Source organism: Mesorhizobium sp. WSM4841, from assembly GCF_055811515.1.
In genome coordinates this window covers 57,672-102,406 of sequence record NZ_JBVVQC010000027.1, presented here as the reverse complement: position 1 = coordinate 102,406, position 44,735 = coordinate 57,672, and the positions used below count along the sequence as shown (strand labels likewise).

Below are 44,735 nucleotides of genomic sequence, written 5' to 3'. Positions count from 1 at the left end.
TGCACCATTCGAGCCTGACGCCATGCAACCGCTCGGCGGGGGGGGCCGCCGCCGCCCCCCCCCCCCCCCCCCCCCCGCCGCCCCCCCCCCCGCGGGGGGGGCGGGGGGGGGGGGTGCCGGGCCCGGCCCGGCCGGGCGCCCCCGCCCCCCCCGGGCGCTTTTCGCGGAGCCGATAGCTGTCACCGCGGATGGTGATCACCGTTGAGTGATGAAGCAGGCGATCCAGGATCGCCGTGGCCACAACGGGGTCGCCAAAAACACTTCCCCATTCGCCCACAGAACGATTGGAAGTGATCAGAATCGATCCCTTCTCGTAGCGCCGCGACACCAGTTGGAAGAACAAGTGTGCGGCATTGGCCTCGAAGGGCAAATAGCCCAGCTCGTCGATGATCAATAATTTCGGCCGCGACAAGGTCGTCAACTGTTTGTCCAGAGAGCCATCGGCATGTGCCTTGGCCAGCATCGCCACCAGCGTCGCTGCCGTGACGAACTGCACATTGTAGTTCTGGCGGATCGCCTCGCGGCCGAGGCTCACGGCAAGATGAGTCTTGCCCGTTCCGGGCGGTCCGAGGAACAGGACTGTGTCGCCGTGTGCGATCCAGCGGCAGGTCGCGAGTTCCCTGATCTGGCCCTGATCGAGTGAAGGCTGGGCATCGAAGTCGAAGCCGTCGAGTTCGCGCACGAACGGGAACTGGGCGAGCTTGCTCGACATGGAGATGCGCCGCTCGTCGCGACGGGCGATCTCGCGCGACACCAGGAAGGCCAAGGCTTCCCGCAAGGTCATCTTCGAACGGGCAGCTTCGTCCAGCAGCGTATCGAGTTGGTCACGGATCGCCGTCAGCTTCAGCCGATCGAGCGTTGCGATGAGCACGTCATGATCAACGGTCGTCATCACCAGGCCCCTCCAACAACCGCCTCGTATTCCGCGAGCGGTCGCAGCAAGGCGGCTGGAGCGACATCAATGGGAGTTGCACGCACCGGCCCTTCGAAGCCGGCTACACCGACAAAATGAGCGCGATCCACGATCCGTTGTCGTCGCCCACGGCAAAGGGCGTGGTCTGCGACGACCTGGCCCGCATGGCGGATAATCACGCGGCCGGCCAAAACCACGACCTGGACGCTCTCACCGATCAGGCGCCAGGGCACGGAGTAGCTGTTCGTGTCGAGATCGATCGCGCAGTCAGCCTGGACCTTGCGGACCAGATCCCGCAATTGCCCGAATGGGGCACGGTCTGCCAGAGGGCGCAGCGCCTTGGCTTCTTCGGCAAAGCGTTCCGCTGGCGCAACGCCGGTGGTGCCGTGTTCACGCTGGTCGGCGACCTCCCGCGTCCAGCGGTCCAGATGCGCCTCGAATGCAGCCCAGTTCTCGAACCGACGCCCGGCGATTGCGTTCTTCTTGACGTAGCCGACGCCGCGTTCGTCTTTTCCCTTCGTGCGTGCCCGATAGGGAGCACAGGCCCGCGGCGTGAAGCCCCAGTACCGGGCGAACGCATGCAGTCGCGTGTTGAATCGGACCTCTCGCGTCACCGCATCATGGTGTTCGACCAGCGCCTTCGCATTGTCGATCAGCACTTCCGCGGGAACGCCGCCGAACCGCAGAAAAGCGCCTTCCATCCCTTCGAACCAGTCCGCCTGACGCTGCCTCTGCGAAGCCCGGACATGCATCCGGCGCGAATAGCCAAGCGTGGCGACAAACACATGGATCCGCACCCGCTCGCCGCCGATCCAGACCCCAGTATCGCCAAAGTCGATCTGCATCTGATGACCGGGCGCTGTCTCGAAGCGGACCGTCGCCCGCTTCTGCGCCTTTAATTCCCGGCGCCAGCACTTCACCCTCAGCTCCACCGAGCGAAGCCCGATCACAATCCCATGTTCGCTCGCCAGCTCCTGGCGAATGACGTCCGCGTTGCCTTCATGGCGGAAAAACCGCTCCCGAAGCCAATCCTCCAGGCCATCAAAGGCTGTTCGACGCCGGGGCTGACGATAGGCAACAACGCCGCCTTCGCGAAGGTAGCGACGAACCGTATTGCGCGCGCACCCAAACTCCTGCGCGATTCGTTTCGCTCCCCAGCCAATCCCATGCAGTCGCACCATTGCTGAAACTTCTTCCCCCGACCGCATCTCCTCAACCCGCACCGTTTTCGACAACGCGAGCTTCGATGGAAATTCATCGTGCATCTACTGATCCTCTCAAAAACGAGGGGTCAGTTCTTCGTTTCGTCTGGGGGTCAATTTCTCATTTCGCCCGACACCAAGTTTGTCCGAAGGCCGTTGGGAAACTGCAGTGGGCTGTTAACTGCCGCCACGACGTGTGTCGTGGCGCTGACAGGCTTGCCAGTATTTGCCTGTTCAATGTGTCCTGGAGCCGCATAAGAAGGCAGCAGACATGGCCGTTTAACGTTTGTTGTCATTTTGCGGCGCGACGATGATCGCCTTAAATTTGATAAATTGTAACCACCGAAGATGTCGCGCAGGCGCGGAGGCATCTACTTGATCAGGTATGGAAGCTGTGACCAAGCGTGATCGATCTGGTCGTCGTTGGGCAGCACATCGTCGGACACCCCAGCGTGGCGGTGAACTGGGCCAGCATGGCGAGGGAAGAGGGGTCCCCCGCGAACGCCCGCAAGCGTGACAGCGGGCAGGTCGGTATCCGGCTCAACGAGGGATTGCTCATACCTATTGCGAGCGTCGACGAGACCGTCGTCCCCTTCGGCAGTCTGTGACCAAAAGGCGCGTTCAGCCGGCCCGCGTGGCCTTCGGGCGGGTTCGTCCACCTTGCGCTGAGCATTACATGTGGAGAGCGGTTGGGTGCTATATATATCGCCGACCCGCTCTATACCGAGGGGTGAGGCAACGGCAGCGTTGCTCGGGAGCATTCCTCGGTGAGGCAATACGAGGTCTCTCCCAGATCGCCGCGCTATAGAGGGGCGCGCGCGAAGGGGAGGCGACGATGAGGTCGGGTTGTCCCCCCGATCGCCTCTATGTACCCCTTGAGTGTCGACAGATACATATCGGCCCGCTTCTCGATCTTCGAGACCGAGGGCTGCTTGAGCTTGAGGGTCAAGGCGATCTCTGCCTGGGCCAGCCGCACGGCGCAGCTCGCCGAGGCTCTCGACCTCCGTCCTTAGCTCTTCGAGACGTGCGTCGACACGCTCCCGACGCTACTCAGGGAGGGCTGCGATCACGTCATCAAGCTTGCGTTCCATCACCTCTTCCCCTCTTCGCCGCCGCCCGGCGGTTGAGATGCCCTTGATAGCGTTTGTCCGATGGCGTGCTGATTGGTGGCCCGGAACGGGAAGTCGCATCTGGCCATTGCCGTCGCCCGGGCGCTCATCCGCGACGGCGGCCGCGGCCCCTTCTTCAATGGGACAACGACCGCACTGCTCGATCGTCTTACACACTGTTGCGAGATCATCGAAATCGGACATGAATCCTGACGCTTCAAGAACCGCGCGTGATCACCCCGTTCGCCCAAGACGATCCGCGCTCGCCGGGCTTCGCAACCCGGACTAGCTCCGCCCAGCGAGCGCTAAGCGCGGTGCACTGAGCCAATTTTTACCGGGATATCCGCCGCGGCCAAGCAAGAGGGATATCTTCTCAAAAAGCAAAACTGGGCTCATTATTTAGCAGCGCCCAAGTGCTCTACTGGGCGGATTTGCAGAGCGCGATCGACGGGTATCTGAGACGGTTTTGCGCCGAGCTGGAACGGACCGTTCGATCCAAAATGCGTTCATACGAAAATATGATCACTTGGCAAAAACGGCTGTTTGACCCGAATCTTTTTTTCAGTGGCTGAGCGGCGTCAGAATTGGTCGATGTCCGTGCGTGATGGGTGTCGCAATCAGCGATGCCCCAGAAGGGCGAGCAGCATCCGGCGGTCAAAGCCCTCAAGGGATTTGGCCGCCGAAGCATCCTTGAGGTGGCCGTCGAATTAGATGGGGATACTTGTCGCGCCATCCATACCGTCGCTTCGCTGGTGTGGTCTTAGATCCTTGCTTCCAGAAGAAAGGCAGGAGAGCCCAAGTGCGAAATCGATCTCGCGAAATCGATCTCGTTAAGGCGCGATTGAAGGCGACCGAGACGCACTATCGCGAAAACTATAAGAAACGAACAAAGTCATGACCGAAGACATCACCGGCCAATGACCAACGGTAACGTGTCTGCGGATTGGGCTTTGACAATCCCGAAGAGGATTTGCGGAAAGCCAAGCTCGCCCGCGAGATCCGCGCCACCATTATGCGTCGGCACCTCACTCAAGCAAAATCGGCTTAATCTTACTGAGTCAGAAAGTCGCGGATGCGGGGGATTCGCGCTTGTCGCGGATTTGTTAGCGTGCTGATTCGTGATCAGGGAAGCGCGCCATGGCCAACTGGACGACGGAGAGTGAAGCGGCGTTCGACGCCTATGTCGATGCCTTGAGGGGGTGATCGGCCACGCCGACCGCGCTGAGCCGCTGAAGGATTACTGTCTCGGACTTCTGATGCCGATTGAGCGCAAGAGCGTGGAGCCGTTGGCGGCCGTCACGGCGCCGTCGCGGGTGGCGGCCAAGCATCAGTCTCTGCTGCATTTCGTGGGACAGGCGCCGTGGTCGGACGCGGCCTTGCTGGCACGGGTTCGCGACTGGGTCCTTCCACGGATCGAGCAGTGTGGACCGATCCGGGCGTGGATCGTCGACGACACGGGCTTTCCCAAGAAGGGCAAACACTCGGTGGGCGTAGCGCGTCAGTATTGCGGCCAGTTGGGCAAGCAGGACAACTGTCAGATTGCGGTTAGCCTATCGATCGCCAATGACGCAGCCTCGCTTCCGATCGCCTATCAATTGTATCTCCCGCACATCTGGGCGGAGAATCCGGAACAACGCAAGAAGGCCAAGATTCCCGCAGAGATCACGCTCCAGACCAAGCCGCAGATCGCGCTCGAGCAGATCAAGACGGCCAAGGCCGAGGGCGTCGCGCCCGGCGTTGTTCTGGCCGACGCCGGATATGGCGCCGACGGCGGTTTCCGCGCGGGCCTGTCCGAGCTCGATCTGACCTATGTTGTGGGCGTTCAGCCGACCCTCAGCGTCTGGCGTCCAGGCGAGAGTCCGCTGCCGCCCAAGCCTTGGAGCGGAAGAGGCCGGCCGCCGTCTCGGGTCGGCCGAACCGACGATCACAAGCCGATCTCGGCCAAGGCCCTGGCCGAGGAGTTCGACGCCGAGACCTGGCGCACGATCGCCTGGCGTGAAGGAACCAACACCGAGCTCAATTCCCGCTTCGCCGCCGTGCGCTTGCGGCCGGCCTCCAGGGACTACAATCGGCCCGAGGCTCACGCCGAAGAGTGGCTCCTGATCGAGTGGCCTGAAGGCGAGGTCGAGCCGAGCAAGTATTGGCTCTCCACCTTGCCGGCCGACGCTACGATCACCCAGCTGGTCGACGCCGCCAAGCTGCGTTGGCGCATCGAGCGAGACTATCAGGAGCTCAAGCAGGAACTGGGACTGGGCCACTACGAAGGCCGAGGGTGGCGGGGCTTCCACCACCACGCCAGCCTCTGCATCGCCGCCTATGGCTTCCTGGTCTCTCTGCGGGAGACGATTCCCCCCTCAACTCCAACTCGCGTCCAGGGCCGCCAAACACCTGGTCTTCCCGGCGGTTATCGACCCCGCGGATCCTCCGATCCGACCAGAGCGGCATGTCCCGACCTCGATCCCGACCATCAGGCGACGCCTGACCGTGGCCCTGGCCAACCGTCTGCAACGATGTCCGTGTTGCACAAGGGCCATGGACAGTCCACGTCAGGTCAGCAATTTATGACGCAGTAAGATTAAATGCTTGCTATGAAACAGCCCATACGCGGCCATAGTCGGCGAACAGGCAAGTTCTCTATAGACCGCCTCCTGCGCAGCCTCGATCGACTCGATCACAAGGTGGAGTTGTGGCTATAAGGTGGAGTTGTGGCGCGCCACAAGCCGCGCAAATCGGTACGGACGGCCGCAGAAGCAGCCTAATCATTGGCGCAAAGCATGGGTCCAGCTCTCGACAGGATCGTCTTCCTCGGAGATTTCCATCTCCTCGTTGTCCTGGCCTATTTCGGTGCATACGAGGATCATGCGAACTGCCCTTTGCGCCCCAGTTTTCCTACAGGAAGCGACGCCGCGTCGCAGCGGTATGATGACCTTATCTGGACGACGTTGGCTCTTCCGATTCTTAGGTCCAAATGCTCTCTGGCGTGAGGATCTCGAACGGAACAATCCGCTGTTCGATTAACCGTGTGTCTGTGCGTTCGATCATGCGCAGCATCACATCGATAAGTTCTTCAGGCATCCTGTCGACGGGATGGCACAAGGAAGCAGTAATCAAGCCTTCGCTCAATCCCTTGCGTGTCTCGGGCCCGATGTCGCGGCAGACGATCCGGATTTTACACTGATGCTCCACAGCGAGCTCGCGCATGGCCTGCAGGACGCCGGAAATGCCGCCGCCATTGACGAAGATGCCCCTGAGCTCCGATTCCTCCGCTATCAGCCTGCGAACGACTGCATAGGCGTTCTTCGGCGCCTCATGGGTCAGGAGCGTTTCGCTGACGTGGAACTCAGGCGCGTGCTCGCGCATGCAGGAGCGAAAGCTCGCATCCGAGATGTCTTGGAACTGATAACGGTTGCTGCCGATGAGAGGAAAGACCTTACCGGGCCGACCGGACGTCTGGCTGATAAACCATGCGGCGGTGCGGCCGGCCTCCCAGTTGTCGGTTCCCACAAAGCCGGCTCGGCTGGCGGCGGACAGGTTGGTCACGTAGGCGATCACCGGAACGCCCTTGACGCGCAACTCGTCAATCGCCTGGCCGACGAGCGGGTGATCGGCGGAGATCACAGCGATTGCATCGGCGCTTTCGCCTATCTTGAGCAGATTGGCAGCGACCGCTTCTGGGGAAGGGTCGTCCTCGAAGAGCACGTCTGGCTTAATAACCGCATCGGTGCGTCGCGCGCAGGCACTGAGAAGCGCCTCGGCCCAGATCTGACAGAGCGGCCGGTGCGATTGCTGCATGAGAAAGCTCAAGTGCCGATCCGGGAGATTGTCCCGCCTGCGTTCGTGCAGCGGCCCCGAACTGTGGCAGCCGATCTGCTGCGCTGCGCTTAAGATGAGGTCCGCCGTCTGCGGTCGCAGTGTGCCAGATCCGTGCAAAAGCCTATTGACCGTGGAAACACTTACGCCCGCGGCTCTCGCCAGATCCGCGATCGTTGGCCTGTTCATTAGCCCCCTCCCATATGCAATTCGTGAATGACGTCTTCCAAGTGCAAATGCCATGTCAGTGGCGAAAGAGGCGTAGGTCTCCGGATCCTTCGAGGAGAGGCCTGACATGTTGCAAGAAATCTCCGCGCCGCCTGACGCCCAATCGGCCAGATTGTTCGCCCGCAGCCGCCCGTTTTCCTCGAGCCGCGCGCGCAGCGGCGTGCGATCCGAAGCCGCGCGGCGCGCTGCAACGCGAAGGCGCCAATCTGGCTGACCTCAACGGACAGCGCTTTCGGGACCTCAACAACACTTTCGCCATCCTGACTTCCGGCGGTCGAGCAAATCCATTTCGTCAAACATCGACACTGAGGCTGTGAGGATCGCCATCAAGGCGGCGCGAGCATTCACTGGACGCACGAGCATTGCCAGCTCGAACGCGCTTTTCAGAAATCCTTTGGTTGGGCCGAGGCAGGCCAAGGGAGGGATATCCGCAACATCGCTTCGCCGCAGGCGCCAGCGCCCGTGTCGGCTTACGCAGACACCGGCATCGATTGCCGATGAGGTCGTCATTCGTCGCTTCAATATGCCAATGGTGCGGCCATGCTGGTGACGGACTGCATGGACGATCCTCCACATAAGGGCAGGCTCGGGCATCAACTGCCTCTCGTCGAAACCACAAGCTCTCCTTTTTCTTGGCAGTACGCTCCACGGTCAATCCGACCGGGATCAAGGATAGCAACCGCAACCTGCTCGCCATAATGCTGCCAAAAAGCAGCACCACGCGAACGGCAAAGGTCGATGGTATGGAACAGCCCTTCGAAACGGTATCGAAGCCGCGTACTCTGGTCGTGCTGAACACCACAAAGAGAAGAAAACGATCTACGGACAGATTGCCACCGTCGGCGTGGATCTTGGCACTCACGTCATTTCATGGGCGGTCACGGGTGTCTCTTTGCAGGATCGGAATTGCTCCCATCCTGCTGCGCGAAGATTACACTCGATGCAGGTCCCGCAACCGAAACCCCAGCTATGTCTATGTTCGCGGTCTCCGCTATAGCAGGTGTGGCTTCCCTCGCAGATGAGCTTCACCAGCGCCTCGCTGCCCAGCCAATCCGCCAGCGCCCAGGTCTGCGCCTTGTCGAGCTGCATGAGGGGTGTGTGAATGACGAAACGCGTCTCCATTCCAAGGTTCAGGGCAAGTTGCATCGCCTTAACTGCGTCATCTCGACAATCCGGGTAGCTGAAACGATCCGTCTCGGACACGCCGATCACGAGGTGTTTCGCGCCCACCCGGTAAGCTATCGCGGCCGCAAAGCCGAGGAACAGAAGATTGCGGCCAGGCACGAAGGTATTTGTTAGACCGTTCGCGTTCAGTGCGATCTCGACATCGCGCGTGAGCGCGGTATCACTGATTTTGCCGAGCACGGCCATATCAATCATGTGGTCCTCGCCCAGTCGCCCACGCCAGGCCGGAAAGTCTTTTCTAATGCGCCCGAGCAGGTAGGGCCGCACATCGAGCTCGATCCGGTGCCGCTGCCCATAGTCGAAGCCGATTGTCTCGACGCGCTCGAAGTTCTCCAGCGCCCAGGCCAGGCAGGTTGTCGAATCCTGGCCGCCGGAGAAAAGGACGAGTGCGGTTCCCGGATCTCGTTGCATCGGGTCAACCCTCGTATTCAGCCCAGCACAGCGGTGTCTCATAGACTGTTACCGAGCACATTTGGCCAAGAAGCGGCTTGGTTTGATTCCAGATCCAGACCGCAATGTTTTCCGCTGTCGGATTGTCGAGACCCTCAACCTCATTCAGATACTGATGGTCGAGACGTTGCAGAAGCGGTCCGAACACAGCCTCGACATCGAAGAAATCGATGACAAAGCCCGTGTCTGGATCGACGGGCCCTTCCAGACGCAGTTCCACACGGTATGAGTGGCCATGCATGCGGTGACAGCGGTGGGTTTCTGGCACCCGCGGAAGACAGTGCGCTGCCTCGAAGGTGAAAGCTTGCGTAATTTTCATGGGATCCCGAGAAGTTTGTGGGTTTGAAGGCTCAAGCGCCAACGTGGGTTGGCAAGACAATAGGCCACTGCGGCGGTCGTATTCGCCTCGCGCTCGGGCCCATCCATCGGCTGAAGCAAAAGGTGCTCAAACGCGAGAACTTCGAAATGTTCGGGCTCCGCGCCAATCTGAGGATATACAAGCTTTAGCTCGTCCCCTGCCGTGACCACGAGCCGTGCATTGCATTTCGGACTGACACACAGCCAGTCGATGCCGGCGAGTGTGGGAATGGTGCCGTTGGTTTCTACGGCAATTTCAAACGCCAAAGAATGCAGCGCTTCCAGGAGTTCTTCATCGATCTGGAGGAGGGGTTCCCCTCCGGTGAGCACGACAAGCCGCTGCCCAGTTCCCGACCCGCGCCAGGCTTGCTCGACCGCCAACGCAAGCTCTTGTGCGGTGGCAAAATGTCCGCCACCGGGGCCATCTACCCCAACGAAATCGGTGTCGCAGAATCCGCAGAATGCTCTTGCCCGGTCGCCTTCACGTCCCGACCAAAGGTTACAGCCGGCGAAACGACAAAATACGGCAGCCCGCCCGGCATTTCGTCCTTCACCTTGAAGGGTGTAGAAAATTTCCTTGACCGCATATGGCATTGCTTACGCGACCTTCCGCCGAACAAGGGAGCGCCTCTGCTGGCTTACGAGACGCAGCAAAAGGTGGGAAATGCCGCACTGCACGTTTTGCAACTCGCTCCACCGTCGAGACCCGCTTTCGGCCGAACTCCACACAGAATTAGGGTTCAGTGGGGAAAGGTTGCGGGGAAGGGTCTCTGGTTCCTCGAAGCCTATCACTACGAGAAATGGTTTGATCACGTCGCTCATGGCGATGATGCCTTGACGAGGACGAGGCGTGAGAATCCTGGTGTCTCCTCGAAAGCCTGCCTCACAGCACGGAAGAACTCGCTCATCAGCCGTAAGCCGCGCTCCAGGATGAGGCGGTCGAGCGATGAGGATGTCATGTGCGGCGGCAGGGCGCCGAAAAAACCCGCTATGTCCTGATCGGTGATCTGAAGGGCTTCATCGATGGTCTTGCCGACGATGAATTCGTTAAACGCCGAGGAAGCGGTTATGGCCGAGCCGCGGCCGAAGGTCTGGAACGTTGCGGCGGTGATCGTTTGCGTCTTACGGTCGAAACCCATCGTCAATTTAAGCCCACCGCCGCAGGCGACGGCGCCGACCTCGCCGGCCGCATTGGGGATGTCCAAAGCGCCGACATTGTTCGCGTTGATGAAATAGATCTTGTCGCCGAAGAGGTAGACGTTGTCGGTGTCCTCCCGCATGGCGCCGATCCTTGTCGTGATGGCGGCTAGCCGAACGACTTGCCGCAGGCGCATTTGTCCCGCGCGTTGGGATTGTCGAAGACAAAGCCCGAGGACTCCAGGTCCGTGACGAAGTCAACGGTCATGCCGGCGACATGGGGCTGGGAGTTTGCGTCGACGAACACCTTGACCCCGTTCGTCTCCATGATCGCATCGCCCTCGCGCGAGAGGCTTTCCAGACCCATCAAGTATTTGAGGCCGGCGCAGCCGCCCGTCTCGACCATGATGCGAAAGCCTTCCGCCGATTCGTCGGCGCGAGAAAGCGCGACCTTGACGGCGGCGACGGCGTTTTCAGTGAGTGTGATCATGGCACTATTTTCTTGCTGATGCGTTCGCAAGCCATGCTGCACAGAACGTGCCAGAGAGGAAAATTCAATTGAAGCCATTGGTTAGCGGATTTGGCGCCCTGTCTCACATCCAACAATTGTCGGATGTCGGACAGAGTGACCCTTGCGTGCAGAAGCGGCATTGGACACATCGCTAGTGTCGTCGCCTGAGCCAGCGTTTTCGATCATATGAATGTGGTCGGTTGGGAACTCTTAGTCGTGCTGCGCTCCTAAAGCCGCGCCGTCGTCACCACACAGTGCGGTGGCGAACACCGGGGTTGTCGATAACCGCTTCGATCGCGCCTTCTCGAAGCAGGCGCCGTCCGCGTCAGCTCGTGGGTGCCAAACACCACTCGCGTGCACGGCCCGTGGCCCACAGTGCGGCCGTCACCTCGCAAGGGCCGACTGAGGCATTGTAAATGCCGTGAAGCCAGGAGGTAGGCCAGCGCGCCGCTCAGGGAACAGCGCAATCACCGCCACGGCGGCCACGGCCACGATTAGAGGCCGCGGTCAGTTCCAGTTCTGTCGCGAATCGCGGTCTCGCTCGTCCGCGTTCCAAAACGAAACTCGGCGAGCACCGGTCTCGCCGTCACATCGAAGGAGAGAAATCGCTATTTGTCACAGCCACTCGTCGGCAAGGATCCCGTCACGGCCGAGGTAGAGAAATACAAGCAGCGTGGTTGCAGTCATGCTGGAAAAACCGGTGCGGTGCGTCAGTCCCCTCGCCAACAACGCCACCGATAGCGTTGCTGGCAAAGACGGGTGCTGCCACGTTATCGATGCTCAAAGCGCTGCAACAGATTCGTCAAACAAGTTTACAGACTCTTTGCGAATGCAAGTCGCTGACCATGATACGTTCGCTTTAAGTCCGAGATTGGCCGTAGCTAATCATCTAACTCAATCGTTTGGAATGCGTGAACATAGAACCTGCAGCGTTGATCGAAAGACGCATACAGAGAGGTCTTTTAATGGATATCGACATGTTCGAAACTTATGAGTCTAACGTTCGTCGCTATGGACGATCGTTTCCAACGGTCTTTAAAAAGTCGCTGGGGGCGACAATCTGGGACGAGTCCGGAAAGCCTTATATTGATTTCCTTGTAGGGTCAGGCGCGCTCAACTACGGTCATAACAACCCGGATATTATTGAACCGGCAATTCAATATCTCGCGGATAAAAATATTGTTTTGTCGCTTGATATGTATACAGCTGCAAAGCGTGATTTCATCGAAGTGTTTGTCGAGTCAATCCTGAAGCCCCGGGGCCTTTCTTACAAGATACAGTTTCCTGGGCCGACCGGGACAAACGCTAACGAAGCGGCGTTGGCGCTGGCGCGAAAATATACAGGCCGCTCGAGTGTCATGGCCTTCACAAATTCGTACCACGGCATGTCGCTCGGCTCCTTAGCGGTGTCGGGTTCAGCGTCAACCAGACAGCTTGGCGGCGTTGCTCGCCACGATGTGATCCGTGTCCCTTACGAGAACTATCCGAACCAAACTTTCGATTCCGCGAGTTACATTGATCACGTGTTGGGCGACCCAGGCAGCGGGATAGAAAAGCCGGCCGCAATCATCCTGGAGCCCATCCAGGCAGAAGGCGGCATGAACACCGCATCCGCACCTTGGCTCTCAGAAATTCAGCGCATTTGCCGTAAGCACGACGTTGTTTTCATCGTCGATGACATTCAGGCAGGTTCGGGACGAACGGGCGATTTCTTCTCGTTCGAGTTCGCGAAAATCGAGCCCGACATCGTGTGTCTTTCGAAATCGCTAAGCGGTTCAGGTAATCCGTTGTCCATAGTTCTGATTCGCCCCGACATGGACATATGGAATCCGGGAGAACATAGCGGAACCTTCAGAGGTAACAATCTCGCCTTCGTGACTTCCGCGGCCATGTGCACAATGTGGTCCGATAGGCAGTTTACTACAGCCGTCGAGCGGACGGCCGTTAAACTGCAAGAACACCTTGATCGCCTCGTTGCGAAATTCCCCAAGTGCATCGAACAAAAGCGCGGCCGTGGTCTGATGACCGGCCTCAAGTGCCGATCACAGGCCGTTGTTGGCCGTGTGCACGATGTCGCGTTCGAAAACGGCCTGCTGATCGAATCCTCGGGGCCAAATCGCGACGTCATCAAAGTCCTTCCGCCGATAACCATCTCAGATGACGAACTTGATCACGGCATTGCCATCCTCGATCAGGCACTACAGGAGAAAACAAATGGCGACTAACCAAGCACGTCAAACGCCGTCCATCTCGCCTCTTACGATCAAAGAACGAACTGGCTCAATCAGCACTGCGGAGATCATCTCAGTCCTGAAAGGTGAGATCACGGCTCTGCACATCAAGCAAGCTTTCAGCACCGAAATAGCCGAGGAGATCACCGCGAAGTTTTTTGGCAGTCCCGGTCTCAACGAGCGCAAAGATGGTGTCCCCGGACAATATGTCGGCGCATCCCACTACAGGAAGGATGCAGCCACCTATTTCGCAGAGGCTGAAACTGCGCGACCGCATGTCGAAGCCCTTTTTGGCAGTTTAGTTGACCCGGTCCGAGCCTTATTCGACGCGTTGAAGCGCGAGCTTCACAACCAAGGCATTGAATTGCGGCTGGCGCGCTCAGAACACGGTCAGGCGAACGTTTGTCGGGCTCTCAGTTGGACCGGAAGCGGCACATTTTCCTTGGACCCCCACGACGATGTCGCTCAAGTGTTACGTGCTGGGAACGATTACGAGCTTTCTGCGGTGGCCCACAACACCGTCGCAGCACTCAACTTTTATCCCAGCATGCCTGAGGAAGGTGGAAACTTGAGGCTGTGGAGTCACAAGCCGACAATCGCAGATCGAAAGTCGCAGGGTGTGGAGACCACGGGATATCCCTACTCCGCAGCTTATCTCGAGGCCGTGCCTAGTCGCGAAATCCAGCTCAAGGCCGGGGATATCGCGCTACTTGACGGCGGTTTCGTTCATGGGGTCACTGGTCAATCAGGCAATGGAAAGCGTCGCGTACTGCTGAATTGCTTTTTCGGTTTTGCGCGACCGGATCTTGTTCTCTGGTGGACCTAATGTTCGCTGTCGAAGCAACTGACCAGCTTCCGCCGCCAGTTAAGCGTCAACCACGTAGACGAGCACTGAGCGACCCGACCTACGGTCCATCCACAACCGATAAGAACTTTAGCAAAGCTCTCAAGCGGTCTTGTGCGCTACGATTGCGAAGCATCCATCGACAGGATTGTCCAATGAACGTGACCTTGAGGCGGGCCGCCGCCGATATCCCGTTCATCATGCGCACGGAGCGGCTGGAAGGATACGAAGCGCTAGTCGGCCGCTGGGAGGAAGCCCGGCATATGGCGGCTCTCGCCGATTCGCGTTATGCCTACTTTGTGGCCGAGGATGACGGAATGCCGCTCGGCTTCGCCATCCTACGCGACTGGGCTTCGCCCGAGCACGCGACCCTCATAGAGCGCGTCGCTGTTGCCGAGCCGGGCAGGGGATTCGGCACTGCAATGTTGCGCGCGGTAGTAGATGCGACCTTCACGCAAACCGACGCCCACAGGCTCTGGATTTGCTGTTTCCCCGATAATCTCAGGGCGCGGCGCAGCTACGAGGGCGTCGGCTTTGTTGCCGAAGGCGTGGCGCGCAGCAGCGCCTTCTTCCGCGGCGAGCATCGCGATGAGCTGGTGCTGTCGCTACTGAGGCCAGAATGGGATGCGCTGGGTGCAAAGGGCTCCGAAAGGGCTCGCGAGCCCCGCCCGGGACTTGCGGTGCCAATAGGTCGCTCCCGTCGCCAACAATAGAAAAGCGTCACCATAAAGGGTAAAACAATGGGTAAGTTGAAACTCAACACGTTGGTGGCAATTCTCGGACTCTTGGTGGGTTCGTGGAGTGCCGATGCCGATCCATTAACCGATCGTGTCAAGGCAGGGAAATCAATCAGGATAGGGTTCGCCAATGTCCTGCCCTTTGCATATGCTGACGATCAGGGTCATCCAAAGGGATTTGCAAACGAGATTGCTCTCGGTGTCCTAAAGCAGATGGGCTCCACAAACGTGGAGACAAACGTCATCGACTGGGGAGGTCTAATCCCTGGCCTTCAGGCAAGCCGCTATGACATTATCACGGGAGGAATGTATATCTTGGGTGCTCGGTGCAAGAATGTCACTTTTTCCGAGCCTATTGCGAAGCTCGGCGATGGCTTCATAGTGAGCGTCGGCAATCCGAAACACATCAATACCTACAAGGATATCGCCGACAAAGGAGCGGTGTTTGTGACATATGCTGGATCCAGCACGATTGCAGTCGCCAAAGAAGAAGGAATTACGGAGAACAAAATTATGGTTGTTCCCGGGCCTTCGGAGGTGATCGCGGCAATTAAAGCAGGACGTGGCGATGCTGGAAGCATGACGTACTTGGAAGCGAAACTCATGGCAGATCAGTCAGATGGCGAAATCCAAGCCACCGATCCTGCCGCTCTGCCGGAGTGGACCTATAATTGGGTCGGTCTTGGTTTCCGCTCCGAAGATGCCGACTTTCTGGCCAAATTCAACGAGGCTCTGAACCAGTACGTCGGCTCTGACGAGATGATGAACTCTGTCAAACAATATGGAATCGTAGCTGCCAGCCTTCCAGGTGCCACGACAACCAGGTGGATTTGCTCCAATCGCTAGTGACGGAATCGTGGTGGGCCCTTCCAGGCCACTCTTGCTCCCGACTAGGGCGACGTTGTTCATCGTTGTACACCACCGCTCAGCGGCATTCCCCGAGGCATTGAGATCAAAGGAGCACGTCGGGAACAGTAGGTTCCGGGACCAAGAGCTGCCATGACATCAAATGGACGGCTGCCCATACACCAAGGCCGCAAGGCGGGCGGGTAGCGCCAGCGGGGCCAGCCTGGCCGTAGACCCGGTCGAGTTCACGATTCTACAGCGCCATACCGGCATGGCGATCACTGAAGCGGGTTGGCACTTCGGGCCGCCGGATAGTGCAATTAGAGAAGGGATGTCCCCAGCGGCTCAGTGCGGCCTCCGCTGCCGATGTCCGATTGTCCGTTGATCCTTTAGCGAGCCGATGTCCTATTTCAAATTCCTTTTCACGCATGGGAACCTGCTGTTAAGCGGCACGCTGATTACGGCCATGCTGGCCGCTGTGTCGATCGCGCTGGCGATCGTACTGGCTCTCACCGCGGGCCTGATGCGGCTCGCGCCGGCCGGTCCCACTCGCTGGATCGCCACCGTTTACATCGAGTTTTTCCGCGGCACTTCGCTGCTCGTGCAGCTTTACTGGATTTTTTTCGTCCTGCCACTGTTCGGGCTCTCGCTGGACAAGTTTATAGCGGGTTTTATCGGCGTCGGTATGAACCTTGGAGCCTACGGGGCGGAGTTAGTTCGTGGCGCAATCCTCTCAGTGCCCAGAGGACAATGGGAGGCAGCCTTGGCGATCAACATGTCGCCGCTGAGTCGTATGCGACGCATCATTCTTCCCCAAGCTCTCGTCATCATGCTGCCGCAATGGGGCAATTTGCTGATTGAGCTTCTTAAGGCAACCGCCCTGGTTTCATTGATATCGGTCGCCGACTTAACGTCCCAAGCCAAGCAGATAAATGCCACGACTTTACTGTCCGCGAAGGCTTTCGGGACGGCACTAATTATCTACTATGTCATGGCCCGTTTCATCATCACGCCCTTCATGCGCTGGCTTGAACGCTTTATGGAACGCAAGTCGGGAAGGGTGTAGCGATGCTCGGTTGGGACTGGGATTTCGCTTGGGCGATTCTCCCCCGCCTGCTGGCGGCGACCGGAAATACGCTTTTGGCCGCCGCCATCGGTTACATCATCGCGATGTTCCTGGGGCTCGCGTTCGCCCTGGCGCAACGCACTCCGTCCAGGACATTGACAATGACCGTGCGCGAGGCGGTCGAGTTCATCCGCTCCACGCCGCTGGTGCTGCAGATATTCTTCGTGTTCTACGTCGGGCCTGAGTTTGGCGTTGTCCTTTCGCCGTGGATGGCGGGGATGATAGCCATCGGGCTGCACTATGCAGCTTACCTTTCGGAGTTGTACCGCGGGGGTCTAGAAAACGTGCCAAAGGGACAGTGGGAGGCTGCGACCTCCCTCAATCTGTCGACGGCGCGTACTTATTTCCGCATCATCATTCCCCAGGCGCTGCCGCCTTCCGTGGCCGGCATGGGGAATTATCTGTTAGGTATCCTTAAGGACACGCCCGTGCTGTCGGTCATCGGCGTGGCGGAATTGATGCAAACTGCAAACTCAATTGGCTCGGAAAATTATCGCTACCTTGAACCCTACACGATGGTCGGAATCATCTTCCTTTTGATATCATTGCCGTCGGCCGCGGTGCTTCGCAGCTTCGATGGGTGGGTTCGCGGCAAACCCGGGATGAACTGATGGACGAAACAGAAGACCTTTCCCGATACCCGCTAGAGCTTACCGGCGCGGGTGTGCCGATGGTGCGCTTCCAGAAGGTCGCAAAGCGTTACGGATCTTTGATTGTTCTCAAACACCTCGATCTCGATGTCGCAGAGGGCGAGATGGTCACGATCGTCGGCCCGTCAGGTTCGGGCAAGACCACGGTGCTGCGCACACTGATGACACTGGAAAGCATTAATGACGGCGTCATCTATGTCGACGGCAAGCCGCTCACCCACATGGAGAAGGACGGCAAGTTGGTGCCCGCCAGCCAGAAGTATCTAAGATCAATGCGCTCGAAGATCGGCATGTGCTTCCAGCATTTCAACCTGTTCCCGCATATGACGGCGCTGGAAAACTGCATGGAAGGGCCCGTACATGTGTTGGGCATTCCGCGCAAGCAGGCGCGTGAGCGCTCGGAGGAACTGCTAGAGATGGTCGGCATGGGCGACAAGCGCAACCAGCATCCTTCGTGCCTGTCCGGTGGGCAGCAGCAGCGCGTGGCGATAGCTCGAGCGCTTGCGATGAGGCCCAAGGTCATGCTCTTCGACGAGGTCACCTCGGCGCTGGATCCTGAGGTCATCGTCGAACTGACAAACGTCATTCGCAAGCTTGTGTCCGATTACAGGCTGACCATACTGATGGTCACGCATCAAATGGGCTTCGCCCGCGACATCGCCGATAGGGTCTGCTTCTTCTTCGGCGGCAGGATCGAGGAGCAGGGCCCGCCGGAGCAGCTGTTCGGCAATCCGCAGCGCAAGCGCACCCAGCAGTTCCTAAGAGCCGTGAAGGAGGCGGTATAGGGAACTTGAGCGTCGGGCGAGATGCGACATCAGGGAATGCAGCCATCGAGCTGATGATAGTGTCTGTGTCGCTTCACAAGCATCAGGAAAGGGAGGCTGCATCCCTAACCATTGCAGTCGAGGACAGGGCTCAAGCCGAATACCCCAACTAACACTAAGGCAAGGCTGCGATCAGATCCCGTACGAGCTAGGCAACTGTCATCTTGTCCGCCGTCCCCGGCAGTTGCGCATAAGCGAACTTGGACGTCCGATCGATGGCAACGAACAAGCGTCGGCAGAAACTGCCGCCCCCCGCGTGGCGTAAAGCTCGTCGTCTTGGACGCGCACGTCGGCCTCAAGGCGCCGCGACCAATGTGCCCAGCGCCACCGGCAGCGGTGCCCCGTCCACTTCATGAGGAACGTGCTGGCGCATGCCGGAAATAGCGGTCGCCGCGCCGTCTCCGGTTTCGTCGCCACCACTTTAGCCAGGAAACGCCGCGCAGGCCGCGCGTCAGCTTGCGCAAGAACTCCTTCCAAATCGGCTTGGCCTCTAACGTGCCAATCTCATGCCCAGTAACTCGCGCTGGCCGTCCGCATTGACGCGACGGCTATGATGACGGCGACCGAGACCGGAACTGACGGCACGCTCCTCGACGGTCAGGGCGTTCGAGCGCAAGCGACCGTCGCGCAAGCCTTTCCCCGAACATCTGCCGCGTGAGCGCGTGGTCATCGCCGCGCCGGCGAACTGCCCGTGTTGCGGCTCGGGCAAGCTGGCCAAGTTTGGCGAGGACGTCACCGAGACGCTGGAGGTGATCCCGCGCCAGTGGAAGGTGATCCAGACCGTGCGCGAGAAGTTCTCTTGCCGCGAATGCGAGGAGATCTCGCAGCCGCTGGCGCCCTTCCATGTGACGCCGCGCGGCTTTGCCGGGCCGAACCTTTTGGCGATGATCCTGTTCGAGATGCCTTATTGACCGGGTCGGCGATCAATCCCTTCTGGTGAAGTCGATCCGCCACGTCCCAGTCAAAGCCCTTCCAGGCCTACCGTTTATTGTGCAGGGTCAGCCAAAGCAGTGCCAGGACCGCATCATCGATCTTGTCGGTGTCGATCTCCATCGCTGCAGCTTAACACAGGCCGCACCCGCCGCGGCCCAGACCGGATGGATACCGATCATCTCCCGTAGGAGACTCTTCTCCACAAGCGTGCGCAGCTTCATTGTGTCGTCGGGCATCGGTGGTCCTTCCGAAAAGGGTTGGCGTCAACAACCAAGCCCTACCGGAAAGCACCGATGACCACCGACACGCCGTTCACTCGATACGGCGGTACTAAGGGCGCGCCCGCGAGCGGCTTCATAACCGACGAGCTCCACCTGATGGGGCATGACCTCATCGCTCCGTCATGGAGCTTGATCCGCCTTTTTCGCTATGTCGTTAATGAGTTTATAAAACTTTGTAATAAACTAAGGTATCTATTTGTATGCGACAACCAAGAGGCGAGCGCTGTTATATGTAAACGCTTCACCTTCCTGCCCATAAGCTTCAACGGTCTCAAATCCCGCGCTTCGCAACATACGAACATATTCAGAAAACCCATATTGTCTAAAAGAAAGATGCGTTCGTCTAACGCATCCATCCCGGACGACAATCCTTTCAAGGTTCGAGCGATCGCTCAAAACATCATTGCTAAATATATCGATTCTTACATCATCGCTACTCTCAGCAACGTAACAGATAGGCGACTTATGGCGCAGGAAATCGACTCGATTGGGGTAGTCGATTAGCAGGCGGCCGCCCTTTCTGAGTGCGGAAGCGGCTTCGCGAAGAACTCTCTCGTTGTCCGCGTCGTCGAAGTATCCAAACGTCGTGTACCATAGAAATGCCGCGTCGAACCGATCTCGCCAGGGCAGCGAACGCATGTCGCCTAGAACATATTCAACGTTGACTCCGCGTTTAGCCGCATCTGCCTCGGCTTCTTTCAGCAAGATCGGAGAGATATCAATTCCCGCAACCTGCGCTCCTTTTTCCGCCAACCGGTTAGTAATCCGCCCATACCCGCATCCAAGTTCGAGAACTGGGAGTTCTTTTTTAAGCGAAAGAATCCCCCAAATTAGTTCAGATTGTCTGTCACTTACATGGGGCGGATTAACAATATCGCCAAAGTGAATGTAATCCTCATCGAAGTATATCTGAAGGTCTGACAGCGATACCGGACCATTGGTTTTGCGCATCATCTACTTTATCCCACTTTGCAGCCAAGTTCTGAGGATTTTGGTGCCCCAGTTGATTCTTGCACTATTCGGATGGCATTGGAAGAAAACATTTGTGAATATTTCCACCAGTATGTTAAATATCTCTCTCGTCCGCCGAAGCGAAGCGCTTGGCGTCGTGTTGGGCGCGCGCATCCGCCGGATCGCTCTGGCAAGCGCTGGACCCAGGAATAGCAGATGGAGGAGAAGGTGAAGGCCGAGTCTTCGAAGGAAACGCATTCGCGGCGCTGACCATCAAGGCGAAAATCTGGGAAGCATCGTCGATGCAGACATGGACGAACTCCCAGCCGGCGCCGCGGGACTTGCCCTTTTGTGAATCGCCGGTGATGCGATGGCCGACTTGACCGAAGCGGCCGAGCTTCTTGATATCGATATGGATCATCTCGCCGGGATGCTCGCGCTCGTAGCGCCGGACCGGTTCAGCCGGTTCGATATCGCTCAGCCGCGACAGTCCAGCACGCTTGAGAACCCGGCTGACGGTGGCGGGCGAGACGCCGACCTCATGGGCGATGTGGCCGCCGGTCCAACGCTGCCGCCGCCGCGCCCACGATGCGCTCGGCGATCGACGCAGCCGTGGCCTGCGGCATATGGGCGGGCCGCGAGGAACGGTCGATCATGCCGGCCCGCCCTTCGGCCTTATAGCGCTCCACCCAGCGCGCCACGATCTTGGCCGACACGCCGTAGACGCGCGCCGCATGGACCTTGGAAAAAGCGCCTTCTATCACCGAAAGCGCCATCTCCTCTCGACGCAGCGGCGTGAGACGGGCATTCTTGTGGATGTTCATTCGGACCCTCCGATGGATGCTGAAGCCTGGTAACTCCAGTCTCCTCGGTCCGGTCCGAATGGACAACCTCCCGAAAGCTCACACGTAGGGCAGGTGGCGGCTTCGTCGCCGCTCGAACCAGATCATCCGCTGGGGCAAGGGATAGCATGGGAGCCGCGCGCCATTATCGACGTGCTTCGTGGAAAGAAATCATGAAAATGCTTCCCGACCGAAACTACGATTTCGAATATGAAGCTATTAGAAAGCTTGGGTAACGCACACTTAACCCAAAGATAATGTTGGGCGCTGCGGGCAATGTGATAGAGCTTTGGCGATGCCGGCCTCCGACACTCGGCGCCCAGAGCCGCAGCTTTGTAGCCAGCACCTTTGTGCACCAGTGAAACGTCCGGCGCGTTCTGAGGGCTGGCGATCGGGTGAAGGCGTCGCAGATGCCCGATGCCAAGCTGGGGCTAGCGTTCAAAAGCGGTAGCCCTGTCAGGTTCAATCACCGAACAGACGAAAGTCGCACGGAGGGTTGCTCGGGAGGTAGCGAACGTTTCGGAAGCTCGACCGATCATCGGAGCAGAAGACTATGCTGGAAGCTTGCCAAGATGGTTGCCTGCATCCTTTGTGGAAGCGGTGATAGTGCTGGTTTGCATCATCCGGCTTATGACTTTTCGGGGGAATTCAGAATGGATCAACGCGCCAAGTCACCAAGTTTTGAGCATAAGCGCCGGCTAAAAGCGGTCAAGCAGGCTTGTCGTGACCGCAACATTGACGTAGCCGTATTTACTAGCCCGGAGAATATCTGTTATATGACGGGTCTTGATTATGAGGGCTATTTTGCCCTTCATGCTCTGCTGGTATCGCGCGATGCGGGGTCAATTCTATTCGCACGCTATATAGAGCTTCCTACGGTTTCTCGGCAAACTACAGGTGTTGAATTCGCTGGATACACTGACACTGAAGATGTTGCCGCACTGATAACAGCTAGAATTGTCGCACTAGCCGGGTATGGCGCGCGCGTTGGGCTTCAGCGAAACAGCACTGCTATGGCTAAGATTGATGCCCCTCTGCAATCGTATCTTCCCGAAGCTGATATCATTGATGCATCGGGTATAGTCGAGAGCTTGCGGGAAGTAAAATCGTCCTTCGAAATAGAGCAGATAAAGCGCGCTGCGGAGATATCAGATCTCATGATTTCCACCGGGATGCGTGAAGCCGGTGAGGGGGTGGTCGAAAGCACCGTCGCCGCAAAGATATACGGTGCGATGATCGCAGCGGGAGGACAATGTCCCGGTTTTCCGCCATTTCTCCGATCGGGTGATAGGATATCCGAGCCACATACTACCTGGACTGACCAGCGCCTCAAAAACGGTGCACCGCTTCTTTTGGAATTGTCGGGCTGTGTAAATCGGTATCATGCGCCAATGGCCAGGTACGGGTACATCGGATCCGCATCTCCGGCAGCCAAGCGATTAAGCGAAGTGAGCCACCGAGCGCATCTGACCGCCTTGGCGGCTATTAAGCCCGGATGTCTTGCTCGGGATGTCTATTGCGCTTGGAAGGCATGCCTTGACCCTGCGACTGCTAGCCCTAGAGCTCCTCATTGTGGATATATGGTCGGCCTATCTTTCCCACCGACCTGGACCGGCGGCCCTGGCGTACAGAGCCTGCATGAGACGAGCTTCATGGAAATCCGCGAATCCATGGTATTTCATTTGTTGAGCTGGGTGACCGACGGGCAGAATGACCATTTTCTTTCTGACTCCGTTGTTGTCGAAGAGGCCGGGGCCGTTTTTCTAACGAACACGCCGAGAGAAATTTTTGAGATCTGACAAAAAACGAAACGATCAATATTTCGACCGGTCGGCGGAGCCGTGTCTTGGCCCGCCGCGGCAGGTTAACCACACGCTCGTCAAAGCACCAGGCCGGCCTGGCAGGCTATCGTCACAGGCGCACCTCATCCGCTCATCGCCGCCTAGGGGCTCGACCGCTTCCGGGCTGGACGCACCATCGACTAAGCCGGCATTGGACCGTTTGCCTGACTGCAATAATAGGAGTGACCGCGATGCCCCGGACGCGCCGGTCAGTCGTCCGGCCCATAATAATCCCGATTTCGAACGCTGGTACCGTCATGTCTTCGTGAGGGAAAATTTTTGGCAGCATGTGATGGCTGCCGCAGTCGCTAGTCGTTGAACGCAATACCGTGAATCACACGATCCTTTCAGTCAAGTTCAGCAGGGGGACGCAGGCATGAGGCGGCTGAACAAGCTCGGGCGGATCGATCGCTCACAGCCCATGCCGAAGCACCGGTCGTCACGCACACCAATCCCGTGGGTATCAACGCTCCAGGCTCTGGGAGCCGGCGGAAGCCCTTCCACGACATGCCACGACGTCCTACGCGGAAGTTCGCGACAGGCGCTGGCACATCCCCAAGCATGAATCCCCTAGGCACCGCGGGTTCTGCATGAGAGACTCTCGTATTGCTGAAGCCCCTCCGGAGGGTGTTCAACCTGACGCACTGAATAAGGGGCGAGTGCCGTTCTAGCCACCTCTCGGCCATGCTCGAGAACGCCGGCGGCTCCTTAAAGTGGGGTCGAGCCCTCTCGGGCATGGGCTGGCGCTCGACAAGGTTAGCTAAGAGGCTCATCCGCGATCGCGGCGTGCTGACGCCGAACTTTTGCGTTACGCGGCGCGGGCTGAGAGTACGCGACTGCTATTCCAAGTAGTAGTGAAGCCGGGCCCCGGGTTTCGCCAGCTTCGGATTGCAAGCCGTGCATCAGTCCAGCTTTGGTCTTCTTTATTCCGCCTCGCCGGGCAATCCGCATCCAACTTTTAAGCGCCGTATTTTCTGAAGCTTACACGCTAAAGGCTGCTCAAATTCCAACGTTCCGGGAGGCGAGCCGAGACTCCCCGCCCTTCCCACCTTGCTGCTGGACGCCGCGAGTCTGATGCAAGCGCTGGGGCAGCCTTCCTCTTCTCCTCCCAGCGGTGGTTTCAAAACGTCTGTCGGAGGCTGGCCAAAGGTCATGCAGCACTCTTGGAGTAGCGGCCTTGGCCTCTTCAATCTCTGCTGCAGACAAATGGTCCGCCAATTGGGCTGTGACCGAGCGGGCAACCTCTGCCGGATCCACCGCCGGGTCGTGATGGACGCCGTAGTGAATCCGATCGAGAAACGAATTCCGGTTCCTGGCTATGGCGCGGCGACTGGGATGCCAGCCCTCGTAGTAAAAGCCGCGCAGCAAGGCTGGCAATTGAGCACCTACGTAAACGGCCTCGTCGCTATCCAGGGAGTCGCGCAGGGCGTGCAGCGTCGCAGTTAGGGCTTCGTAGACCCGTTCGCGATCATGCCAGCGAAGCCTCCACATTAGATCGCTTATCCAATTGTTGGTCGACTGCAATGCGTTGTTGAGATCATGGCTCAGGTACATTGGAGACATTTCTCCTGTCTTTGAAGGTCGTGCAGCCACATTTAGGCGATACCCAGGCGCGTTGCAGGCCGCCGCGCTTTAGCGCGACCGCCTACGAATTTATCTCTCGGAGAGTTTTCCCAGCAGCACGCGCTGAGGTGCGCCGTGTCGTCGGCATAAATTGCCTGCCTTCAGAAGATCGATATTTACTGCAACTCTCTCGCGCGTCCGGCGCCATTGCCGTTTTCGACTGACTCCATGTTGCGCAGCATCATTTCCGCGACACTGAAGGCATGCTGCTCTTGCCGCGAGGTCAGGCGAGCGTCGATATCGGGATAGATAAAGAAGGGAAGCGAAATTCGGTCACTCAGACCACTGTGCGCGACCTGATGCGGCGTACTCTTAAAGCGGTCGTCACTCAAGACTTGAAACATGTCCCCCAAATTGACTACGAGACTATTGGGCAGGCTCGGCGCTGGCACCCAGCGCCCGTGGAACCAGACCTGCAACGATCGCGTGGGGAGCTCTTCCTGCAGCAGAAGCGTGAAGAAGCCACCGTCGGTGTGCTTGCCGCACGTGCCGCCACGAGCTGGATATCGGATCACGCGTTGCATGAGCGTCGGCGGGCTGAAATGGCGTTCGAACCAACCGTGTTCCATTTCGATCAGGTCTGCGAGCGCGGTCCCGATCTGCGGAACAACCTGGTTGAGCACGGTAGCCTGCAAAACGAGCAGGCTTCGCGCGAAACCTGGAGCCAATGTGTCGTCAGGAAAACGCGTGATTCCGGCAAACGGACGCCGGTCCCCTTCGTTCTCGATTCCGAGGCCAAACAATTCCTTTGGATCAGTGTGGGCGTCGGGATGTAGTATTTCGCCGTGCAACGGACTGTATCCACGGGCGACAGCGGGGTACACGGCTTGAGAGGCGTGACCGTAGCGTTCCTTGATCGACTGAGGCAAGGCGAAGAACCGCCGGGAAGCCTCGATGGCTTGTGCGATCTGTTCCTTCGGGATGCCGTGCTCAGCAAGGTAGAAGAACCCGTACTCTTGGCAGGCCATTTGCAGGCGCCGTCGCTCATCACTCCGCGTTGCATCGGACGTCAGTCTTGCCAGTGAGATTTCCGGTAATATGGTCATATTCGCTCCTTCATTGGTGCTTTTGCCTTATGGGGCTGCTTGAAAAACCTCGGGCCCGCATCCTTCGTCCGATGGATTTGGCGTCGCCTCGACAGTGTATCGGCGCAGTGATGCCCCTGCAGTCGACGCCACTCAAAAGATGTACTCCATGTATAGATCTAGTGAGTTCTTACGGCAATACACAACTTGTTAATATAATGTGATAAGATTATTGAATTTTTGCAATGTGTGGTTTAATATTGCAGAAGGTAAGGTTCGGATTCGGCCAATCTCAAGGAATTAGTGGGAGTAACTCTCCAATAAAGGATTAGCTGAGGGGGTCCCCCCGTTTTAGACAGGCAGGGGGTTGCACGAGGCACCAGCGGCTTTCGCCCTCAACTCGCGTGGTGAGACAAAGCGGAAGCCGGAGTGCGGTTGGATTTTGTCGTAGTTGTCGAGCCATTTCGGCAGCAGGGCCAGAGGGTTTCGGTGGCGGGCAGAATGACCTTTCGGGTTAGGTCGTAGATCTGTAATTTGCAGAGCTTGGGCGGTGTACCCCTTGAGGGTTTCAAGGATCTGTCCGCACTGGCCGGACGCCGCCTACGACACCCATGCCCGCCGCGCCCGGCTGAAGGGCGAGGGCAAGAAGGTGCGCATCGCGCGACGCCCCAACAAGCACCATGCGCTGCCGCCGCGGCTCAAACAGTACAACCGCCCGATCGCCAGACGCCGGGCGGCGGTCGAGACCACCTTCGCCACGCTCAAGAACCGCATGAAGCTGACCACGATCCGCTATGTCGGGCTGGCCAAGGCGACTGCCCAAGTGACATTGGCGGCGATCGCCTTCAACATGCGCCGATGGGCCGCCATCACAGGATAGGTGCGCCTGCAGTACGGCCGCATCGGGCCGAACCGCCGTCCAAAACCCTCAAACGAGACGCAAAATCCCCGAGGACAAGCAACAACCCGCTGCATTCCATTCCCGTCAGCCCTCCCTCACAACTGCGCAACAGGCCCTTATCGGGAGATGCAGGCGCTTGCAGTGCTGTGAACCAACTGTCGAAGAGCGTCGGTGCGGGAAATCCGCACGCCACGTTCTGTGGGAAACCTGGGGCGGGCGACCGCCTCCGGGGACCCGGTGGGCGGCGTCGCGAGGCGTCCCCCTATCCCGATCAATCCCCTTTATGGGTCTATGCCTTAGTCCGTTTCAGCGTTTTCACAGTGCCGCGGATATGCCGTTGCGTCGCGGACGGGAGTGAGAGAGCCTGAGGCCGAGTGCCGCCGCGGCCGTCGCCTTGTCATGGGCGATGCAGGCGCTGCCTAAGCTAACGTAAATTCAAGGTTTTTTGATTCCTATCGAAAATTGCAGATTAATATTTGAATTATGACGCTATAAAGTAGTCTGCAGTAATTCACACGGTGCAGTCGACCGACGCCAGTAAAGCCGTCACGTGGTGTTATAGACCAACCGAGTGAGGCGACGGCACGTTGCAGGACGGCTTCCGTCTGAGCATGGCTGGGCGAAGCGGCGACGACATGTCCGATCGCCTTTGCTGACGGTCGGTACCTTAGGCTCCACATACAATCTGACCTCGGGACATAAGACAGCTTAATCAGTTGAGGAGCGGGCGCACATCGTCTCCAGATCGTGACGCTGCCCCATCCCACTCACGCCCGACGGCGAGACCAATGGCCGACCTTGCGCATTTCGTTGGCGATGCGGGTCTGCCCATAGGCGGGACATTCCAGGGTCAGCTGGAGGATGATTGCCTCGACCTCCGGTGGCGTGCGGTTGGCCAACAGCGGCTTCCTGCGTGTCAGCTCCTGCAGCGCCAGTTCGCCGCCGGTCTCGTAAAGCTTCTTGAAGCGGTAGAAGCTATCGCGCGAATAGCCCATCATCTTGCAGGCCTGGCTGACATTGCTGAGCTGTTTGGCCAGCTCCAGCAGCCCTACCTTGGCGGGGATGATCTTAGGTCGGGCGCTAGCCCTGACCACTCCGCGCCCAGCCTCGCTCAGCCTAGCCTAAGACACTATCTGTCAGATAAAGTTTTAACTTTTACATAAAAATGGATTTGGTTTCAAGAAAGGTCGCTAGCCCCTCTGGCCCTAGTTCACGGCCAAGACCGCTACGCTTGACCCCACCGAAGGGCGCATCTATGTGGAGCGTGTAACCGTTGATGCCGACAACGCCAGCCGCAATTCGGCGCGCAATCGCCATTCCCCGTTCAGGGTCAGACGTAAACACCGCACCCCCAAGCCCATATGTCGTTCCGTTGCAGATCGCGAGCGCCTCCTCTTCGTTGTCGTACGGGATGACAGATACCACCGGCCCGAAAATCTCCTCTTGAGCGATACTCATTGCGCTGTCTACGTCACGGAAGACTGTCGGCTGAATATAGTATCCCGCAACCAAGCCCTCCGGCCGACTCCCACCGGTCACGACTCGCGCACCTTGTCGTCGTCCAGATGCAATGAATTCCTCGACGCGATCTCGCTGACGCCTCGCCACGAGTGGCCCGACCTGCGTCGCGGGATCGAGCGGGTGCCCCACGACAAGGCCGGCCATCTTGGCTGTGATCCCGTCTACCACTTCCTCGTAACGTGCGCGCGGAGCAATCACACGAGTGAGGGCGTGACAAATTTGACCACTGAATGGTATGCACGTGGATGCCACTAGTGGAAGGAAGGTTTTGAGATCGGCGTCGTCGAGTAGCAGCGCTCCCGATTTGCCACCAAGCTCTAGCGTGAGGCGGGCGAAGCGCTCTGCACAAGCCATCGCTACTTGGCGCCCCACGCGCGTCGATCCGGTAAATGACACCTTGTCGACGCCAGGATGAGACGCCAGCAACGACCCCGTCTCACGTCCGCCAAAGACGATATTCACAACACCTGGCGGAATGCCCGCCTCGTTCAAGGCTTCGGCAAGCAGGTAGGAGTCCAGCGACGCTTCCGGTGACGGCTTTATGACCGTAGTACAGCCAGCGGCCAGCGCGGGCGCCAGCTTCCACGCAATTGCTCCCTGCGGGCCGTTCCACGGGACGATCAGTCCGGCGACACCCACCGGCTCTCTCCGAACGATCGTCCGCAACCCATGTCCGACGCGCTCGGACTCCACTTCGAGCTGATCAGCGAGTTCCGCATAGTAGTCGTAGTACCTGGATGTGCCGACCCCATTAGACCGCACGGAAGTCGCAAGGGGCATGCCAATCTGCGCGGTGACAATCGCGCCGAGTTGCTCCGCGCGACTTTCGATCGCGCGGGCGAGCTTATGCAAATGGTTGCCTCGTGTCGATGGCGGCAACTGCGGCCAACCGGATTTTTCGAACGCTTCCCGCGCTGCCTCTACTGCGGCGCCAACGTCATCCTTGTCGCCGTCGGGTATCGTCGCAAACTCTTGCTCATCCGCAGGATTTACGACCGGAATCCTGGTGCGCGAATGGGCCAGTCGGAGCTTCCCGTTCACGTAAATATCGACGTGCTCTCCATTCATGAGTCCGACCATTCCGACTGTCTCCACTTTCGCTACTATGGAGGCATACGCGTTGCTATGCCTTGACCTCGATGCTGCGAGCCGTTTCGGCGGTTTTTTGGACTCAGCGACAAGGCTGCGATTCAACGGCTCACGTTGTCTACTTTACAGCTACAACCACCGCTTCGACGAGGCACTGTTCGAAACTTACACGGACCGCATCGTGGTATTCCATCACGGGCTGCACAGGGCCGGGTTGGAGTAGATCACGCTTCACCAGAGTTCTCATCGGCGCGTTGGATAACGGCTTCCGTGTTATCGTCTCGGAGCTACCTTGCGTCTGTCGTGCCACGCCCTTTCCAAATCGTGTCAGCGATCTTCTCAGCCACCATAATCGTGGGTATATTCGTGTTGGCCCGAGGGCAGAACGGCATCACCGAGGCGTCAGCGATTCTCACACCCGAAACGCCGCGGACGCGACCTGACGGATCCGTCACAGCCAAACGATCCGAAATTGCCCCCATCCGGCAACTCGATGTCGGATGCCAGCTGCCCGCCACGTTTCTGCGGACGAACAGATCCAGACGCTCCTCGTTGTCGAGCAGATTCGAAATGGTTTGACCATTCGTGATTACATGCTTCACGAGGTGGCGGCGCAAACGCGGAGAAGTGTCCATAAGCACAGCCAGCGCTGATGTCAGTGCGTAATTGACGCGGTTGATTTTGCTGACCTGTTTGGCACGCCAATTCCAAGCCGAGGGGAACGGATCGAGTGCGACCGCCGAAAGCGGCTTCTGCTTCAGCAAATGCGCAAGGAATCGAAAGCCACCCTTCAGCCGCTCGATGTCTCGCTCGTCGCTCAACCAATTGAAATCCACCTCCGGCTCTATGAGATGAGAGCGATGCTTCAGCATCACGGTTCCTGTGGAATAGCTACGGTTGACCCACAGGAAAAGTGAGCCAAGACGTTTCCCGAGCGGATGCCAAGCCGACTTGGCAACGGTAGAAATGGCCATGTCCGTCGAAGGACACCTATCGTAACCCGAGGAGTAACGTGCATGCATCTGGATGTGACCACTCACATTGGGTGCCATGCGATTGTTCGGCTCCAGATATGCCGAGATCGCTATCCCCGGATGCTCCTGGAGGCCTTGCCCAACACCCGGAACGTCCGCAATCACCGGGATGCCAAGCTTTGTGAGTTGTTCGGCCAACCCGATACCGGAGCGCATCAAGATGGCTGGTGAATGCAGAGCTCCAGCGCAGAGAATAACCGTGGAACCCTGGAAGATCTGCCTGCCAGAGCCGTTTTCCGTCTCCACGCCCGTGACGGCCGATCCGGAAAAAACAAGACGTACCACCGACGTTCTGGGCAAAATTTTCAAATTGGGCCGCGCACGCACGCTGTCGGTTAAGTAGGCCATTGCCGTAGAAGCCCGACGACCGTTCCGGTTGGTCAAAGGCACAACGGAATATCCGTCGCCGAACGCGCCGTTAAAATCCGGCCTGAAATGAATACCCGAAGCCTCATACGCATTCGATACCGCCTTGATGAAGCCCGACCATTCCGATTGTCGAACACGCCTTATCGGCAGAGGACCATCCTTGCCGTGAAATTCGCCATCGAAATCCAAATCGGTTTCGAGGCGACGGAAGTAGGGCAGAACCTCTTCCCAATTCCAGCCTGCAGCACCGTTCAAGGCCCATTCGTCGTAGTCTCCAGCGCCACCGCGGTTGGCCACTTGGGCATTTATGCTGGAACCGCCGCCCATAACCCGGGCTTGTTCGTAGTGAACTGCCTTTCGCCCGTCTCGCACCAAAGTCGCTTTGAGGGATAACCACTGGTAATGGGGATTGAAGTAGGCGCGAGTAGGATCGCTATCGAGGATGTCGTCAGGGACGGCGCTCGATGGCGTATCAGGACCAGCCTCGACGAGTAGCACGCGACTTCCATTGGCAGAAAGTCTGCTCGCCATGACGCAACCAGAGGAGCCACCGCCAACAATCACGTAGTCGAACATCGTACGATACCTTTCAGTCAGGCGAGGGCTGAGAGCGCAATGTCGCGCGGATGAAGGAGCGGCTTCATCGTCCATCTGCCTGCCGCAAAAAACTCAAATGTTTCTCTCGCGGCGTTAAATACAATTGATATTCGCAGGTTACATAGAGCGACCCCGCCACTAGGGCGGGACTACCCGTCGCGCCTCTATAGTAAAGCCCACCCCGGCCTGCGGGTAAGAGTACCTCAGAAGCCCGCCCCTTGCGGCTGCCCCAATAAGGCCGGTTTGACACCGAAATGTCCCGCGCAGTCTTCTGCCTGGGAAAATCCTTGGCACTAGCTCTTCCTAATCCCTTTCGCTCCGTGGCTCAGCAACTCACTTCAGCTCTCGCGCTCGCCTAGACGCTCTTCCTTTTGTGTTGCGTCGGCTGCCAGCTTGATGGCATGAATTCCGTTTCGTTACGTTACGTGTTGCAGAATGAGTACACAGCGCCTCTCGACCTGCAGCGGGTGCGGACCTTACTTCCAGAAGTGGCGCCGCCAGCCGAAGTCATTTCAAAATAGCAAATATTGCGCGATACAACAAGCCGTTCATTGCATCCATACTTTGTGAAATATTATTATGTACGTTTATTCGTAATTTAATATTTAAAGGAGCTCAGAGTTCGCCGGCGTTTTATCATGCACAAACGGGATCGAGTTCTTTGAGTACTCCGTTTGCGGACGCTCGAGCGATCCCGGCCCGTCCGCCACAGTTCTTCGTCAAACCAAGCCCGCAATTCGTCGGTCACCCCTGCAACCGTTCACCCTCCTTCCGGTCGAGGAAGAGACGAGTTTTTGGAGCCACTCAAACCTGACCAAACTCCTTGCCCCGCAGCCCCACGACGAATGACCCGCGTTTATCAAGCGACCGGTGACGCTGTGACGCGGCATTCCGCCACAAAGATTTGCCAAGCTGACAACCGAGGCTACGGCAGCGTCCTTAGGGCTGGATCTCGTGACCAAAAGGAGCGGAACGCACCATCTCGATGAGATACAGATTGACAAACTGGATCCATTGGGCGCCGGGAGGCAACACCTCGGTCACATTCATCATTTCACGATCCTCTTTGGCCGGCTCCGATTTCACGCCAATAAAGCCTTGATCGTGAGGCACCATTCAGCGCCATTTAAAAGGCATTGTGCGCGGGAGACAAAAAAATGCAGATTTCCTGCTTGCGGACGGGCCTGTCGCGCAAAGCAGCTCTTACACACATGCTTCTGTAATGGGCCCTTACTCGTCAAGTCCCTTCGAGTGATCATCACGCCGCTGGGATCATGCTTCTGTCCGTGGTCAGCACGAAGACTGCCACATCATGCCATCAGATCCTTGAGCCGGCAGGTCAATCTAGGACGTGTGATTTGCCGAAGCTTTCAAAGCACTACTCCTGACCTTGCCAAGCCCTCGTCCCAGCGACGGGACCTCGAAGAAGCAGCGCCTATGGCGGCCTGCCTCGCTGACTGGCATCAGCCCACATGCGATGGAGGACGGTGGCGAGCTTGCGGGCCAGCGCCACCTTTGCCCGTTTCATGCCGCGCCGCTTCGCCACGTCCATCGCCCAGCGCTTCAGGGCGGAGAACCGCGTGGCGCGCGTCAGCATATGCGCGCCGCTTCATAGAGCGCCGTTCGCACCATTCCATCGCCGACCTTGCTGATGCCGCCGTCGATGTCGGTCTCGCCGGATTGATATTTCCTGGGCGTCAGTCCGAAGTACGCACCGACGGTTCGGGATTTTGCAAACCGCCCCGGATTGTCGACCGCCGAACGATAGGTGAGCGCCACCAGAGCCCCTGGTCCCGCGTCATAATGCCCATCTGGCTACGTTATTGAACGTCAAGGGTCTTTTGCTCCGAACTTGGTGATGACGGGCGCCTTGAGTGCCTGACGCACTCGATCAGATGCGAATCTTCGATAACCCGTCGTTTGATGACCCATGGTGCGGATTTGCAATATTGCTCGGCAGTAATGATGCCGGCGGCAATCTGGCGAAGGACCGTCGCGGAGCTCAGATTGAGCATCTGACTTCGCCACGCTCGGCCCATTCGCCATCCCGTGCGTTTTGCGGAAGCTCCGCACACGCGACTGCGACCATCCATTCGATCGACCTGTCCGCTTTCCTGCCCGGTTGAGCAGTCCGGCGATGGCCTTGTCGGGCATCAGTCGCGCGCGGGCGGATCAGCTCTACCGTCTCCGGCTCGACGGACCACCGCGTTTGACCCCGCCGGTTCTTTCTCACTGTCAGGTGGGTATGATCGCCGCCCTGCCAATGCAACAACAGATGAATCTGGTCAGCCTCGACGTGTGCCACGACCTCGCGCAACACGACCCGGATGATGCGCTTACGCGTGACGGTAGTGGCCGCCGGATGATGCCACGCGGCTTCCAGGTCGACCCCCATTTGCAATAGGCGCTGGCGCTCCTCGGCACTCAAAGCGGTCGGCCGCTGTCGGACCAGGGCCTCCAGTTCTTCCTGGAATGCGCGTACGGCCGCGAGGGTGCCGTTCCACCGGCGCTCGAGTTCGTGAGCAACCAGACGATTCTCAGGGTCGACCGTGTCATACTGCCGGCTCGCTCTGGTTGCCTTATATCGCGCCTGTTCGAGCGCCAACTCGATCTGGCGCTGTTTTTCGCCAGACTGATGCTCGCGCTGCGCGATCGCCTGGATGGCCGCTTCAACGCCGAGCGGCTGCAGCAACCGCACGATCTCGGCTCCCACCGCCTCGTCGACCCGTAATGCCCCAAACGAGATACAGGGATCACCGTCGGGATTGCTCCGGGTCGCGTCACACTTATAGCGGCCGACATCACCCTTGGCGCCATTATAACCAACAAGCAGCCGGCGGCTGCAATGACCGCAACGCAATAGCCCGGCGAGCAAAGCCTCTCCCTTGCGCACCGGCCCGCGCACCATCATGCCCTTGCCGTTGGCATTGTCACTAATCAGCCGTTGGTTCGTTTCAAAGTCTGCCCAGGGCAAATAGCCTTCGTGATGATCAACGAGCAAGACTGCCCAATCTGAGCGAGCTTTGCGACGGCCGCGCACGATTCGCTTGCGGCCATTTTCGATTATCGTCCGACTTCCGGTTCGGCCAAAGGCATAAGCACCAGCATAAACAGGATTGGTGAGAAGGTTGCTCACCGTCGCATAGACCGGAAGCTTCCACAGCACCTGCCGTTGTCCGGAGTTCCTAGAGTTGAGGTGCGGCAGCGCGATCTGGTCGCTTCGAAGCGACAAGAACACTTGGCGGATGCTTTGCATTTCGGCAAAGCGAGTGAAGACCAGCCCAATCGCCTCGCGCACGCGCAGGTCGGATCCTTTTCGATTTTGTCACAGCCCACTTTCATATAGCCGACAGCTACCGTGAAGAAGAGCTCGCCCCGTCGTGCTTTCTGCTTCAAGGCTTCCATCGAACGGGCCTGCAGGAGCGACAGTTCGAGGTCGCTCATCGTCCCTTTCATGCCCAGCAATAACCGATCGTTTGGATGGCGGGGTTCGTAGATGCCATCCTCATCGACGATCACCGCGCCAACCAGACCGCAAAATTCGATCAGCGTGTGCCAGTCGCGTCCGTTGCGCGCCATACGCGACACTTCGATTGCGAACACAGCACCGACACGGCCTTCACAGATCACCGACAGCAGCTTCTCGAAGCCCGGACGACTGACGCCCGAACCCGAGCGGCCAAGGTCGTCATCGATAACTGTCACATCCGTCCAGCCAAGAGCACGGGCGCGCTCGGCAAGACCATATTGACGCCGCCGGCTCTCATGATTGTTGGCAAGCTGGTCGACGGTCGATTGGCGGATGTAGATAAAGGCGCCGCGCGCCAGGTGCTCGACGTGATCTTCATCGCCGGCCTCCGTCGCTGCGGCTGCGCCGCGTGCTTCCGACAGCAGCGCACTCACCAGTGGCAACAGCTTCGTCCGCTCGGCGGTGGGGTCTTGGCCACGAAGAGATCGAGCTGGCGGTGACAGGATTGACGATGCTTCATGCTTGTCTCCTCCTTCGCAAGGGGAATCGTCGCGTAGCAAGCTTAGACAGGCATCGAGCTTCAGACGAAGTTCGCGCAGATTCGTCAGTGGCAGACGGGGACTCTCCGTCACCATCATCGCTTCCGCACGATCCTGCGTCATCCAGATCGGCAACTGCACTAGGGTGCCGTCAGGCTGGCGGATGATCAGGGTGAGCTCGTCACCATGGCGATTGCGCCCGGCAACAATAACCGCTTCCCCATAACGGGGATGAAATCGATAGCGGATAATCGCCTCACCCGACTGATAGCGGGCAATATGAAGTTGTTGCACCGACACCGGGCGCGCTCATCAGCCGCTGGCAGGCAGGATCGACACGGGCGATCTTCAGCATCGCGCGGTGCAGCCGGGTAAACTCGTTCCACAATACGGCCCGGGCCTGCAGCATCGCGCCGATCACCCTCGCAAGCATGTCATGGCCTTCGATGAGTTCGCGAATGCGCGCCTCGAAACGCCCCCGGCTCACCTCGCCAACCTTGAGCCCGTAACCGCGTAGGATTCCGCGGATGCTAAGCTCGACGTCGAGCAGCTTGGCCTGCAACAGCTTGCGGCCAACCAGCAGGCCCGCACGTCCTGGGCATCTGCAGACTTGGCGTGTACACGACGGTACCAGCCCATGCGGAGCAGATGCGCGATCCCGCGGGCATCCTTGCGATCCGTCTTCACCGCCATCGCCGACAGTGCCGCCTTCACATGCCGTGTCTCCAGCAACACCACCTCAAAGCCGGCGTCGACCAGACCCTCGCGCAACCACTGCGACAGTGGGCCCGCCTCAAGGCCGACGCGGATGACCGGCAATCCCAGATCGGCGAAATGCTGCAACAGTGACTCTGGCTCGCTCGCCACCTTCGTCTCTCGCACTATCTTGCCCGACGAATCCACCACGCAAACGCTGCTCAGTTCCAGCGACACATCAATTCCTGCATAATAGTCCATGGTTGTCCCTCGCTTGACGCTTGGGGCCGACACAATCGGACCCCCGTTCAACATCATCACTCTGAGGGACAGCCGCCTTCCTTGCTATGAAAGGAGCGCCGGCCCATTACGGCATCTAGGTGTGTTGCCACAGAGATGGCGGCGACATGTCGATCTCCCGCGATATGCCGCCCGTTGTTGGTTCCGCAGCGCGATGGATTAGGTGTCTGGTCCCAGAGTGTGGAGGAATCAGTCAAGCTGCCCCTTCATTCAGGGATCAGCTATGGGACAGATACTCCACGGCAGCAGCGAGCTTGTAAAAACTCCAGATCTCGCGCTGTGCGTTCCGCAAAACCGGAGTTGATTTTCTGTTAAGAACTGCGTCACCGCCTTAGTCGAAGGAATTACGTAACAATGCGGCTGCTGCCTCCATCAATCGTGATCGTGGTTCCGTTCAGGTATGCTGCGCCACCGCTCACCATGAATGCGATCAGTTCTGCAAGCTCATTGGCCATTCCGATCCGGCCCAAGGGATTTGCGGTCGCAATCCGCCTAGTGGCAGACGGATGATCAAGTCCCTCATTATTCATCAGGTCCTCAATTCTCATGCGCACCCTGCCTGTATCAAAATAGCCTGGTGCCACAACATTTACACGAACACCAGTCCCTGAAACAAAATCTGCAAGGTGCTTCGCTACTACTGATATCCCAGCCCGCATGACATTTGACGCGAGCCGATGACCTGTCGCTTCATGGACGCCGGTAGACGTTATGAAAATGATATCCCCACCGTCCGGCGCTTGCATCACCTTGGCTGCAGCTCGCGAAAGTCGGACTGCGCTCATAAGCAACATCTCGTAGGAGTGATCCCAATCACTATCACTCAATGTGTCGATAGTTCCGTATGGCGCGTGACCAGAATTCACGATTAGGCAATCCAGTCCTCCCAATAGCTCCAGTGTTCGATTGAACAGCATATCCACATCCGAGCGTTGCGAAAGATCGGCGACTATGCCGTGAGCAACCAAGGATCTCGAATTGCCTTTTAGCTCATCGATAGCCGAATCCAATCTAGATTGCTCGCGACCACAGATGACCAATTGGGAGCCATCTTCCGATAGCTTTCTCGCGATCGCGAAACCCAGCCCTTTGCTGCCACCCGTAACGAGAACCTTGCGCCTACTTCTATCCATTCGATCCGTTTCCTCATGCTGTTTCTCTGATTTGCGCGACCACCATCTGCTCGGCAGACATGTGACTGCGAGGTCTTCGGCAATCCCATGCCGTTGAGCTTCGCAGTTATGTGCCCCATCACTGAGGGAAAGCTACCATTGCGCAGTAGGCCACACAGTCCGCGAAGACTGCGCAATATCGCGGCGGGGATCTTGTTGGCCACGAAGGCGCCGGATGAAACCGACAGTCATCGTTGGGTCATTCTCGGCCCGCTCCAGGGCGCGCCGACAGATCTTGTCGTGCAGCCTTGTTACCAATCCGCACCTTGAACTCGGTCCGAAACCGCCTCCTGGCTTCGTACAGATTATTCTCTCAGCGGTCATTCCACCTTACGCCCTATCTGGAAAGCCATCACCACGTCTGAGCGGGCGCTTATCTTCACAAACCGCGAAGCTTCAAACACGGCTTGGCCAACAGACTGCCAGCGAGCAGGTCCACCCGTAATTCTGCTGCCCTAAAACTCGATTTATCAATCTCGGCATGCCAATTTCAAGCCATTCGTAATCGCGCTGGTCGGGTCAAAAGGTGGGGATCTGCGACCTGTGCGATTAGCTCGTCGGAAAGCTCCGGCTGGTCGGTTAGAATTTCGCCAATGGTTTTGCCGGAAGCCAAGATCTCTTTGGCAAGCAGTGCTGCCCGCTCGTACCCGATCGTAGGCGTCAACACGGTTGCGATGGCGGTACTGGCTTCCAAGTGTTTCCGGCAGATCTCTGGATTTGCAGCAATACCCCCTACACATTTCATCCGCAACACATCAACGGCATTGATCAGAAGCTCCAGCGAATGCAGGATGTTGTACGCGATGATCGGTTCCATGACGTTCAGCTGAAGCTGGCCAGCTTCGGAGGCGAGAGTGATGGTAAGATCGTAACCGATGATCTGGAAAGCGACCTGGTTGACCACTTCCGGTATAACGGGATTGACCTTTCCGGGCATCATCGACGACCCGGGCTGAAGCGGCGGCAATGAGATTTCACTCAGGCCGCCGCGAGGACCACTGGATAGCAGACGCAAATCGTTGCATATCTTCGATAGCTTGGTCGCCGTCCGCTTCAGCATTCCAGAGAAGAGCACAAAGGCACCGGTATCCCAGCTGGCTTCGACCAAATTGCCAGCCGGCACCAAACGCAAGCCGGAAATCGCCTGCAACTCCGCAATAACTGCTGCCTGATAGTCCGCATTCGTATTGATGCCCGTACCAATCGCGGTGCCCCCTAGATTGATTTCATGGAAGAAGGCGGCGATCTCACCGAGACGAGCTACATCTTCCCGCAGCGTCGTCGCGAAGGCCTGGAATTCCTGGCCCAGCGTCATAGGTACAGCGTCCTGCAACTGTGTGCGGCCAAGCTTGATCACATCCGAAAAGCACTTGGCCTTGGCTTCGAATTCATCCGCGAGTTGCCCCAAAGCTCGCTGCAAAGACGCCTGAGAAAGTACAATCGCCAGTCGGAGCGCCGTAGGATACACGTCGTTGGTTGACTGAGAGAAATTCACGTCGTTGATTGGATGCAGCTCGTCGTATTTTCCGCGGGGCAATCCCATGATTTCCAAACCGCGGTTTGCAATGACTTCATTGATATTCATATTAGTGGACGTGCCAGCGCCGCCCTGGAACACATCGAGCGGAAATTCTTGAAGGTGCTTGCCAGCCAAAATTTCCTCGCAGACATGACAAATAGCCCTAGCCTTGCGGTCGTTAAGATCGCCGAGCGCTAGGTTGGCGCGTGCCGCTGCCATTTTCACATAGGCAAGTGCCTTAATGAACTGCGGGAAATGACTAATTTTTATGCCCGAAATGGGGAAGTTGTTGATGCCCCGGGCAGTCTGTGGACCATAATAGGCGTCGACCGGGATACTTACAAAGCCAAGTGAGTCTTTTTCGATGCGCTCGATCTGTGAAGCGTTTGTCACGATGATTACCTTACGTCGTTTCCGCTGTGGCCGCATCTAGGAGGTCTGGTCTCCTCAGAAGCTGCAACCTAGTTTGTGAGAGAATTGCCGCCGGCTATGTAGTGCTTCGCCGGCCAACTGGCTTTAAACTCAATGATTGCCTTTCATCCGCCTTGCCGAGGTGGTTATGCCTGATAAGCCGTCGTCGGGACCTCTATCCTCGACAATTAGATCGAGCGAAGCTAGGGGGGCCGTGCTGCAGCTGCGTCGCGAGCACCGGAAGGCAGTAGCCAGTCTAAGTAGGTTTGATGCCCTTGAACGACAATCGGCGTCGGCCGGTTGCGGCGTCGGGTGTATTTACCGTCCTGCCGTTCGACGGGAAGCCGAGTCCTATGATTTATCGAGTGAGCTCGCAACCGTGTCTTGATGCCCTGAACACAGCTCGAAACCTGGGTAGGAAAAGGAATTTTCTCTTTGTCCATCTCGTATCCACGATCGGCTCCCCGTGTTGCTGGACGAGGTCAGGCATTTCTACATCGAAGAGCTTCGGTTCAAAAAGCTAACATGCCTAAGAAGGCTGTTTCGAGTGGACATTCCCACTCCAGGCAGAAAATCCTGCGTTGCTGGGAGCCTTGCGCAGTATCGCGCCCGTTTGAAGCATATTTATGCCATAGTGAGGTATTCGGACCGAACCTGAATCGAGCCGGCGGCCCGTCCGTGTCGAAAGACCATGTTCGCGGCCCGGCATCGCGGTAGAGCATCGACTGGGGTCGTCAGGTCACATGAATTTCTTTCCGCGCGGCGCTCCATGGCCCGTGTGCTAGCCTTTGGCAAAGACCTTAGAAGGCCTGGAACAACACGGCACCCGCGGATAGGCGTATTGTACGACTTCTGCGTGGCCATGCGTGCCGCGTCGCCACCTTCCTGCCCGCCGCTTCCTAACATCAATCCGAGCTCGCGTGCCTGTCGCAGGCCAGTGGCATTTCAATTTCCGAATCGATGATTGAAGTAACGGAGTGAAGAAAACCCTCAGTAGAATGGCATCAATCGCAGGAGAACGGCTTTAAGGGCATCACCTGCGTTGCCGATCGACGTTTTAGGAGGCGTAGCCTGACGGAAAGTCGAACGCTAGCATTGGAGTTACAAATGAAAGGCCTCGCAAGCGCTGCATTGGCGAACCTCAAACGGCCAGACCTTTTGCAAACGCGCGCTCATTTGAATGGTGCGTGGCTCTCAAAACAGGAAACACTGGCGATCGTCGATCCCGCGACCGGCGAAGAGTTGACAAAAGTGGCGGCGTGCGAACGGTCAGATGTCGACAACGCTGTTTCCGACGCAAGAACCGCTTTCGTGCGGTGGCGCGATGTCCTGCCTTCCGAACGTGGCGCACATCTGCGGAGGTGGGCAGCAGGCATGCGCGAAAACGCAGAAGATTTAGCTGTCATCCTCACCTGCGAACAGGGGAAACCACTAGCCGAAGCAAGATGTGAAATTGCATACGCCGCTACCTTTCTCGATTGGTTTGCAGCGGAGGGCGAGCGGTCCTACGGCGAAACCATCCCCAGCCATTTACCCGGATGTCGCCTGAGCGTAGATATGCAACCGATCGGAGTGACCGCTGCAATCACGCCATGGAATTTTCCTTCGGCGATGATCACCAGAAAAGCAGGGGCCGCCCTGGCCGCTGGCTGCACCATGATCGTTAAGCCCGCGCCTGAAACGCCCTTGTCGGCCCTCGCACTTGCCCGTCTTGCCGAAGAGGCGGGGCTTCCTGCCGGGGTGTTTCAAGTCATAACGGGCGAGGCACCTCCGCTTGCAAAGAGGCTGTTAGAGCATAGCGACGTTCGGGCATTCTCTTTCACGGGTTCAACCCAGGTGGGTCGAATACTGCTCGAACAATCTGCGAAAACCGTGAAAAGAGCTTCGCTCGAACTTGGTGGCAATGCCCCGTTCATACTTTTCGCCGACGCGCCGATAGAGGCGGCGATCGAAGGGTGCATGTCAGCCAAATTCGCGACGTCTGGTCAGGACTGCCTCGCGGCAAACAGGATCTACGTGCAGGAGCGCCTCTATGAGCGCTTCGTAGAAGAATTCGCTAACGCCGCCGCCAAACTGAAAGTCGGGCACGGATTGGAACCTGGGGTCGAAATCGGTCCAATGACCAAGGCATCCGTAGCCGAAAAATGTGGCCAGCAGGTTTTCGAAGCTCTTTCTAGCGGTGCTCGCATGGTGCTCGGGGCACAGGAGAGCCAACTTGGCGGCAATTTCGTGACGCCGACAGTGCTCGCCGATGTGACTGACGATATGCGGGTAGCAAAGGAAGAGACCTTTGGTCCCGTAGCTGCGATCCTCCCCTTCGTCGACGAGGAGGAAGTGCTCTCCCGGGCGAATAACTCGGAAATGGGCCTAGCGGCGTATGTCTATACGCGAGACCTCAACCGCGCCATGCGCCTGGCTGACCGGCTTGAATACGGCATGGTCGCGGTGAACACGCCAAAATTTACCGGGGCGCCTATTCCGTTCGGGGGATGGAAGCAGTCCGGCTTGGGGCGCGAAGGCTCAAAGCACGGCATCGCAGAGTACCTGGAGTCCAAATACACATGTTTTGGCAATATCGCAGCATGAAAGGAAGCAGCTAATGACCATGAATATCAAAGAGGTATGCGAGAAGGATAGAAGTAGCGTCTTGCATCCTTTCACGCAGCTAAAGGATTTTGCCACCGGCAAACTCGGCGACCCGACCATTGTCGAGACGGGACAGGGCATTCGAATTCAGGACGCCAACGGTAATTGGTTTATCGATGGGTTCGCCGGTCTTTATTGCGTGAATGTCGGCTATGGTCGCACCGAAGTTGCTGAAGCGATTTCGCGTCAAGCTTTCCGTTTGGCATATTATCATTCCTATGCCGCGCATACGACGGACGAACTCGCGATTCTTTCCGACCGCCTCGTCAAGATGGCACCGGGAAAGATGAGCAAGGTTTTCTATGGTATGTCGGGCTCGGATGCGAACGAGACCCAAGCAAAGCTGGTCTGGTACTACAACAACCTGCGCGGTAAGCCGAGCAAGAAGAAGATTATCTCCCGTGAACGGGGCTATCACGGATGCAGCGTAGTCTCCGGCTCGATGACCGGGATGAGCTTTTACCACGACCATATGGACCTGCCGCTCCCCCAGATCGTTCACACAGGTGTTCCGCATCATTACTGGGGCGCAAACCCGGGCGAGACCGAACGCGAGTTCTCAACGCGGCGTGCCGAGGAGCTCGATCAGCTGATCGAGCGCCTGGGGCCGGACAATGTCGGCGGCTTCATAGGCGAGCCGGTGCTCGGCACTGGTGGCATTACGCCTCCGCCAGAAGGTTATTGGGCGGCAATCCAAGCAGTGCTTAAGAAGCATGATGTTCTGCTCATTGCCGATGAGGTCATCACAGGTTTCGGTCGAACAGGCTCCATGTTCGGATCGCAGCACTATGCCATTGAGCCGGACCTCATAACGGTCGCGAAGGGTCTGACCTCGGCCTATTTTCCGCTTTCAGCGGCAATCGTTGGTGAGAAGGTATACAAGGTCCTGGAGGACGGGGCAGACAAGGTCGGCGCATTCTCGCACGGCTACACTTATTCAGGACATCCGATTGGGGCTGCCGCAGCCAATGCGGTTCTCGACATTGTCGAGAAAGAAAACCTCCCCGCGAATGCTCGTGAGGTGGGTGCCTTCTTCCAGGCGCAGTTGAAGGAGAAATTTGCGCAGTTGCCAATCGTCGGCGAAGTGCGGGGCGTTGGCTTGATGGGCGCAATCGAATTCGTCGCCGATCGCGACAACAGGAAACGTTTCGATCCGACACTCAAGGTCGGCGCGCGCATCTCCAAGGCAGCACGTGAGCGCGGCCTCATCGCTCGCGCCATGCCCCATGGTGACATTCTGGGCTTTGCCCCACCGCTCGTGACAACGAAGGCTGAGGTTGAGGAGATTATTGCGATCGCTGAAAGCGCCGTCCGCTCGGTCATGGACGACCTCACGCGTGATGGCCTCAATATTTGAGGCCGTCAGCAACAGGACTGGATCAGCCGCGCATCTGAGGAAGTCGTGAGGTTGTGCGACACTGCAATCGTCACGCCCTCAATGCCGCCAAGGCCGCGGTGGCTGTGACCTTGGGCGGCGGCTTTCTGCGGTGGGTTTCGGCGGCCTTGCCTGAGCGTCGCCACGAGAGACCGTCTGCTCAAGATGCCGAGGCGCGGCAGCTGTACGAAAAAGCCGAGAGTTGTGCCAGAGGCGCGGACGCGCATCAAAATGCGCGCCCTTTTGCCTGAAATGAGCCGCTCCCGGCAGCATGGAGATGGATCTGGTGCCTCCATTGCCGGGGAGGTCAACCGCAGCAGATACGTTCACAGCCTAATCGGCACAGCCGCGATTCACGCCTCGCACGTTAAGGCGCACCGCTCCTCCGCCGAAGGAAAGGAATCTTCAAAGAAGCCACTGGGCAAACACGTGGCGACCGCGCCCAGCAAAATCCACGCGTTGACCGATGCCGCCGGCCGGCCGTGTGTCCTGAATTGCTGCCGGCAATGCATAAGGATGGCCGAGGAGATCTTCGGCGCCGCTGGACCAGTCGAGAGTCTCCTCGCAGACAAGGCATATGACATCAATCGTCTGCGTCGCACGCTTCTCAAGGCCGTCATTTCGTCCATCGCAAGGCGCAAGCCGATACTCCCTTACGATCGCCAAGCTCACCACCGGCGCAATCTCAACGAACGGATGTTCGCCCAGGCCAAAGACTTCCGCCGCATCGATACGCGCTACGACAAGCTCGCAAGGTGGCTGGCTGGCGTACCGGAGTGGATTTGAGCAGCTTTCAGTGTGTTGGCCATCAGCATCGCGATCGTCATGGGGCCAACCCCGCCTGGGACGGGGGTAATGAACGCAGCAATCTTCTCAGCCTCTTTGAAAGCGACATCACCCACAAGACGCAACTTGCTTTCACCTGCCTCCGGGGCATGGATACGGTTGATGCCTACATCGATCACGGTGGCACCAGGTTTCAGCCAGCTGGCTTTCACCATTTCGGGGCGACCAACAGCTACTACGAGAATATCCGCCTGGCGGCATATCAAAGGGAGATCCGTGGTGCGCGAATGAGCGACCGTGACTGTTGCATTGGCGTTCAGCAGTAGCTGCGCCATTGGTTTTCCGAACAAGTTTGACCGCCCAATGACGACCGCATTTTGACCGGAAAGATCGTCGCCATGGACCCGCCTAACGAAGACCATTGCCCCTGCTGGGGTGCACGAGACCATGCCGGTTTGCAGGTCGCCAGTAGCTACTTTTCCAACGTTGACGACGTGGAGGCCGTCCACATCCTTCTCTGGTAGGATCGACTGCACAATTGGTTCCGCGTCCAGATGCTTTGGCAATGGGAGTTGGACGAGAATTCCATGAATGGATTCGTCCGCATTAAGTGAGATGATAAGTGTTAAGAGTTCATCCTGTGTGGTTTCGCCCG

The 44,735-nt window shown here is 58.1% G+C and carries 30 protein-coding genes and 13 pseudogenes (1 of these 43 only partly in view); 16 read left to right on the top strand and 27 right to left on the bottom strand.

The genetic code is table 11. From position 1 onward, the window contains the following. Positions 1-145 precede the first annotated feature (145 nt). Both istB and istA read right to left on the bottom strand, forming a co-directional pair. Positions 146-892, bottom strand: a pseudogene (gene istB / locus AC0L14_RS25965) (IS21-like element ISSme2 family helper ATPase IstB); the annotation flags it as partial. Then, a complete protein-coding gene (gene istA / locus AC0L14_RS25960; protein ID WP_473751184.1) occupies positions 892-2,178 on the bottom strand; it encodes an IS21 family transposase in 1,287 nt (428 codons plus the stop codon). The gene istA and the pseudogene istB, both read right to left, overlap by 1 nt. A 341-nt stretch (positions 2,179-2,519) precedes the next feature. Between istA and AC0L14_RS25955 the strand changes: the two genes are divergently transcribed. Beyond that, on the top strand, positions 2,520-2,723 hold the full coding sequence (locus tag AC0L14_RS25955; RefSeq protein ID WP_473751183.1) for a hypothetical protein: 204 nt from the start codon (positions 2,520-2,522) through the stop codon (positions 2,721-2,723). A 438-nt stretch (positions 2,724-3,161) separates the two neighbouring features. Here the strand turns inward: AC0L14_RS25955 and AC0L14_RS25950 are convergent, their stop codons facing one another. Beyond that, positions 3,162-3,428, bottom strand: coding sequence for a hypothetical protein (locus AC0L14_RS25950; RefSeq protein WP_473751194.1), 267 nt, complete (start codon positions 3,426-3,428; stop codon positions 3,162-3,164). A gap of 933 nt (positions 3,429-4,361) precedes the next feature. Between AC0L14_RS25950 and AC0L14_RS25945 the strand changes: the two are divergent. Beyond that, positions 4,362-5,797 (top strand): annotated as a pseudogene (locus AC0L14_RS25945) (IS701 family transposase). Positions 5,798-6,182: 385 nt separating this feature from the next. Here AC0L14_RS25945 and AC0L14_RS25940 read toward each other — a convergent pair. The 7 genes from AC0L14_RS25940 to AC0L14_RS25910 all read right to left on the bottom strand — a co-directional run bounded on the left by AC0L14_RS25940 (position 6,183) and on the right by AC0L14_RS25910 (position 10,881). Continuing rightward, positions 6,183-7,223 carry a LacI family DNA-binding transcriptional regulator gene (locus AC0L14_RS25940; RefSeq protein WP_473751182.1) on the bottom strand — a complete coding sequence of 347 codons (1,041 nt, stop codon included), beginning with the start codon at positions 7,221-7,223 and terminating at the stop codon, positions 6,183-6,185. A 331-nt stretch (positions 7,224-7,554) separates the two neighbouring features. Further along, positions 7,555-8,124 carry a hypothetical protein gene (locus AC0L14_RS25935; RefSeq protein WP_473751181.1) on the bottom strand — a complete coding sequence of 190 codons (570 nt, stop codon included), beginning with the start codon at positions 8,122-8,124 and terminating at the stop codon, positions 7,555-7,557. Beyond that, the gene (gene queC / locus AC0L14_RS25930) at positions 8,121-8,858 is read right to left on the bottom strand and encodes a 7-cyano-7-deazaguanine synthase QueC (protein ID WP_473751180.1); all 738 of its coding nucleotides are present in this window, start codon (positions 8,856-8,858) and stop codon (positions 8,121-8,123) included. Before queC ends, AC0L14_RS25935 begins: the two co-directional genes overlap by 4 nt. A 4-nt stretch (positions 8,859-8,862) precedes the next feature. Beyond that, the gene (queD, locus tag AC0L14_RS25925; protein WP_473751179.1) at positions 8,863-9,216 is read right to left on the bottom strand and encodes a 6-carboxytetrahydropterin synthase QueD; all 354 of its coding nucleotides are present in this window, start codon (positions 9,214-9,216) and stop codon (positions 8,863-8,865) included. Continuing rightward, entirely contained in the window at positions 9,213-9,848 is a 636-nt protein-coding gene (queE, locus tag AC0L14_RS25920) for a 7-carboxy-7-deazaguanine synthase (RefSeq protein WP_473751178.1), read from the bottom strand. The genes queD and queE overlap by 4 nt, the downstream gene beginning before the upstream one ends. A 224-nt stretch (positions 9,849-10,072) precedes the next feature. Next, complete coding sequence (locus AC0L14_RS25915; protein WP_473751177.1) at positions 10,073-10,534, bottom strand: iron-sulfur cluster assembly scaffold protein; 462 nt, start codon at positions 10,532-10,534, stop codon at positions 10,073-10,075. Between the two features lie 26 nt (positions 10,535-10,560). Continuing rightward, a complete protein-coding gene (locus tag AC0L14_RS25910) occupies positions 10,561-10,881 on the bottom strand; it encodes a HesB/IscA family protein (protein WP_473751176.1) in 321 nt (106 codons plus the stop codon). A gap of 986 nt (positions 10,882-11,867) precedes the next feature. On the opposite strand from AC0L14_RS25910, the gene ectB reads away from it, so the two are divergent. The 8 genes and pseudogenes from ectB to AC0L14_RS25870 form a co-directional block, all read left to right on the top strand. Next, positions 11,868-13,127, top strand: a complete 1,260-nt coding sequence (gene ectB / locus AC0L14_RS25905; protein ID WP_473751175.1) for a diaminobutyrate--2-oxoglutarate transaminase — start codon at positions 11,868-11,870, stop codon at positions 13,125-13,127. After that, a complete protein-coding gene (locus AC0L14_RS25900; RefSeq protein ID WP_473751174.1) occupies positions 13,117-13,959 on the top strand; it encodes a 2OG-Fe(II)-dependent halogenase WelO5 family protein in 843 nt (280 codons plus the stop codon). The genes ectB and AC0L14_RS25900 overlap by 11 nt, the downstream gene beginning before the upstream one ends. Before the next feature lie 173 nt (positions 13,960-14,132). After that, positions 14,133-14,690: a GNAT family N-acetyltransferase gene (locus AC0L14_RS25895; RefSeq protein ID WP_473751173.1), complete on the top strand. Its 558-nt coding sequence runs from the start codon at positions 14,133-14,135 to the stop codon at positions 14,688-14,690. A gap of 27 nt (positions 14,691-14,717) precedes the next feature. Beyond that, positions 14,718-15,560, top strand: coding sequence for an ectoine/hydroxyectoine ABC transporter substrate-binding protein EhuB (ehuB, locus tag AC0L14_RS25890; RefSeq protein WP_473751172.1), 843 nt, complete (start codon positions 14,718-14,720; stop codon positions 15,558-15,560). 400 nt (positions 15,561-15,960) lie between these two features. Beyond that, entirely contained in the window at positions 15,961-16,626 is a 666-nt protein-coding gene (ehuC, locus tag AC0L14_RS25885) for an ectoine/hydroxyectoine ABC transporter permease subunit EhuC (RefSeq protein ID WP_473751171.1), read from the top strand. Positions 16,627-16,628: 2 nt separating this feature from the next. Then, the gene (gene ehuD, locus AC0L14_RS25880; RefSeq protein WP_473751170.1) at positions 16,629-17,297 is read left to right on the top strand and encodes an ectoine/hydroxyectoine ABC transporter permease subunit EhuD; all 669 of its coding nucleotides are present in this window, start codon (positions 16,629-16,631) and stop codon (positions 17,295-17,297) included. Then, positions 17,297-18,121 carry an ectoine/hydroxyectoine ABC transporter ATP-binding protein EhuA gene (gene ehuA, locus AC0L14_RS25875; RefSeq protein ID WP_473751169.1) on the top strand — a complete coding sequence of 275 codons (825 nt, stop codon included), beginning with the start codon at positions 17,297-17,299 and terminating at the stop codon, positions 18,119-18,121. Before ehuD ends, ehuA begins: the two co-directional genes overlap by 1 nt. A 294-nt stretch (positions 18,122-18,415) precedes the next feature. Next, a pseudogene (locus tag AC0L14_RS25870) lies at positions 18,416-18,636 on the top strand (transposase); the annotation flags it as partial. Here the strand turns inward: AC0L14_RS25870 and AC0L14_RS25865 are convergent. Beyond that, positions 18,595-18,730, bottom strand: a pseudogene (locus AC0L14_RS25865) (transposase); the annotation flags it as partial. The pseudogenes AC0L14_RS25870 and AC0L14_RS25865 sit on opposite strands and share 42 nt — an antisense overlap. Positions 18,731-18,753: 23 nt before the next feature. Here AC0L14_RS25865 and AC0L14_RS25860 point away from each other — a divergent pair. Continuing rightward, positions 18,754-19,059 (top strand): annotated as a pseudogene (locus AC0L14_RS25860) (IS66 family transposase zinc-finger binding domain-containing protein); the annotation flags it as partial. On the opposite strand, the pseudogene AC0L14_RS25855 reads toward AC0L14_RS25860, so the two are convergent. From AC0L14_RS25855 to AC0L14_RS25845, 3 genes and pseudogenes are all read right to left on the bottom strand, one after another. Then, positions 19,025-19,213, bottom strand: a pseudogene (locus AC0L14_RS25855) (DUF6429 family protein); the annotation flags it as partial. The pseudogenes AC0L14_RS25860 and AC0L14_RS25855 overlap by 35 nt on opposite strands. A 353-nt stretch (positions 19,214-19,566) precedes the next feature. Continuing rightward, positions 19,567-20,328, bottom strand: coding sequence for a class I SAM-dependent methyltransferase (locus tag AC0L14_RS25850; protein ID WP_473751168.1), 762 nt, complete (start codon positions 20,326-20,328; stop codon positions 19,567-19,569). A 280-nt stretch (positions 20,329-20,608) separates the two neighbouring features. Continuing rightward, positions 20,609-21,149 (bottom strand): annotated as a pseudogene (locus AC0L14_RS25845) (leucine zipper domain-containing protein); the annotation flags it as partial. 671 nt (positions 21,150-21,820) lie between these two features. Between AC0L14_RS25845 and AC0L14_RS25840 the strand changes: the two are divergent. Beyond that, complete coding sequence (locus tag AC0L14_RS25840; RefSeq protein WP_473751167.1) at positions 21,821-22,966, top strand: M24 family metallopeptidase; 1,146 nt, start codon at positions 21,821-21,823, stop codon at positions 22,964-22,966. A 1,041-nt stretch (positions 22,967-24,007) separates the two neighbouring features. Here the strand turns inward: AC0L14_RS25840 and AC0L14_RS25835 are convergent. Together AC0L14_RS25835 and AC0L14_RS25830 are read right to left on the bottom strand one after the other, a co-directional pair. Continuing rightward, the gene (locus tag AC0L14_RS25835) at positions 24,008-24,562 is read right to left on the bottom strand and encodes a DUF2267 domain-containing protein (RefSeq protein ID WP_473751166.1); all 555 of its coding nucleotides are present in this window, start codon (positions 24,560-24,562) and stop codon (positions 24,008-24,010) included. A 185-nt stretch (positions 24,563-24,747) separates the two neighbouring features. Further along, positions 24,748-25,677 carry a 2-oxoglutarate and iron-dependent oxygenase domain-containing protein gene (locus AC0L14_RS25830; RefSeq protein WP_473751165.1) on the bottom strand — a complete coding sequence of 310 codons (930 nt, stop codon included), beginning with the start codon at positions 25,675-25,677 and terminating at the stop codon, positions 24,748-24,750. Between the two features lie 565 nt (positions 25,678-26,242). Between AC0L14_RS25830 and AC0L14_RS25825 the strand changes: the two are divergent. Continuing rightward, positions 26,243-26,536, top strand: a pseudogene (locus AC0L14_RS25825) (transposase); the annotation flags it as partial. A 473-nt stretch (positions 26,537-27,009) separates the two neighbouring features. On the opposite strand, the pseudogene AC0L14_RS25820 reads toward AC0L14_RS25825, so the two are convergent. The 10 genes and pseudogenes from AC0L14_RS25820 to AC0L14_RS25775 form a co-directional block, all read right to left on the bottom strand. Then, a pseudogene (locus AC0L14_RS25820) lies at positions 27,010-27,250 on the bottom strand (hypothetical protein); the annotation flags it as partial. Between the two features lie 30 nt (positions 27,251-27,280). Continuing rightward, positions 27,281-27,651, bottom strand: a pseudogene (locus AC0L14_RS25815) (helix-turn-helix domain-containing protein); the annotation flags it as partial. A 61-nt stretch (positions 27,652-27,712) separates the two neighbouring features. Next, entirely contained in the window at positions 27,713-29,158 is a 1,446-nt protein-coding gene (locus tag AC0L14_RS25810) for an aldehyde dehydrogenase (protein ID WP_473751164.1), read from the bottom strand. Between the two features lie 296 nt (positions 29,159-29,454). After that, positions 29,455-31,146 (bottom strand): GMC family oxidoreductase, encoded by a 1,692-nt coding sequence (locus AC0L14_RS25805; protein ID WP_473751163.1) that lies wholly within the window; start codon positions 31,144-31,146, stop codon positions 29,455-29,457. Positions 31,147-32,602: 1,456 nt separating this feature from the next. After that, positions 32,603-32,961: pseudogene (locus AC0L14_RS25800) on the bottom strand (transposase); the annotation flags it as partial. 208 nt (positions 32,962-33,169) lie between these two features. After that, positions 33,170-34,465, bottom strand: a complete 1,296-nt coding sequence (locus tag AC0L14_RS25795) for a recombinase family protein (protein WP_473751162.1) — start codon at positions 34,463-34,465, stop codon at positions 33,170-33,172. Between the two features lie 131 nt (positions 34,466-34,596). Beyond that, positions 34,597-35,271 (bottom strand): annotated as a pseudogene (locus AC0L14_RS25790) (recombinase family protein); the annotation flags it as partial. Between the two features lie 196 nt (positions 35,272-35,467). Next, positions 35,468-36,132, bottom strand: a pseudogene (locus AC0L14_RS25785) (IS110 family transposase); the annotation flags it as partial. A 383-nt stretch (positions 36,133-36,515) separates the two neighbouring features. After that, the gene (locus tag AC0L14_RS25780; protein ID WP_473751161.1) at positions 36,516-37,304 is read right to left on the bottom strand and encodes an SDR family oxidoreductase; all 789 of its coding nucleotides are present in this window, start codon (positions 37,302-37,304) and stop codon (positions 36,516-36,518) included. Positions 37,305-37,833: 529 nt separating this feature from the next. Further along, entirely contained in the window at positions 37,834-39,291 is a 1,458-nt protein-coding gene (locus AC0L14_RS25775) for an aspartate ammonia-lyase (protein WP_473751160.1), read from the bottom strand. Between the two features lie 1,089 nt (positions 39,292-40,380). Here AC0L14_RS25775 and AC0L14_RS25770 point away from each other — a divergent pair. From AC0L14_RS25770 to AC0L14_RS25760, 3 genes are all read left to right on the top strand, one after another. Continuing rightward, positions 40,381-41,859, top strand: coding sequence for an NAD-dependent succinate-semialdehyde dehydrogenase (locus AC0L14_RS25770; RefSeq protein ID WP_473751159.1), 1,479 nt, complete (start codon positions 40,381-40,383; stop codon positions 41,857-41,859). Positions 41,860-41,872: 13 nt separating this feature from the next. Then, the gene (locus AC0L14_RS25765; RefSeq protein ID WP_473751158.1) at positions 41,873-43,276 is read left to right on the top strand and encodes an aminotransferase; all 1,404 of its coding nucleotides are present in this window, start codon (positions 41,873-41,875) and stop codon (positions 43,274-43,276) included. Between the two features lie 249 nt (positions 43,277-43,525). Further along, positions 43,526-44,080 carry a transposase family protein gene (locus tag AC0L14_RS25760; RefSeq protein ID WP_473751157.1) on the top strand — a complete coding sequence of 185 codons (555 nt, stop codon included), beginning with the start codon at positions 43,526-43,528 and terminating at the stop codon, positions 44,078-44,080. Here the strand turns inward: AC0L14_RS25760 and folD are convergent. Beyond that, positions 44,032-44,735: the 3' portion of a bifunctional methylenetetrahydrofolate dehydrogenase/methenyltetrahydrofolate cyclohydrolase FolD gene (folD, locus tag AC0L14_RS25755; RefSeq protein ID WP_473751156.1), read on the bottom strand. Its footprint extends 208 nt past the window's final position; only the last 704 of its 912 coding nucleotides appear in the window; the start codon falls outside the window, past its right edge; it ends in the stop codon at positions 44,032-44,034. The two genes, AC0L14_RS25760 and folD, sit on opposite strands and share 49 nt — an antisense overlap.

What these genes read in the sequence shown, in the direction of transcription:
- AC0L14_RS25805 (WP_473751163.1), bottom strand. Translation starts at nt 31,146, where the DNA reads ATGTTCGACTACGTGATTGTTGGCGGTGGCTCCTCTGGTTGCGTCATG.
- AC0L14_RS25895 (WP_473751173.1), top strand. Translation starts at nt 14,133, where the DNA reads ATGAACGTGACCTTGAGGCGGGCCGCCGCCGATATCCCGTTCATCATG.
- AC0L14_RS25910 (WP_473751176.1), bottom strand. Translation starts at nt 10,881, where the DNA reads ATGATCACACTCACTGAAAACGCCGTCGCCGCCGTCAAGGTCGCGCTT.
- ehuD (WP_473751170.1), top strand. Translation starts at nt 16,629, where the DNA reads ATGCTCGGTTGGGACTGGGATTTCGCTTGGGCGATTCTCCCCCGCCTG.
- istA (WP_473751184.1), bottom strand. Translation starts at nt 2,178, where the DNA reads ATGCACGATGAATTTCCATCGAAGCTCGCGTTGTCGAAAACGGTGCGG.
- ectB (WP_473751175.1), top strand. Translation starts at nt 11,868, where the DNA reads ATGGATATCGACATGTTCGAAACTTATGAGTCTAACGTTCGTCGCTAT.
- AC0L14_RS25915 (WP_473751177.1), bottom strand. Translation starts at nt 10,534, where the DNA reads ATGCGGGAGGACACCGACAACGTCTACCTCTTCGGCGACAAGATCTAT.
- queC (WP_473751180.1), bottom strand. Translation starts at nt 8,858, where the DNA reads ATGCAACGAGATCCGGGAACCGCACTCGTCCTTTTCTCCGGCGGCCAG.
- AC0L14_RS25950 (WP_473751194.1), bottom strand. Translation starts at nt 3,428, where the DNA reads ATGTCCGATTTCGATGATCTCGCAACAGTGTGTAAGACGATCGAGCAG.
- AC0L14_RS25780 (WP_473751161.1), bottom strand. Translation starts at nt 37,304, where the DNA reads ATGGATAGAAGTAGGCGCAAGGTTCTCGTTACGGGTGGCAGCAAAGGG.
- AC0L14_RS25850 (WP_473751168.1), bottom strand. Translation starts at nt 20,328, where the DNA reads ATGATGCGCAAAACCAATGGTCCGGTATCGCTGTCAGACCTTCAGATA.
- ehuA (WP_473751169.1), top strand. Translation starts at nt 17,297, where the DNA reads ATGGACGAAACAGAAGACCTTTCCCGATACCCGCTAGAGCTTACCGGC.
- ehuB (WP_473751172.1), top strand. Translation starts at nt 14,718, where the DNA reads ATGGGTAAGTTGAAACTCAACACGTTGGTGGCAATTCTCGGACTCTTG.
- AC0L14_RS25830 (WP_473751165.1), bottom strand. Translation starts at nt 25,677, where the DNA reads ATGACCATATTACCGGAAATCTCACTGGCAAGACTGACGTCCGATGCA.
- AC0L14_RS25770 (WP_473751159.1), top strand. Translation starts at nt 40,381, where the DNA reads ATGAAAGGCCTCGCAAGCGCTGCATTGGCGAACCTCAAACGGCCAGAC.
- queE (WP_473751178.1), bottom strand. Translation starts at nt 9,848, where the DNA reads ATGCCATATGCGGTCAAGGAAATTTTCTACACCCTTCAAGGTGAAGGA.
- AC0L14_RS25940 (WP_473751182.1), bottom strand. Translation starts at nt 7,223, where the DNA reads ATGAACAGGCCAACGATCGCGGATCTGGCGAGAGCCGCGGGCGTAAGT.
- AC0L14_RS25760 (WP_473751157.1), top strand. Translation starts at nt 43,526, where the DNA reads ATGCGCGCCCTTTTGCCTGAAATGAGCCGCTCCCGGCAGCATGGAGAT.
- AC0L14_RS25765 (WP_473751158.1), top strand. Translation starts at nt 41,873, where the DNA reads ATGACCATGAATATCAAAGAGGTATGCGAGAAGGATAGAAGTAGCGTC.
- AC0L14_RS25840 (WP_473751167.1), top strand. Translation starts at nt 21,821, where the DNA reads ATGGATCAACGCGCCAAGTCACCAAGTTTTGAGCATAAGCGCCGGCTA.
- AC0L14_RS25900 (WP_473751174.1), top strand. Translation starts at nt 13,117, where the DNA reads ATGGCGACTAACCAAGCACGTCAAACGCCGTCCATCTCGCCTCTTACG.
- ehuC (WP_473751171.1), top strand. Translation starts at nt 15,961, where the DNA reads ATGTCCTATTTCAAATTCCTTTTCACGCATGGGAACCTGCTGTTAAGC.
- queD (WP_473751179.1), bottom strand. Translation starts at nt 9,216, where the DNA reads ATGAAAATTACGCAAGCTTTCACCTTCGAGGCAGCGCACTGTCTTCCG.
- AC0L14_RS25775 (WP_473751160.1), bottom strand. Translation starts at nt 39,291, where the DNA reads ATGCGGCCACAGCGGAAACGACGTAAGGTAATCATCGTGACAAACGCT.
- AC0L14_RS25835 (WP_473751166.1), bottom strand. Translation starts at nt 24,562, where the DNA reads ATGTACCTGAGCCATGATCTCAACAACGCATTGCAGTCGACCAACAAT.
- AC0L14_RS25810 (WP_473751164.1), bottom strand. Translation starts at nt 29,158, where the DNA reads ATGGTCGGACTCATGAATGGAGAGCACGTCGATATTTACGTGAACGGG.